The organism is Vibrio kasasachensis (assembly GCF_050337565.1).
Taxonomy (GTDB): Bacteria; Pseudomonadota; Gammaproteobacteria; order Enterobacterales; family Vibrionaceae; genus Vibrio; species Vibrio kasasachensis.
Window position 1 is genome coordinate 288,358 of record NZ_JAKJTB010000009.1, and the last position, 57,671, is coordinate 346,028.

At 43.6% G+C, this 57,671-nt stretch carries 57 protein-coding genes (2 of these 57 only partly in view); 20 read left to right on the forward strand and 37 right to left on the reverse strand.

The features are described 5' to 3' along the window. Positions 1 to 209 carry the 3' end of a LysR family transcriptional regulator gene (locus L4C38_RS04120; protein WP_428796265.1) on the forward strand. 670 nt of this gene lie to the left of the window's left edge, so 209 of the gene's 879 nt are visible here — the last part of the coding sequence; its start codon lies off the left edge, out of view; the stop codon is at positions 207 to 209. A gap of 27 nt (positions 210 to 236) precedes the next feature. Here the strand turns inward: L4C38_RS04120 and L4C38_RS04125 are convergent, their stop codons facing one another. The 3 genes from L4C38_RS04125 to L4C38_RS04135 all read right to left on the reverse strand — a co-directional run bounded on the left by L4C38_RS04125 (position 237) and on the right by L4C38_RS04135 (position 1,542). Then, positions 237 to 398 carry a hypothetical protein gene (locus L4C38_RS04125; protein ID WP_428750062.1) on the reverse strand — a complete coding sequence of 54 codons (162 nt, stop codon included), beginning with the start codon at positions 396 to 398 and terminating at the stop codon, positions 237 to 239. A 265-nt stretch (positions 399 to 663) separates the two neighbouring features. Next, positions 664 to 1,044 carry a nuclear transport factor 2-like protein gene (locus L4C38_RS04130; protein WP_428796266.1) on the reverse strand — a complete coding sequence of 127 codons (381 nt, stop codon included), beginning with the start codon at positions 1,042 to 1,044 and terminating at the stop codon, positions 664 to 666. Positions 1,045 to 1,080: 36 nt separating this feature from the next. Then, complete coding sequence (locus L4C38_RS04135; RefSeq protein WP_428796267.1) at positions 1,081 to 1,542, reverse strand: VOC family protein; 462 nt, start codon at positions 1,540 to 1,542, stop codon at positions 1,081 to 1,083. A 134-nt stretch (positions 1,543 to 1,676) separates the two neighbouring features. On the opposite strand from L4C38_RS04135, the gene L4C38_RS04140 reads away from it, so the two are divergent. Further along, on the forward strand, positions 1,677 to 2,570 hold the full coding sequence (locus L4C38_RS04140) for a LysR family transcriptional regulator (RefSeq protein WP_428796268.1): 894 nt from the start codon (positions 1,677 to 1,679) through the stop codon (positions 2,568 to 2,570). Positions 2,571 to 3,139: 569 nt separating this feature from the next. On the opposite strand, the gene gatY is transcribed toward L4C38_RS04140, so the two are convergent. The 4 genes from gatY to L4C38_RS04160 are packed head-to-tail and all read right to left on the reverse strand — an operon-like array spanning position 3,140 to position 6,841. Further along, entirely contained in the window at positions 3,140 to 3,997 is an 858-nt protein-coding gene (gene gatY / locus L4C38_RS04145; RefSeq protein ID WP_428796269.1) for a tagatose-bisphosphate aldolase subunit GatY, read from the reverse strand. A gap of 11 nt (positions 3,998 to 4,008) precedes the next feature. Further along, positions 4,009 to 4,470, reverse strand: a complete 462-nt coding sequence (locus L4C38_RS04150) for a fructose PTS transporter subunit IIA (protein ID WP_428796270.1) — start codon at positions 4,468 to 4,470, stop codon at positions 4,009 to 4,011. An 18-nt stretch (positions 4,471 to 4,488) separates the two neighbouring features. Next, entirely contained in the window at positions 4,489 to 5,883 is a 1,395-nt protein-coding gene (locus L4C38_RS04155; protein WP_428796271.1) for a PTS fructose transporter subunit IIC, read from the reverse strand. A gap of 10 nt (positions 5,884 to 5,893) precedes the next feature. Next, positions 5,894 to 6,841: a 1-phosphofructokinase family hexose kinase gene (locus L4C38_RS04160; RefSeq protein WP_428796272.1), complete on the reverse strand. Its 948-nt coding sequence runs from the start codon at positions 6,839 to 6,841 to the stop codon at positions 5,894 to 5,896. 217 nt (positions 6,842 to 7,058) lie between these two features. On the opposite strand from L4C38_RS04160, the gene L4C38_RS04165 reads away from it, so the two are divergent. The 6 genes from L4C38_RS04165 to gatZ all read left to right on the forward strand — a co-directional run bounded on the left by L4C38_RS04165 (position 7,059) and on the right by gatZ (position 13,852). Continuing rightward, positions 7,059 to 7,826, forward strand: coding sequence for a DeoR/GlpR family DNA-binding transcription regulator (locus L4C38_RS04165; RefSeq protein WP_428796273.1), 768 nt, complete (start codon positions 7,059 to 7,061; stop codon positions 7,824 to 7,826). Between the two features lie 346 nt (positions 7,827 to 8,172). Further along, positions 8,173 to 9,045 (forward strand): substrate-binding domain-containing protein, encoded by an 873-nt coding sequence (locus tag L4C38_RS04170; RefSeq protein WP_428796274.1) that lies wholly within the window; start codon positions 8,173 to 8,175, stop codon positions 9,043 to 9,045. 56 nt (positions 9,046 to 9,101) lie between these two features. After that, entirely contained in the window at positions 9,102 to 10,604 is a 1,503-nt protein-coding gene (locus L4C38_RS04175; RefSeq protein WP_428796275.1) for a sugar ABC transporter ATP-binding protein, read from the forward strand. 55 nt (positions 10,605 to 10,659) lie between these two features. Next, complete coding sequence (locus L4C38_RS04180; RefSeq protein WP_428796276.1) at positions 10,660 to 11,598, forward strand: ABC transporter permease; 939 nt, start codon at positions 10,660 to 10,662, stop codon at positions 11,596 to 11,598. Further along, a complete protein-coding gene (locus tag L4C38_RS04185; protein ID WP_428796277.1) occupies positions 11,595 to 12,524 on the forward strand; it encodes a sugar kinase in 930 nt (309 codons plus the stop codon). Before L4C38_RS04180 ends, L4C38_RS04185 begins: the two co-directional genes overlap by 4 nt. A 68-nt stretch (positions 12,525 to 12,592) precedes the next feature. Next, positions 12,593 to 13,852 carry a tagatose-bisphosphate aldolase subunit GatZ gene (gene gatZ, locus L4C38_RS04190; protein WP_428796278.1) on the forward strand — a complete coding sequence of 420 codons (1,260 nt, stop codon included), beginning with the start codon at positions 12,593 to 12,595 and terminating at the stop codon, positions 13,850 to 13,852. 61 nt (positions 13,853 to 13,913) lie between these two features. Here gatZ and L4C38_RS04195 read toward each other — a convergent pair whose 3' ends face one another. The 11 genes from L4C38_RS04195 to hflX all read right to left on the reverse strand — a co-directional run bounded on the left by L4C38_RS04195 (position 13,914) and on the right by hflX (position 22,119). After that, complete coding sequence (locus tag L4C38_RS04195; protein ID WP_428796279.1) at positions 13,914 to 14,393, reverse strand: GNAT family N-acetyltransferase; 480 nt, start codon at positions 14,391 to 14,393, stop codon at positions 13,914 to 13,916. Between the two features lie 30 nt (positions 14,394 to 14,423). Further along, the gene (locus L4C38_RS04200; RefSeq protein WP_428796280.1) at positions 14,424 to 14,912 is read right to left on the reverse strand and encodes a GNAT family N-acetyltransferase; all 489 of its coding nucleotides are present in this window, start codon (positions 14,910 to 14,912) and stop codon (positions 14,424 to 14,426) included. Between the two features lie 88 nt (positions 14,913 to 15,000). After that, entirely contained in the window at positions 15,001 to 15,501 is a 501-nt protein-coding gene (locus tag L4C38_RS04205) for a DUF2867 domain-containing protein (protein WP_428796281.1), read from the reverse strand. Between the two features lie 205 nt (positions 15,502 to 15,706). Further along, positions 15,707 to 16,534 carry an alpha/beta fold hydrolase gene (locus tag L4C38_RS04210; protein WP_428796282.1) on the reverse strand — a complete coding sequence of 276 codons (828 nt, stop codon included), beginning with the start codon at positions 16,532 to 16,534 and terminating at the stop codon, positions 15,707 to 15,709. Between the two features lie 146 nt (positions 16,535 to 16,680). Next, positions 16,681 to 17,328, reverse strand: a complete 648-nt coding sequence (lepB, locus tag L4C38_RS04215; RefSeq protein ID WP_428796283.1) for a signal peptidase I — start codon at positions 17,326 to 17,328, stop codon at positions 16,681 to 16,683. A gap of 196 nt (positions 17,329 to 17,524) precedes the next feature. Then, positions 17,525 to 17,971 carry a GNAT family N-acetyltransferase gene (locus tag L4C38_RS04220; protein WP_428796284.1) on the reverse strand — a complete coding sequence of 149 codons (447 nt, stop codon included), beginning with the start codon at positions 17,969 to 17,971 and terminating at the stop codon, positions 17,525 to 17,527. A gap of 205 nt (positions 17,972 to 18,176) precedes the next feature. Further along, positions 18,177 to 18,569 (reverse strand): GFA family protein, encoded by a 393-nt coding sequence (locus tag L4C38_RS04225; protein WP_428796285.1) that lies wholly within the window; start codon positions 18,567 to 18,569, stop codon positions 18,177 to 18,179. Positions 18,570 to 18,772: 203 nt separating this feature from the next. After that, positions 18,773 to 19,054 (reverse strand): hypothetical protein, encoded by a 282-nt coding sequence (locus L4C38_RS04230; protein WP_428796286.1) that lies wholly within the window; start codon positions 19,052 to 19,054, stop codon positions 18,773 to 18,775. Positions 19,055 to 19,531: 477 nt separating this feature from the next. Next, on the reverse strand, positions 19,532 to 19,792 hold the full coding sequence (locus L4C38_RS04235; RefSeq protein ID WP_428796287.1) for a DNA polymerase III subunit epsilon: 261 nt from the start codon (positions 19,790 to 19,792) through the stop codon (positions 19,532 to 19,534). A 223-nt stretch (positions 19,793 to 20,015) separates the two neighbouring features. Beyond that, the gene (locus tag L4C38_RS04240) at positions 20,016 to 20,522 is read right to left on the reverse strand and encodes a DUF3087 domain-containing protein (protein ID WP_428796288.1); all 507 of its coding nucleotides are present in this window, start codon (positions 20,520 to 20,522) and stop codon (positions 20,016 to 20,018) included. Between the two features lie 259 nt (positions 20,523 to 20,781). Continuing rightward, on the reverse strand, positions 20,782 to 22,119 hold the full coding sequence (gene hflX, locus L4C38_RS04245; protein WP_428796289.1) for a GTPase HflX: 1,338 nt from the start codon (positions 22,117 to 22,119) through the stop codon (positions 20,782 to 20,784). A gap of 343 nt (positions 22,120 to 22,462) precedes the next feature. Between hflX and L4C38_RS04250 the strand changes: the two genes are divergently transcribed. Beyond that, complete coding sequence (locus L4C38_RS04250) at positions 22,463 to 23,830, forward strand: tryptophanase (RefSeq protein WP_428796290.1); 1,368 nt, start codon at positions 22,463 to 22,465, stop codon at positions 23,828 to 23,830. Between the two features lie 93 nt (positions 23,831 to 23,923). On the opposite strand, the gene L4C38_RS04255 is transcribed toward L4C38_RS04250, so the two are convergent. After that, positions 23,924 to 25,180, reverse strand: a complete 1,257-nt coding sequence (locus L4C38_RS04255; protein ID WP_428796291.1) for an adenylosuccinate synthase — start codon at positions 25,178 to 25,180, stop codon at positions 23,924 to 23,926. 145 nt (positions 25,181 to 25,325) lie between these two features. Between L4C38_RS04255 and L4C38_RS04260 the strand changes: the two genes are divergently transcribed. Beyond that, a complete protein-coding gene (locus tag L4C38_RS04260) occupies positions 25,326 to 26,213 on the forward strand; it encodes a LysR family transcriptional regulator (protein WP_428796292.1) in 888 nt (295 codons plus the stop codon). A 33-nt stretch (positions 26,214 to 26,246) separates the two neighbouring features. On the opposite strand, the gene L4C38_RS04265 is transcribed toward L4C38_RS04260, so the two are convergent. Next, the gene (locus tag L4C38_RS04265) at positions 26,247 to 26,456 is read right to left on the reverse strand and encodes a DUF2798 domain-containing protein (RefSeq protein WP_428796293.1); all 210 of its coding nucleotides are present in this window, start codon (positions 26,454 to 26,456) and stop codon (positions 26,247 to 26,249) included. Positions 26,457 to 26,561: 105 nt separating this feature from the next. On the opposite strand from L4C38_RS04265, the gene L4C38_RS04270 reads away from it, so the two are divergent. Further along, positions 26,562 to 27,443, forward strand: coding sequence for a LysR family transcriptional regulator (locus L4C38_RS04270; RefSeq protein ID WP_428796294.1), 882 nt, complete (start codon positions 26,562 to 26,564; stop codon positions 27,441 to 27,443). A 101-nt stretch (positions 27,444 to 27,544) separates the two neighbouring features. On the opposite strand, the gene L4C38_RS04275 is transcribed toward L4C38_RS04270, so the two are convergent. Continuing rightward, complete coding sequence (locus L4C38_RS04275) at positions 27,545 to 28,324, reverse strand: lipid-binding SYLF domain-containing protein (protein WP_428796295.1); 780 nt, start codon at positions 28,322 to 28,324, stop codon at positions 27,545 to 27,547. Positions 28,325 to 28,811: 487 nt separating this feature from the next. Here L4C38_RS04275 and L4C38_RS04280 point away from each other — a divergent pair, with 487 nt between their 5' ends. After that, the gene (locus L4C38_RS04280; RefSeq protein WP_428796296.1) at positions 28,812 to 30,074 is read left to right on the forward strand and encodes a hydroxymethylglutaryl-CoA reductase; all 1,263 of its coding nucleotides are present in this window, start codon (positions 28,812 to 28,814) and stop codon (positions 30,072 to 30,074) included. Positions 30,075 to 30,170: 96 nt separating this feature from the next. Here the strand turns inward: L4C38_RS04280 and L4C38_RS04285 are convergent, their stop codons facing one another. From L4C38_RS04285 to L4C38_RS04315, 7 genes are all read right to left on the reverse strand, one after another. After that, entirely contained in the window at positions 30,171 to 30,929 is a 759-nt protein-coding gene (locus tag L4C38_RS04285) for an SDR family oxidoreductase (RefSeq protein ID WP_428796297.1), read from the reverse strand. Between the two features lie 9 nt (positions 30,930 to 30,938). Then, complete coding sequence (mmsB, locus tag L4C38_RS04290; RefSeq protein ID WP_428796298.1) at positions 30,939 to 31,829, reverse strand: 3-hydroxyisobutyrate dehydrogenase; 891 nt, start codon at positions 31,827 to 31,829, stop codon at positions 30,939 to 30,941. 13 nt (positions 31,830 to 31,842) lie between these two features. Beyond that, on the reverse strand, positions 31,843 to 32,973 hold the full coding sequence (locus L4C38_RS04295) for an enoyl-CoA hydratase/isomerase family protein (RefSeq protein WP_428796299.1): 1,131 nt from the start codon (positions 32,971 to 32,973) through the stop codon (positions 31,843 to 31,845). A gap of 11 nt (positions 32,974 to 32,984) precedes the next feature. Further along, complete coding sequence (locus L4C38_RS04300; RefSeq protein ID WP_428796300.1) at positions 32,985 to 33,761, reverse strand: enoyl-CoA hydratase; 777 nt, start codon at positions 33,759 to 33,761, stop codon at positions 32,985 to 32,987. 45 nt (positions 33,762 to 33,806) lie between these two features. Further along, positions 33,807 to 34,961 carry an acyl-CoA dehydrogenase family protein gene (locus tag L4C38_RS04305; RefSeq protein ID WP_428796301.1) on the reverse strand — a complete coding sequence of 385 codons (1,155 nt, stop codon included), beginning with the start codon at positions 34,959 to 34,961 and terminating at the stop codon, positions 33,807 to 33,809. A gap of 102 nt (positions 34,962 to 35,063) precedes the next feature. Beyond that, entirely contained in the window at positions 35,064 to 36,554 is a 1,491-nt protein-coding gene (locus L4C38_RS04310; RefSeq protein WP_428796302.1) for a CoA-acylating methylmalonate-semialdehyde dehydrogenase, read from the reverse strand. Positions 36,555 to 36,633: 79 nt separating this feature from the next. Next, a complete protein-coding gene (locus L4C38_RS04315; RefSeq protein ID WP_428796303.1) occupies positions 36,634 to 37,812 on the reverse strand; it encodes a thiolase family protein in 1,179 nt (392 codons plus the stop codon). 210 nt (positions 37,813 to 38,022) lie between these two features. Here L4C38_RS04315 and L4C38_RS04320 point away from each other — a divergent pair, with 210 nt between their 5' ends. The 6 genes from L4C38_RS04320 (at position 38,023) to L4C38_RS04345 (ending at position 45,077) form a co-directional block, all read left to right on the forward strand. After that, positions 38,023 to 38,409, forward strand: a complete 387-nt coding sequence (locus L4C38_RS04320; RefSeq protein WP_428796304.1) for a MerR family transcriptional regulator — start codon at positions 38,023 to 38,025, stop codon at positions 38,407 to 38,409. A 46-nt stretch (positions 38,410 to 38,455) separates the two neighbouring features. Continuing rightward, positions 38,456 to 39,625, forward strand: coding sequence for an isovaleryl-CoA dehydrogenase (locus L4C38_RS04325; RefSeq protein WP_428796305.1), 1,170 nt, complete (start codon positions 38,456 to 38,458; stop codon positions 39,623 to 39,625). An 84-nt stretch (positions 39,626 to 39,709) separates the two neighbouring features. After that, positions 39,710 to 41,317 (forward strand): carboxyl transferase domain-containing protein, encoded by a 1,608-nt coding sequence (locus L4C38_RS04330; protein WP_428796306.1) that lies wholly within the window; start codon positions 39,710 to 39,712, stop codon positions 41,315 to 41,317. A gap of 56 nt (positions 41,318 to 41,373) precedes the next feature. Then, positions 41,374 to 42,156 (forward strand): enoyl-CoA hydratase-related protein, encoded by a 783-nt coding sequence (locus tag L4C38_RS04335; protein WP_428796307.1) that lies wholly within the window; start codon positions 41,374 to 41,376, stop codon positions 42,154 to 42,156. After that, on the forward strand, positions 42,149 to 44,194 hold the full coding sequence (locus tag L4C38_RS04340) for an acetyl/propionyl/methylcrotonyl-CoA carboxylase subunit alpha (protein WP_428796308.1): 2,046 nt from the start codon (positions 42,149 to 42,151) through the stop codon (positions 44,192 to 44,194). Before L4C38_RS04335 ends, L4C38_RS04340 begins: the two co-directional genes overlap by 8 nt. After that, positions 44,175 to 45,077: a hydroxymethylglutaryl-CoA lyase gene (locus L4C38_RS04345; protein ID WP_428796309.1), complete on the forward strand. Its 903-nt coding sequence runs from the start codon at positions 44,175 to 44,177 to the stop codon at positions 45,075 to 45,077. The genes L4C38_RS04340 and L4C38_RS04345 overlap by 20 nt, the downstream gene beginning before the upstream one ends. Before the next feature lie 123 nt (positions 45,078 to 45,200). Here L4C38_RS04345 and L4C38_RS04350 read toward each other — a convergent pair whose 3' ends face one another. From L4C38_RS04350 to L4C38_RS04390, 9 genes are all read right to left on the reverse strand, one after another. After that, complete coding sequence (locus L4C38_RS04350) at positions 45,201 to 45,848, reverse strand: methyltransferase domain-containing protein (RefSeq protein ID WP_428796310.1); 648 nt, start codon at positions 45,846 to 45,848, stop codon at positions 45,201 to 45,203. A gap of 102 nt (positions 45,849 to 45,950) precedes the next feature. Then, positions 45,951 to 47,162 (reverse strand): phenylacetate--CoA ligase family protein, encoded by a 1,212-nt coding sequence (locus tag L4C38_RS04355; protein ID WP_428796311.1) that lies wholly within the window; start codon positions 47,160 to 47,162, stop codon positions 45,951 to 45,953. Positions 47,163 to 47,171: 9 nt separating this feature from the next. Further along, entirely contained in the window at positions 47,172 to 47,993 is an 822-nt protein-coding gene (locus L4C38_RS04360) for an ABC transporter ATP-binding protein (protein ID WP_428796312.1), read from the reverse strand. 77 nt (positions 47,994 to 48,070) lie between these two features. Beyond that, entirely contained in the window at positions 48,071 to 49,315 is a 1,245-nt protein-coding gene (locus L4C38_RS04365) for an ABC transporter substrate-binding protein (protein WP_428796313.1), read from the reverse strand. A gap of 63 nt (positions 49,316 to 49,378) precedes the next feature. Further along, positions 49,379 to 50,449 (reverse strand): branched-chain amino acid ABC transporter permease, encoded by a 1,071-nt coding sequence (locus tag L4C38_RS04370; protein WP_428796314.1) that lies wholly within the window; start codon positions 50,447 to 50,449, stop codon positions 49,379 to 49,381. An 8-nt stretch (positions 50,450 to 50,457) separates the two neighbouring features. After that, positions 50,458 to 51,351, reverse strand: a complete 894-nt coding sequence (locus tag L4C38_RS04375; protein WP_428796315.1) for a branched-chain amino acid ABC transporter permease — start codon at positions 51,349 to 51,351, stop codon at positions 50,458 to 50,460. Further along, the gene (locus tag L4C38_RS04380; protein ID WP_428796316.1) at positions 51,351 to 53,303 is read right to left on the reverse strand and encodes a long-chain fatty acid--CoA ligase; all 1,953 of its coding nucleotides are present in this window, start codon (positions 53,301 to 53,303) and stop codon (positions 51,351 to 51,353) included. The genes L4C38_RS04375 and L4C38_RS04380 overlap by 1 nt, the downstream gene beginning before the upstream one ends. Further along, positions 53,303 to 54,103, reverse strand: coding sequence for an ABC transporter ATP-binding protein (locus L4C38_RS04385; protein ID WP_428796317.1), 801 nt, complete (start codon positions 54,101 to 54,103; stop codon positions 53,303 to 53,305). The genes L4C38_RS04380 and L4C38_RS04385 overlap by 1 nt, the downstream gene beginning before the upstream one ends. Positions 54,104 to 54,353: 250 nt before the next feature. Then, positions 54,354 to 56,015 (reverse strand): electron transfer flavoprotein-ubiquinone oxidoreductase, encoded by a 1,662-nt coding sequence (locus L4C38_RS04390; protein ID WP_428796318.1) that lies wholly within the window; start codon positions 56,013 to 56,015, stop codon positions 54,354 to 54,356. A 112-nt stretch (positions 56,016 to 56,127) separates the two neighbouring features. Between L4C38_RS04390 and L4C38_RS04395 the strand changes: the two genes are divergently transcribed. Next, complete coding sequence (locus L4C38_RS04395; protein WP_428796319.1) at positions 56,128 to 56,880, forward strand: electron transfer flavoprotein subunit beta/FixA family protein; 753 nt, start codon at positions 56,128 to 56,130, stop codon at positions 56,878 to 56,880. After that, on the forward strand, positions 56,877 to 57,671 hold the 5' portion of the coding sequence (locus tag L4C38_RS04400; RefSeq protein ID WP_428796320.1) for an electron transfer flavoprotein subunit alpha/FixB family protein. It continues 132 nt past the right edge of the window; 795 of the gene's 927 nt are visible here — the first part of the coding sequence; its start codon is at positions 56,877 to 56,879; the stop codon falls past the right edge of the window. Before L4C38_RS04395 ends, L4C38_RS04400 begins: the two co-directional genes overlap by 4 nt.

Genomic DNA, 57,671 nt, shown 5'->3' on the forward strand with positions numbered 1-57,671 from the left:
CACTTTTTTCGGTTTTAGAATTGGATATAGGAGTAACGACATTACCTAAGCTCGCTTTTCCAACCAATGAAGCACAACTTGTTTGGATTCCACTCATCGATCCGCAGCTTGAACGCCAAATTGGGATTTTCAGGCTTACTGAGCGCACTATTTCACCGCAGGCACAAGCGTTCCATGATTTGTGTATTCAATATTTACGCTATCAGTGAGATAAACAGCAATGGCTACAATCTGGGTTAATCATCGGCTCCACATTTTGCACACGGATCATAAGTACGCTCTCCCTCACTAACAACAAGGTAGTTAGCAACACAATTTTCGCACAACGCTAACTTTGGATACGCGTCTTTCGCTTTTTTAGCGTTCATATCGCCTTCGGTCGTATAGTACTTTCTCATCTTAATTCCGTCACAAGGTTGACTAACGCGTGAGTATACAACGATTGGCGGGGGATATAGAAGAATCAAAAACGAACAAAAAATACATTATGATCGGCTTTTGTAAGACACTGAATGAAGTTAATCGCCAGTACTTTACGTGCTGGCTAGATAATGGACATAAACATGTTGGATTGAGTAATACCTCAACACTAAGCTGCATTGCTTACCACCACACATCTGGTTAAACACTCGTGGTAGCAGGCAACTCAAATGCATTTTGTAGTTACAAACCAGATAAGTCAGCAAAAACTAAGTACTCTATGATTAAGCGATTTTTAATCTCTAAATATGTAGAGAATACAGCTGAGTGTTCACTACCATCCAACCTTTCGTACTTAACTGTGCCATAGCAGCAGATCTTCGTTGAGCCACAAACCTCTGTGTGCTCAAACACAATCTCTTCAATGGCATGCTTCATTGATTTTATACCCGCAAAAAATTGGCGATTGCCTTCCAATATTGGCGCCTTGTCGGTCACCTCTGGGGTGTTGCCCATCCGGAAACGACAGTGCACTGAAAGCGCAGTGTCCAGATAGTCAATATCTTTATCATCAACGGCTTGATATAGATCGTCTACTAAAGTAGTTACTTGTTGCTTATCCATTATATTCCCTCTGATCTTGTCACAATTAAATACACACTATTTTTTATGCAATTCACCGTACTCACCGCCATACATGTTTCTTTCGGCGGGTTTATCACTGCAATATTGAATAAATTCAAATTGAAACCCGGCAGGATCGTTGTAGTACACCGTCTTTCTAAATGGATGTTTTCTTCCTTGAATATCAACAGCGATGCCTTTTGCTAATAGACGGTTAATCACGGCTTGCAGATCATCCACCACGAAACCAATATGAGCTACGCCCGGCTGAATGCCCTCAACACTGCGGATATCGCCTACAGCACTGTCGTTTAGCGTCAAATAATAATCATCATCACCAACGTGCAACCAATGCCGTGATGCGGTATTTTCTGCGCTCCCCCACACCATGTCCCCTTCACCTCGCAACCTCCAATGAGGAAATGCTGTCAGCAAAAATTCCAATGTTGGTTGAATATCTTGCATCACCAAATTCACATGCTCTAAGCGCACCGCCATAAGTACCTCCCTACTAATTTCAGTTTCATTCAAATCGCGTGTATTAAGTTACATTTGCACGTGTAGATTAACAATATGGTTACATGTAGACTCTGAGTTGAGTTTTTCTCAACAGATAACAGCAAGGAAGCTTTATGGACACGTTTAATGCGATTCCGATTTTTGTCGCTGTCGCGGAAAGTTCTGGCTTTTCAAGTGCAGCTCAAATACTTGGGGTTTCGAAATCGGCGGTTAGTAAACGAATTACACAGCTGGAACAACAACTCGGTGTGCGGTTGCTTCATCGAACCACTAGGAAACTTAGTCTGACCGAAGCAGGAGAACGTTATTATCAATATGCTGTTCAAGCGAAACGTGCTGCACAGCAAGCAGAAGACGCGGTGGGTGAAATGCAAGGTGAACCTAAGGGTCTATTAAAAATCCAACTGCCGATGACGATTGGACAAATACTCATCGCCCCCCTCATCCCTCTATTTCTTAAGCGCCACCCTCACCTACTGATCGACCTCAATCTGGATGATAACAATATTAATCTGGTGGAACAGGGCTATGACCTGGCTATTCGAACAGGAGAATTGCCTGACTCCAACCTAATAGTCAGACGTATTTCTTCTCTACACAGCTCAGTCTGTGTGTCACCGGTTTTCTACCAAGATAATAAAAAATACTTACAGGATCCGAACCAATTAGTTGATATCAATTGCATTATTTACAGTTACTCCAGCAACGCTGACGTTTGGCAGTTCCACTCCATTCAAGGCGAAGAATACAAAGTGAAAGTCGCTGGCAATTATCGTGTAAATAACAGCATAGCGCTAAGAGATGCGGTAATTGCAGGGAGTGGCGTTGGTCGATTGCCTAATTTCATCGTTAAACAATCGATTGAAAACGGAGAATTAATACCCCTATTTGAAAACTATCAGATGCCATATAAAAATCTCTATGCCGTATACCCTGAAAGAAACTATTTGCCTGCAAAAGTAAGAGCATTCTTAGACTTTATCGTCGAGAATCTAGGTGCTGACTAAACGAATAGCAAAAAAATTTGAGCGGTGTTCAATGATAGATACTGGGAGAAGTTAATAGCCAGCACTTTAGGTGCTGGCTAGAAAATGGACATGAACATGTTGGATTTATCTCAGTTAAACTTCGTTATCGATTATTAGCTTGCGTACGGATGTGTTGTAAGCTCGACGTCACTGTATTGTTCGGCTAATTTTGGTTTGGATTTTTTCTGTTTACGCCGTTTGATTGGTTTAGGCGTTAGAGTGCAATCTTGTATTGCTTTGGCATGCTCTTTCGCAGAGCGGAGGAATCTATCAGACTTCATAGCCTGTTTTCTAAGGGCATTAATTCTTTCTAGTCGGTCTTTCAGCATAAATCACCTCGTGGTTCCCAATGCTAATTAACACCTTAACTATAACACTTTCAGCACCTTAGACTGTGATTTAACACGTACTTTGAAGTAGCAAGAAGATAACAATATAGTTACACTTCAGAATGGTCTCAGTCTTCAATAGTTGAAAATAAAGGATTGGCAGATAACCAATCCTTTATGAAATTCCGGCGGGGACCGGAATTTTATAAACTTTAAAAACTAAATTTTACCTTCACTTCTACACATCAAAATCTTATCTTGAACAACTTTCGCCATCGCAAACTTAGGCTGCTCATTGTAGAAACGAGGGTCATTTGCCTCAGGATCATTTCTAAACGCTTCTTTAAGCTGTTCAGCAAACGCGATCTTAAGTTCAGTAGCTACATTAACCTTCGAAATACCTAAATCAATACATCGTTGAACATCAGCGGAACAAACACCGGATGCACCATGAAGAACCAAAGGTACATCTACCATTGAAGCAATTTTTGCTAATCGATCAAAATCAAGCTTAGGTTCTTCTTTATACATGCCATGAGCCGTTCCAATCGCAATGGCCAACGAATCCACATCCGTTAACTGTACAAGCTTGAGCGCATCTTCTGGATCTGTATATGGGTCTAATACACTGTCGACAATTAGGTCGTCTTCCTGCCCAACCAACTGCCCAATTTCTGCTTCAACTGAACAACCATAAGCATGACAGAATTGAACCGCTTCACGCGTTAGTGCGATATTTTCCTCTAGAGAAAGCGCGCTACCGTCAATCATTGCGGAACGAATCCCAAGCTTAACTTTGTTCTTAATATCATCCATTTCATGATGATGATCTAAGTGCAGAACGACTTGCATTCCTCTCTCTTGCGCTGCAGCATTAACCATATGTATAAGCTCTCTAGAGCCGCCATATTTATATGTACCTGGTGTGCCCGCAAGAATCACCGGTGATTGTAAAGATTTCGCTGTATCTAATATAACTTGAACTGTTTCAAGGTTATGAAAATTGAAAGCTGGAATTGCGTAACCACCTTTTCTAGCTTGCTTTAGTAGATAGTTACTATTGATAATATTGTTCATGATCGAATTCTCTATGCTGATGCGGTTCTAATTTGCTCAATAAGTGCTTCAGGTGTCGTCACACTCTTTATCGAATCTCTAAAATCATCATCGATCAGTAGAGATGTCAGTTCGGCCAAAAGTGCAATGTGGGTGTCACCTTGATGGACTAGCGGAATACCGAGAAGGACAATAATTCCAACTTCTTCGTCTTCATCTATGCCTTTCCATAAAACTGGTTTATCTACAATCGCAATTGCCACACACGGCTCAACGACAGCGTCAGACTTTCCATGGGGAACGGCTAACCCTTCGCCTAACGCTGTCGCGCCATGCTCTTCTCTTTCTAAAACCGCATTGACGAACTGCACCCGATCATTAATTTTGCCAAGAGTGCAAAGCCTATCTGTCAATGCTTCAATGGCGTCTTTTGACGAAGCAAAGTTACAACCTATTGAAATTGAGTCTTTGTAAATTAGATCGACTAGTTTCATTACTTAACCTATTAATTTTTATGATAATTGAGTGCTATATTTCTTCATTTGCATTACGCGATAGAGACCGTAAATAACGGCACCAACACAAGAACCAGCAAGGATACAAGCGACCCATGTAACAGGGGCACTAACTACAGGTAGGATTAAAAAACCGCCATGAGGAGCAGGAACTTGAACGGTAAATAAGAATGACAACACCGCCGAAATTGACGATGCAAGCATCATAATAGGAATGACATGGTGTGGTGCTTTGGCGACGAAAGGTATTGCGCCCTCGGTGATATGCGTCGCCCCTAGAACGTAACAGATCGCGCCAGCAGTTCGCTCTTCTTCGTCGAACGCGCGCTTAAAGAGTGTAGTCGCAATAGCAACGACTAGTGGCGGTGTAATACACGCTGCAGAAACGCCAGCCATGAAGAACATATTGCCTTCAGCAAGGAGAAGTGTTCCCGTTACGTACGCAGCTTTATTAACTGGACCGCCAAAATCAAACGCACACATCATACCGATAATAATGCCAAGCAAGACAGGATTCGCATCCTGTAAACCTGATAGAAATTCCATCATGCCATTGTTAATGGCAGCAATTGGAACGCCTAAATTGACCATTAATACACCAATAACCAAGGTGCCAACTATTGGTAATAAAAATATCGATTTCAAACCTTCATATTGTTTAGGTAAGAATTCGAGCTTTTTGATTAAGAAGTAAATTAAATACCCTGAAGAAAAGCCCGCAATTATACCGCCGAGGAAACCAGCACCGGTTACATTGGCAAGAAGACCACCAACAAAGCCCGCGACCATTGCCGGCTTTCCGCCAATAGAAGACGCAATGAATGCAGCAAACACAGGCACCATAATGCTAAAAGCTTGCTGACCTATGGTCATTAGCATTGCAGCAATTTCATTGTATTGCTCAGAATCTGGATCCGACGAGTAAATACCCCATAAAAATGACAATGCGATAAGCACACCACCAGCCACCACAAACGGCAACATGTGCGATACGCCACTCATCAAGTGTTTATAAATCTGTCGTGAAAAGCTTTCGTTAGGAGATTGTGTTTCGACAGACTTAAATTGAGCTCCACCTCTGATTGGAGCTTCTCCATCTATGACTCTTTTGATCAGTTCATCAGCTTTTCTCACGCCATCCTTGACGGGAACTTCAAGAACCGGAAAACCGTTAAAGCGATCGGGTGAAACATCCTTGTCGGCGGCGATAATGACGCCATAGACATCCTCTAAGTCAGAGCTTTCAATCTGGTTTTTAATACCAGCAGCACCGTTCGTCTCGACCTTTATTTCGACACCGGCTTTTTTTGCAGCTTTCTTCAAGGCTGATTCAGCCATGAATGTATGAGCAATTCCCGTTGGGCAGCCTGTTATAGCAATAACTTTTTTCATACAAACCTCCTTATGCAATTTTCTTTGCAAATGTCATATTTACCAGTTGTGGGTACAGGCTTAGTTCGCCAATTCCAGAAGACGATGCTACGTCTGCGCCAACCGCACTGGCGATTTGTATCGCTTCCTGAATGTTTAATTCATCTTTTAACCACACACTTAAGAATGCGGCTAAGGATGAATCCCCAGCACAAGCTGAACTATGAAGTTTGATTCTTGGCGCGTTACAAAAATAGATTGAGTCACCATTTGAAAAGTACATCCCGTTACTACCAAGAGTTAGTAGAACATTTTGCGCACCAAGAGAATGCAGAGTATCTAGTGAGTCTTTTGCTTCTGCATGGTTGCTCGCTCGCAAACCAAACATACTCATAAGCTCTTCATCATTAGGTTTTATCAGCAGCGGTTTTTTGGATAACAAACTAGAGAGATGATCATGACTAATGTCGAAAATTACCTCGACGTTATTCTCCTTACACGCTGACATAATTTGATCCAGGTATTCCGGCTCAACGCCCGGTGGTAGGCTTCCACTAACAACAAGATATTCCATATCGGAAGCTCCGCGAATACTTGCTAGAATATCGTCCTTAACACCTTGTGATACATGCCCGCCTTTTGATACAAACTTATATTCTTCTGTATCGTCGCTAACGAATACGTTTATCCGAGTAGCTCCATCAATGTAAAATGGGTGAACGTTGATTCCTTTTACTTCTAAGCACTCTACAATGTGTTTTCCTGTAAAACCGCCAAAAACGCCCATAGCAACAGATTCGACACCAAAATGGTCCAGCACAATAGAGACATTAATTGCTTTTCCATTAGGTGAGTAATCAGAGTCGCTAACGCGATTAACCTTTTCTGACTCAACTTGAAGACAAGTCAGGTTTAGATCAATTGCAGCATTCATAGTTAGGGTATAGAGCATTAATTCACCTTTAAGAACGGTTCCCATCGATTCACTGTCAAATCGCTCAGGGTGAATACTATACTTTCCTTTTCTTTCCTTTTTTGATTGCTATCACATAAAAAGCAAACAAATAAAAAAACAAAAGAAAAGGCAATGGAAAGGGTGTTTTATCAAACAGCGAATCAAAGTAAACTATGAAACAAAGAGATTGTTTATGCAGTCTCTCTCTTATCCACGAAAGTACATAGTTAGAGCAATAACGATGATTAGAACTACGTCAGAACGAAGAGAATCTATTTTAAGCAAGCTAAGAGAGTTAGGCTCAGTGTCTGTCATTCAACTGTCAGACGAGTACAACGTAAGCAAAGTTACAATAAGAAACGACCTAGATAATTTAGAAGGCAAAGGGCTACTAATTAGATCTCATGGCGGTGCGATGCAGAAAACAACCAGCGCTACTGAGTCTGTAAACAGCTTTAAAAGCAACCTCTACGTCAATGAAAAGAAAGCAATAGCCAAAGCTGCTTTATCCTATATAGATAATGGGGATTCTTTGATTGTTGGAGCCGGTACAACGACTGAGCATCTGGCTAAGTTATTAGAAGAATTCGACGACCTGTTCGTTATAACTAACGGTCTGAACATCCTTTTGTCCTTGCCAAGAAATGAGAACATTACCATTGTTAGCACAGGCGGTAACCTTCACCAAAACAGTATGTCTTTCTACGGTTCACTAGCAGAAGAGAGTATTGAAAAGTACCACGTCAACAAGATGATTGTTGGCATTGATGGTCTTAATATTGAAGGTGGCATAACCACCCACAGTGAGCATGAAGCACGTTTTTACAAGGCGATGCTAAAAGGCACCGATAGATGCATCGTCCTTGCTGACTCAAGCAAACTTGGAAAAGTTAGCGTACATAAAATCATGCCTTGTTCTGATATCGACGTACTAATTACAGACAAAAACATTAGCGATGATTGTCGTGAATACTTAGAGAGCCTTAGTATTGAATTGATCATTGCCTAAGCTTATCAAATCAAAATGTTAATCAAATTCTAAGCAGTCTTTGCCAATAATAACCGACTCCCACATCCCTCCCAACACCGCGCCTTAACACAAGGCGCTGTGTTGCATCTCGTTCGTATTACAACCCTTATCTAACAAATCACTATTTCCCGTAAAAATAAGAAAGGTAAGATCAATATCTCACATTTTTCATTTCTTTCTTAATTATTTCACTTTCTTTCGTATACTTTCTCTTAGCCAGTTTATTGCTCCTTTCCTTGCTTTTCCACTAGAACGATAACAAAAGCAAAACTAGAAACTAAAATGGCAACCTTTGTACCCCCTACTACAAAAAATAAGGAAACGTATGAAAAAGTTACTCTTTACAGGTGTTTTTCTGGCATGTTCAGTAAACGCTCAAGCGGCTCAAGAACCGACTATCTGTGCATCAATTCTTACTCAATCTCATCCATTTTATATTGCGCTAAACGAAGGTCTTCAAGCTGGTGCTAACGAATACAATGCAGATCTAAAAGTCTCAATTGCGAACCAAGATCTTTCAAAGCAGATTAATGATATTGAAGACTGTATCACCAAGAATGTTGATGCAATCGTCGTATCTCCTGTTGATTCAAAGGGTATTCGTGGTCCTCTTAAAAAGGCAGAGCGCGCGAACATCCCAGTATTTACCGTTGATATCAGCGCAGAGAAAAGCAACATTATTTCTCATATAGCAACTGACAACTACGGTGGCGGTGTAGAAGCAGGTAAATTGGCGGCAAAACACCTAAATGGTGAAGGGACTGTCGTTATGCTTTCTTACCCTGGTATTTCATCTGTAGAAGATCGTCTACGTGGTTTCCGTGATGCCGTTGCAGACACTGAAATTGAAATCGTTGCTGTTCAACCAGGTAAAACACGCGAAGAAGCCATGACTTCAACCATCAATATGATTCAAGCAAACCCAAACACTGACCTTGTCTTTGCGTTTGGCGACGACATGATGATAGGAGCTAGCCTAGCGGTTACTAAGCAAAACTCACATGCTGTGGTAATCGGTTTTGATGGCATGCCTGAAGGTATTAAAGCGGTTGATGACAATGAAAACATCATCGGTGTTGTTAAGCAGGACGCTGACCGTATGGGACGTACCGCGATCAAAGTAGCCGTTGATTACCTAAATGACAAGCAAGTAGAAGCTCAATATCCAATCGTTCCAGTTCTTTACACTGGAAAGTAATCGATCAGAAAACTGAAATCCTAACCGAGGATTTCAGTTTTTCCGGAGATCTATACATGTCTGAATTGCTTTTAGAAACATGCGACTTAAGTAAACATTTCGGTGAAATAAAGGCCGTTGATGGTCTTTCTATTAAGCTAGAAAAACGGAAAGTCCACACCATATTGGGCGAAAATGGTTGCGGAAAATCGACAACACTTAAAATGCTTGCTGGAGTACACACCCCTACTCGCGGGTACATTAAGAAAGAAGGTAAAGATCTTTCTTTTAAATCTCCACTCGAATCGCGTGCTAACGGTATCGCTATCATCTTCCAAGAGTTGTCTTTGTGTAACAACCTAACCGTTGCAGAAAACATTTATGCCAATAACGAACCAAAACGCTACGGGTTTATTGATGACAGCAAGCTAAACCAAATGGCGAAGGCGTTACTCAATAAATACAAAATACCGATTGAAAGCCACGTGAAAGTGAGCGAGCTCTCTATGGCTCAACGTCAATTGGTTGAAATAGCTAAAGGGCTGAGTTACCCCTCTGATGTAGTCATCTTTGACGAGCCGACGTCATCGCTTTCCGATTCAGAAGTCGAGATCCTATTTAACATTATCGAAGAGCTGAAATCTGAAGATAAAGCGATTGTTTATGTTAGCCATAAGATGAAAGAGATCATGCTCATTTCTGATGACATCACCGTTATGCGTGACGGTCAGTACATCAATACTGTAAAGAAGACGGATACCACGATTAACGATCTTATTACCATGATGGTTGGACGGGAAATGAATGATATCTATCCGCCAAAACCCGACAACCCAATCGTAAATGGTCAAGAGGTCCTTCGAGTCTCGAACTTAACTCACGCCGGGCAATTTAACGATATCAATTTTGACATCCGATCTGGCGAAGTCGTTGGTTTTTTTGGTTTGGTCGGATCCGGTCGTTCGGAGGTGATGAATGCTCTGTTTGGAATGCTGCCATACAGCGGTGACGTCCATTTCTTGGGAAACCAATTAAACATTGATTCACCACGCACTGCCATTGACAACGGCATTGCGTTTGTTACCGAAAACCGTAAAGAACAAGGGTTAGTTCTTGCCCACAGTGTTCATGATAATTGTAACTTCATTAGTTACGAGACGGTCGCTAAAGGCTTTGTGAGAAATGAAGCAGAAGAACAACGAGTAACGTCCGATAGCATCCGTAAAATGAACATCAAGGTACATAACGCTGATCAAGCTGTTGGTTCACTAAGTGGCGGAAATCAACAGAAAGTGGTGCTTGCTAAGTGGCTAGAAAATCGTCCTCAACTTTTGATTCTGGATGAGCCAACTAGAGGCGTCGACGTCGGTGCAAAGTACGAAATCTACAACATAATCCGAGATCTAACCGCAACCGGTACCGCCGTAATTATGGTTTCCTCTGAGCTACCGGAAGCAATCAATATGTGCGACCGCTTACTTGTGATGCGCAATCAAATGATCGTCAAAGAACTAAACACTAAAGACTTATCACAAGATGAAGTGATGGTTTACGCTACAGGAGCAGGTTCAAATGCTTAATAAAATAGATAGTAGTCTGGATAGCGGCAGTAATTTCAAACGCAGCGGAAACACAATGATAAGCCGATTTCTTAAAGAATATGGCGGCATATTAGGTGCTCTTATCGCTTTGGTGTTCATCTCTACGTTTTTATCTGAGTATTTTTGGTCAGTAAACAACATCACCAATATCGTTTTGCAGAGCTCCATTGTTGCTATCGTTGCTTTTGGTATGACATACGCAATATTACTTGCGGGTATTGATCTATCCGTCGGCTCGATAGTTGCCTTAACGGGGATGCTTTTAGTACTTGGTTTAACGGCTGGTATTCCATTCGCGATAATGCTCCCTTTGTCACTGGGCGTATCTGTACTTTGTGGCTTTGCCAATGGCTTCGTGACCACCTTTCTTGGCGTGCATCCATTCATTGTTACTATGTCGTTCATGGGTATTTTCCGTGGCGCGGCAATGCTAACCAGTGACGGTAAAGCTATTTCTTTGTATGACAATGCCGCGTTTGAATTCATCTTCAATGGCTACCTATTCGGCATACCGTTTCCAATTATCCTGCTAGTAGCGATGATTGTACTTAACCACTACTTACTTTCAAAAACCACGTTTGGTCGTAAGGTTTACCTAGTCGGCGGTAACGCTGAAGCGGCAGCTTACTCTGGTATCAACGTTTCTAAAACAACCGTTTATTCCTACATGATCGCTGGTCTTATGTCGGGTATTGGTGGCGTTATGCTCGCCTCACGTATGTTCTCTGCGCAGCCAACCGCCGCTATGGGCATGGAGCTTGATGCTATTGCAGCCTGTGTGCTTGGTGGTACCTCTCTTACTGGTGGTAGAGGAACGATCATCGGTACGGTTATCGGTGCACTTATTATCGCCGTTCTAAGCAATGTGATGAGCCTTATGAACGTCAATTATTTTGTATCTCTTATTGTAAAAGGCATCGTGATCCTGCTTGCGGTGGGCATTGATGTTTACAAGAATAAAAAGGCCGCATGATGAAAATTGTATCTTTAGGTGAAATAGTCGTTGAGATCATGGCTACGGAAATTAACCAACCTTTGTCTGAGACCGGATTATTTTCGGGGCCTTTCCCAAGCGGTGCCCCTGCTATCTTTATCGACCAAGTTGCTAAATTGGGTGTTGATTGCTCAATTATCTCTGCCGTTGGAAACGATGGATTTGGTGATATAAACCTCAAGCGCCTGCGCAAAGATGGCGTTGATATAGAAGGAATCAGCGTATTAGAAGATGAAGTAACTGGTTCTGCATTTGTTACCTATCATTCGAACGGTGACCGCGATTTCATTTTCAACATTAGCAAAGCGGCGTGTGGTCATTTATCACTAGAAAATGCCAACTTGGATGTGCTAAGCGGCTGTACACACCTGCACATTATGGGTTCATCACTGATCAATCAAAACATCGTTGACCTTTGCTTAACCACTATAGATATTGTTAAAAACAATCAAGGCAAGGTCTCTTTCGATCCTAATATTCGTAAAGAGTTGCTCAACGACAACATGAAAGCTTCACTTACCAAGATATTAGAAAGTACTGATATTTATATGCCAAGTGAAGCCGAAGTCACCGTATTGTCCTCTTTCGACAGCGATGATGCTGCCATCGCAGAATACTTTTCTCACTTTAAAGTAAGCGAAATTGTCCTTAAGCAAGGCTCTAAAGGTGCCACCGTTTTCACACCAAACTCAACCTCTACAATCGCTGCTTTTTTAGTCGACGAAATTGACCCCACCGGTGCCGGAGATTGCTTTGGTGGCGCGTACATCGCTTGCCGAGTGAAAGGTATGAACATTGATGAATCCCTATCCATTGCAGCCCAATGTGGAGCGCGTTCGGTGACTTTTAAAGGACCGATGGAAGGTACGTCAACGCTTGAAGAGCTATTGGATTTTTTCCAGTAACCCATTACTAAAAAATTGAAACAGTACCCTGCTTTCTAAGATTGGCACTATTTAATTCGGATTAAAACATGAAAGACATTGTCACCTCGCATAAAAACAACCACAACTCTGGCGTCTACTCTATTTGTTCTGCACACCCTTTAGTGATCAAAGCAGCGATGCTATATGAGTTGAATACAAACAAAAATGTATTGATTGAGGCAACATCCAATCAAGTTAACCAGTTTGGCGGCTATACAGGTATGACGCCAAAAGACTTTGTCTTGTATGTAGCAAAATTGGCGGCTGAAATCGGCTTTCCAATGGAAAGAGTCGCATTAGGTGGCGACCATCTAGGACCAAACTGCTGGCAAAACGAAACAGCACAAGAGGCGATGGAAAAATCTAAAGTCCTTATTGAAGAATACATTAAGGCTGGTTTTACTAAAATACACCTAGATGCCTCAATGTCATGTGCTGATGATCCTACACCGTTAGACCCGTGTGTTGTTGCACAGCGTGCAGCGATACTTTGTAAAGTTGCCGAATTACACGCGACAGAAGAACAAAAAGCACAACTGACCTATGTCATTGGCACAGAAGTCCCAGTTCCTGGTGGTGAGTCACATGAGATTGACGCAGTTCAAGTAACTGAAGTAAAGAATGTACAAAATACCATCGACACTCACTTGGAGGCGTTTGAAAAAATCGGAATTACTGAAGCGGTGAGCCGAATTGTTGGTGTTGTAGTGCAACCCGGCGTGGAGTTCGACCATACTAAAGTCATTCGTTTTGATAAAAACAAAGCAACAAGTATCTCTAAATTTATCGAGGATACAGCATGGGTCTATGAAGCGCATTCAACTGACTACCAAACAGAAAGTCATTTAAAAGAGTTGGTTCAGAGCCATTTTGCCATTCTCAAAGTTGGTCCTGCGTTAACTTTTTCTCTTCGCGAAGCTTTGTTTTCTCTCGCTGAAATCGAAGAACAGATCGTGGAACCAGAGAAACGCAGCCAGTTTATGAAGGTGGTCGATTCGGTGTTGCTCGACGATGAGAAATACTGGAAGCCTTACTACAATGGCAAACACTCCAGTACGATGCTTAATCTTCACTTCAGTTTCTCTGATCGCATTCGCTATTACTGGACAGATGCACGAATTCAAAAAGCACTACAAGAGATGTTTACCAACATCGATGAAGCTGCGATTCCACTGTCTGTACTTAGTCAATACATGCCAAACCAATATCAAAAAGTAAGTTCAGGAACGTTAAGCTTAGACACAACATCGCTAGTACTTGATAAAATAGGGGAAGTCGTGGGGCAATACTCGCGCGCTTGTAACTAATCACACGCAGTTCGCTCTCTCCTACCTAAACAACTAGGAGAGAGTTGATTCACATTGCCCCTTAGTTGTTATGCTCAAGCTTTTTGTACATTTTTAGCAAAACAACTGCCTGACCATTGGGGGAAACTCTAGGCTCAGCGCTAAAAGGTTGGAAACCAAGTTTGGTGTAAAGCAGTAAAGCGCTCGTATTATAATTGAAGACAGACAAATAAGGTACAGCCTGATAAATATCTAAGCATTTAGAACTCAGATATTCAATAAGTGCCCGACCAACCCCCTTTCCTTTATATGCATCAGACACAATAACATTTCCAATAAAAGCACTCTCTGACGGTTTTACGTTATATAAATTTCCGAAGGCAACAACTTGATCATCAATGATGCACACCGTCAAATCTGACCTTGCTTTAGAAATGCTACAAATTTGCTCATAACTCCACGGGAACGAACCTGAGGGACAAACTGAATACAACTCTTCAGCAGAAGAAACCAATTGTGCGATAGCTGCAAAATGGTCTTCACGAGCATTCAAAAATTCCATTTTTCCTCCGAGAAAATCAATCCCTGTTTGTTATGCTTCTATTTCCAATGACATTAACTTCGCATCACTACCATAGCTTGAATTCACATTGTGTTGTTCAACCTCTTTGAAACCCATCTTAGACCAAAATTGCACCGAATCTTGGACGGACACCAGAAGCAATTTTTTAAACTGCCTTTCTTCCTTGAAAATCCCAAACAGCCTTTCAACCATTAGCTTACCAACACCGCCACCTTTTGCGCGATTTGATACGGCTAAATCATGAATAAATAAAGTATTTCCATTTGAATTATTAGGTAGTTTTTCAAATAGCTTAGGTGGCGTATCACTGCACCATGAATGGGAAAGTAAATACGAATTGATCTTCCCTTGCTGCATGTACACAAAGCAATAATCAGGGGACACTTCCCACTTATTTTTTAATACTTCTCGATCTTCCGCTAACGCATCTAGATATACTTCCGCTTGAAGTTGAAGTATTTCATCCCACATATCGTTTGTGATTCTAGAAATTGACATTTGATACCTATCAACTGATTTATGCTCGCGAAATTGTAAATGATTCGAGTTGTTTAACACACTGAATTTGATGTTAACTACGCAACATTCAATCTGCCGATTCTAACCCTTTCAGCGAACTTGGCACTATTAACTTATGAAATGGAGTAACGAAGAACATGTATACTTTGCCAAATGCATTGTTCACATGAACCACAGTATTGGCGTGAACAATCGCAGTTTCCCCTTTAGGCTCAACCAGAAATGAAACTCGGACGTTTAGATGCTTATCGCAATCTTCTAATACCACTTCATGTTCGGTTGCGCTGACCAGCGTAAAAATACCGACTCGTTCACCGACAACATAATCTGCGGCCTGTTTTTCTTGGGGTACGTATTGTAAACCGCCCAAATCTTTTAACCCCAATTTGGATACAACCTTGTTTCTCATGGACATGAGAAAATCAATCCAATCTGGTGTTTGCTCCGCTATTTCAAGAAACACTTCAATTGCAGTCTGGTTGTTGTACTTTATCTTTTTTGAAAAACTATCAGAGAAATACGAACCTTTTGAATACTCGTTCAATGCTGATTGGTGGGGTATTGACATAAACTCTCCTTCAAAGGCATAACGAATGAAATGTATTCTCCACCATTCGAGGCATTACCGTTGATTTCACTAAGAATGCGTCCAGTATTAATAACGGGGATGCATATAGCAAGAGCTTCTTTCATGGTCCTTCCAAACACTATCTACTCTATAAAGATTAACTCCGCGTATCCAATAGTCGGAGTTAATCTTGGCAGTGCCCCCGTTAATCCTTATTCAATAAGCCTAAATTTCCAATGTGTTGTTTAATCACGTCAATGACTATTGATGGGTCTTGGATTGGAATTAAATGCGTACTATCTTCAGCTATAATATGAGCGGCGTTGGGGCTACTTTTCACTAAAGAGTCATGTGTGCTTTTCCAATACTCCATATCTTCCTCATTGATAAATGGCCAACCACCTAACGGTCTCATTGCTGTGATCAAGGTAACTGGTGTTTCCTTTAATGGCCACGCCTCTCGGACTTGCTGTTTTGTGAGGCTTAATGCTTCAAGTTGACCACGATAACCCGCATTCAACGAATCTAAATTGGCAAAAGCATTAGCCCACTCTTGTGAACTTTCCATATAGTCGTAATGCTCCGCTGTTGCTGGGTCAACTAGAATTAGGCTAGCTACTTCTTTTGGGTATGTAGCAGCAAATACTGTTTGAAATAAGCCCCCACCCGACCATCCCACCAAAATATACGGAGGACTAGCACCAACGCTATCTAAAGCAGTTTTTAACTCGCTTGTAATTTGCTTAGCACTTCTGGGACTAGGTCCAACTTCAGAAGCCCCCAACCCTGCCCTGTCATAAGCAATTGTTGTTGCATATTTTGAGATTTCAGGCTGAATCTTAGACCACGCCTCTAATGTATCACTGAAACCAGAATCAAATACGACTGTAGGTACACCATCACCAAGTAGAAGCATATTGATCTTATGACTACCAACATCAATCATCTGTGGCTTATCTTCAGATAACGCTGGCTGCGAAAATGATAGAAGAAGTAAAACAAGGAATAGTGAGCCTTTCTGCAAACGAATCATTACGAAACCTTCATTATCAACTTTTTTGTTTAACGAATAACATGGATTCCCCTAACGAGGGGTTACCTAACTTATACATGGTTATCAGATCCAGAAGCTACATGCCATCTAATCCTTATTTGTTAGGGCACTACTTTATCAAAGGTTTATTCAACCGAAATGGCAAACCGCTCAGAAGAACGTTTACTTGAAATCGAGAATGCAACGTGAGTCACTTTACCCATAATATTGTTACCTTCAACAAAGCCCCAGTACCGAGAGTCCGCACTATTGTTTCGGTGATCGCCTAGTACAAAATATTTGCTTTCAGGAACAGTAAAAGTACCGTTGATGCTTGGTAATTGACCACCTTGACCATACTGAATTAAATGACTACTACCGTCTAATTGCTCGATACCTATTTCATTCGATGGTTCAAAAAGAACCGGCGTAAATTCTAACTTCTTCCCATTTACGGATATATCGCGACCTGAAAATCCTATTTCATCACCTGGTACACCAACCACCCTCTTTACATATAAATCATCCGTGTGAGGCGGAACAAACGTAACAATATCTCCACGCTTAGGGTGCCCTGACTCATATAGGCGAATATTTACAAATGGTAAAGTAGGACCGTATGCGGTTTTATTAACTATCAACCAGTCACCATCATATAAGGTCGGCTCCATTGAAGCACTTGGGACATGATTCCAGTCCGCTACAGCGGTTCGGAAAAACGCTAGAGTCAGAAAGAACACTAGAAAACCTAAATTATTTTTAAATAGTTGGCGAACCTTATTTTCCCTTCTCATTATCAAATATCTCCATATTTTAAGTACTGGTTGATCAGTTTACTTCCATGTTGGCTATCTAACGAAAGCCATAGTGACTAAGTACATGCGGAAGAGTTAAAGGTTATTATGACCACAATTCGAACTGTTAACGTTGATCTCACCAAGAATATGTTCGGGTTTTAATCTCGGCGACGCGCCACTTAACCCGTATTTCTTATGTACGCACCAAAGTCATTGGCACAAACCTAATCCCATTAAATTCCGCCTCTTCACCCGTTGCGATAAAGCCGTTGCGATTATAGAAAGAAACAGCAGTGACTGACGAGCGCAGGCTAATTTCATTTGCTTCAGTAGCTTTTAACAGAAAGCTCAATAAATTCCCCCCTACCCCTGAACCTTGAAAAAGTTTTGATACAAATAAGTGCGTCAGATAATTACCGTCACACAAAGCTGCGAAACCAACCAATTTTCCGTCTGAAACTGCCTTAATTGACAAAAACTTATCACTATCAAAGGTAGTAGTTAAATCTGGTAGAACGCGTTCTCGATACTCTTTCTTTCCTTGTGGATTGAGCAATGGGAGTACATCAATATCTGATACGTCTGAAACGAGAATCGTCACTTCCTTTAAATCAGTAAGTTTTACAGTCTCAATTTCCATATTTCCTCCGTGTGGATAACGAATGATCTTTGTCTTCTCCACGATTAGAACTATTGCCTTTAATCAAACCAAGAAGGGGGGCAGCATTCATGGCGCTAATGGATATTCCAACAACGCCAGCGAAATAATGCCAAAAGAAATACAACCTTAAACACAGTTCAGGTTAACCGAAAAATGTCTAGTCATCCTACAAATAGCCGTTGTGTTAGCTGTGTTCTTCTATTCGCGCACTACATCGGCCCCATTCAGGCGCACTTGATACAAAAATGTGCTCTTCACTATCAGGGGCAAAATCAGTGTCCAGTAACCCAAGCGCAAACGAACGACAACCACTGTTGAACTCACTATGATCTGACCATTCAATATTAGAGCCACAAACATTGCAAAATGTACGTGTAACATTAGCCGATGATTTGTATGAGCGAATATTCTTTGTTCCACTTATCTGGAAATCGTCCTCGGAGACTAATCCAAAAGAAGCAAATGATGACCCATGAGCCTTTCGGCACATATCACAGTGGCAATACATGACATGCTTTATAGGTCCTGTAACTTCAATTGAAACACCGCCGCACAAACAACTGCCCTTATACTTCATAACATCTCCGAAATAACCACCGCTGAAATCAACTGATGAGGTAACGTATGGGTAAGACCAACATCGTAACCCAATCGTGCTTCAAATCACTTTGAGAAAGGCTCAAGCTATGACCAATCTTACAATAAACAGAAGGATTCGGACTTGTTCAAAACACGGGATCAAACGTTGGCTGCCAACGCTTAATCCTGATTCGTTAGTAACTATTTCAAAAGAGGTGATACACACTCTATAAAAGGCATCACACTTTTTTGTAACTCTGGATCTTCAATATTTGTTCCGTCAGACAATCCTAAATTGCCATTGAACATTCTAGGGCTCAATTTAGTATTGATCTCACCTTCTATATTGAGTGTGAATTCATGCCCTTCGGGTAACAGGCTAGCACAAGACTCAATAGTATTATCTGGCTGTATCGCTTGAGATGTTGCGATACCTGAAGTAATTATAACTGCACTTAACACAAGGGCGTAACTAGGTTTCATATCTATATTCCTCAATTAAAACATCAACAAAAAATGAAACTTGTAGCATATGAAATGGTTCGATATTTATGACTTTTGCGCAATTTGCTAACGAATGATATGAGTTCCGCTACCGAGGATCTGCCACACTTACATCGTAACTAACAGAGCCACAGGCACTATATCTAGTTACTGAAGTGTCCATATTTCCACGTATAGTGCGTTCTCACCTCGCGAAACGCGTATTATTGACAGCACAGCAACCTTGTATCTGCCTAAAGTTAGACACTGCTGTTATGCATTCAGTAAAATTTAATTAGTTCGTTTGGTCAAGTATACGAAATCAGATGGAGATTTATGTGGGATAGCTTTAGAAATTATTGGTTCTAGATAGGAGCTTGAGTGGTCGCTCAAAAGCGGTAAATATCATTAACGCTTGTAGCTGATTGGAGTTTAACAAGCTTTCCTACCCCATGGATAGGAAAGCTAGGAAAGCATCTACTCTGCGTTATTCTTAAGGGTAAATGCTTCTTCAATTCTTTGCAGTTCTTCTTGTTCTTTGAGTTTTAATTCTTCTTGAACAGCCGCTTTACGTTCATTCAGTGCTTTTTTTTCTGATTTGGTTAAGAATTTCACTGCTTTTTTATTAGTAAGCGCATACGCGACTACATCTTCACCTTTTTCACGACGCTCACTTACACGTTGTGAGAAACGCTCGTTATCACGTTCTTTACGCTCAGCTGAACTTAATTTGCTCATGTTTTATACCTTTACTAAAAATATGGTAGGTCTACTGCTACCTTCAGGTAAACAAATGGGGTGTCATTCATATAGCTGATGGCGGCATTTTAGCATAGATATTGACGAGAATACCCGTGTGATAAGGTCTGAGTGTTCAAACTCATCAAATGCCCAGCTTGAGTGGCTAAGCTAGGCTAAATCGCGTGAGCATTAATATGTCAAAGTCTTATTGCTATGCCGATTAAAAGGCTTTTAATAGTTCAGAATGATATTGGGTAATATCTAAATGAACATCGTACTCTTTAACCCAGTTATCGAGCTGCAATTGCGCATCATTAAGACTACTTAGTGTGATGGTGTTGTCGTCGAGTTTCCATAATTGACGCGAACCTTGGTAACTAAACTGAAGCGCTAACATAGCGTCTTCATTACCTTGCTTGGCAGCAACAAGTAGCTTACGGTTCTTTCTGTAGATCAAGTTTAGTGCCTGCTTCAGGTCCCATACATACGCCACTTCGCGCATTTTCGGGTGTGTTTTGAGCTTGATCAGTGTCATACCGACCACAATCGCACTAACAACTACCCCAAGTAAATTCCAATAAAAGTTAGAGCCAGATTCGAAAGGCGAGAGCAGTATCAATGTCTGAGAAATAGCTAAGCTCAAAACCACCAAACTGGCGATACAAGCGACAATAACGATGTTTAAACGTGAGCGGTATAATTGCTTATCGATGTTTTCTAATTGCATGAACAATCCAATCTCCAAGGCTGTCTTACACTATACCCAACAACTCTCACTGAACTAAGCATCTTGAGGTGACTTGGGTATACATCGACAGTTTTTAGTATGCGGTTGATTATACACCTTTCGATAATTTGAATAAGCGATACTTTGTTGCAAAATCTTTATCTTAGAGACAGGCGATGATCTTGGTTATTCTCAATGAAACTGATTACTCAGAGCCCGCAGAATCATTGAGCAACAACCAAAATCGAGGCGATACTGTTTAAAGGTTCTGCATACGCTTCTTTAATCTTGCTAAATCAACCGCGCTTGAGCGTACCGTTAATTTAATGTTCTCATAATCGTATTCTTCCTTAGTCACACTCATGCTTGAACGGATTTCGCCGATCACGCCATTCGCGGTGTAAGGTACAATAATTTCTTCTTCAATCATCCCTTGCTCAGCAACACCGACAATGTATTTGTGCAGTTTTTTGATATCAAGAGGGTCACGAGTTGAGGTGAGCATTGCATCAGGAAATTCTTCCATCAGCGCCTGCTGCTGCTCAATGCTCAAGCGATCTGACTTGTTCAGTACTAGCAGTTTTTCGCTGTTTTCAACGCCAACCTGCCCCAGAACATCATGCACCACATCAAGTTGCGCACGGAATGTTGGATCCGAAGCATCAACAACATATAAGAGTAATGAAGCATCGTGCGCTTCCGCTAACGTTGAATGAAACGATGCGACCAAATCATGAGGAAGCTTTTTAATAAAACCAACGGTATCTGACACTAAGATCCGAGGTTGAGTAATAGGTTGTAGCGCACGTACCGTAGTATCAAGAGTCGCAAACAACTTATCTTCACCAACCACTTCCGTTGCGGTAATTGCGCGCATCATTGATGATTTGCCCGCATTGGTATAACCAACCAAAGCAACACAGAACAGTTCTGAACGTTGTGCGCGGCGGTTCTTTAACTCATTCTGTACACTAACCAACTCACGCTTTAGTTCCGCGATTTGGTCACGAACTTTACGGCGGTCAAGCTCTAACGAGGTTTCGCCTGCACCCTGCCCCATTTGGCGTTCTTTGTCGCCACTTGCTGACTCGCGAAGTCGTGGAACTAAGTAATTAAGACGGGCAATTTCAACTTGTAAGCGTGCGGTTCGCGTACGCGCGTGGCGGCTAAATATCTCAATGATAATGCCAGTACGGTCGTATACGTCTACGCCTAAATGGGTCTCTACATTACGTAGTTGAGATGGGCTTAAATCGCAATCAAACACCACCACATCTGCATATGACTGCGGCATGTCTTCTTCGGGAAGATCAGAAAAATCGGTTTCATCAAAAAACTCGTCATATTCAGTATCTTCAATTGAACCTTGATTACCCGTTAGGTGCGCAATTTCAGCCAGCTTTCCGACGCCCAGCACGTTTATATTTTGTGTCGAACTCTGCTTTTGTGATTGTGTCCCAACCACTTTAAACCCTAGGGTTGTCACTAAACGAGCAAGTTCGGCGAGAGATTCCTTTGCCTCATCACCTTTAAAATCCGGCGTGGTAATAGAAATAAGTAGAGCGTTATTAAGTGATGGTTTTGCTGTTAGTTTCATTTATTAATATATTTATGCACCTGAGTGCAAACCTAGTATTCAGTCTAAAGTAACGTGATCCTACGCTGTTATAGCCCAACTTTATAGAGTAATAGAATACTAAATACAGATATTATGCCGGTTCTCCTTGAAGTTGTGCCGTTGCTACTTACATTCTCCCACCTAATTACCCCGCGAATCCATGCCTGAGAGCGCGCCCCAATTGAGAACTGGATCAAGTATCTCAAATGATCACGGCATAATTCCGCTCTAGATAGACAAACAACTTGTATTAACATCTTCAAAATAGAAAATGTTCGCCTGATTATTTCCAAATCTGTACAAATGCATTGGAGTGATACAAATGATTTACCCAGCAGAGCCATTCCGTATTAAAACTGTCGAGACCGTTCCTACGATTGATCGCGAAGCACGCGCTCAGAAAATGGAAGAAGCTGGCTACAATACATTTTTGCTAGAGAGCAAAGATGTGTATTTCGATCTATTAACGGACTCTGGTAATAGTGCAATGAGCATGCGCCAATTGGCCAGCATGATGATCAAAGATACCTCAATCAAATCTTGTCCGTTATCAGAAACAGTGCGTGAGTTGTTTGGTTTCAAACACGTTATCGCTACTCAAAAAGGATGCAGCGCTGAAAGCCTATTGTCGACGCTCACTATTGCACCTGGGCAGTATGTGCTCGGTAACATGTGCTCTAGCAGCCATCGCTTTCATCAACAAAGACAAGGGGCGACTTTCATCGATATTATACGCCCCGAAGCTCACAACGCCGCACTAGATATACCGTTTAAAGGCAATATTGACCTTGCCAAACTTGAGGCTCTAATTGCAGAGAAAGGTGCAGAATCTATTGCTTATATCCGCCTTGCTGCAACAGTGAACTCTGCTGGCGGTCAACCTGTCTCTCTTGAGAATATGCGCGGAGTTCGTCAACTTGCGACTCAGCATGGCATTAAAGTCTTTTTCGATGCCACGCATTGCATGGAGAACGCCTTCTATATTAGCGAGCAAGAACAAGGCTATGCAGATAAATCTATCCAAGATATTGTGTTAGAGATGTTGAGTTACGCTGATGGCTGTACCGTTAATGGCACCAAGAAGGAGTGTTTGGTTAACAGTGGTGGATTGCTGTGCCTCAACGATGACGAGTTGTTTGATGACGCTACTGACACACTTATGCTTTACACTGGCATGCCTACATCGACCGATCAAGACACTGAGGCAACGTTGAATGGTATGCGTAAGTCGATAGCACTTGGTTTACGTGAATCTATCCAACGAGAGCATATTGAACACCGAGTAAAACAGGTACGTTACCTTGGTGAACAATTAAAGGCTGCTGGCGTACCTATTGTTGAACCAATAGGTGGACACGCTGTGTTTCTTGATGCGAGTCGTTTCTGTCAGCACTTAACTCTTGATCAACTTCCAGCACAAAGCCTTGCGGCTAGCCTATATGTAGAAACGGGTATTCGAGCAATGGAGCGTGGCATTGTTTCTGCTGGGCGTAATGCTGAGGCAGATGCGCATTCACTCGAGACTGTGCGCTTAGCCATTCCTCGTCGTATTTACACCTACTCTCATATGGATGTGATTGCGGAGAATATCATTGATTTTTATCAGCAACGCGAGCAAATCAAAGGTCTGCAATTCAGTTATGAACCGAAATGGCTGCGCTTTTTCAACGCACGTTTTGAGCAGTGCTAGGAACTCGTACTAAAACATACACTCATATTTAGTGTGATATATTAAAAAAGGCTGACCATCACTGGTTCAGCCTTTTTTCTTTTAGAACGACGATTAACGAATAATCATTTGCTCACGTTCAGGACCAACAGAAACCATTTTCACGGGTACACCCATTAGTTCTTCAATTCGTAAAACGTATTTTTGTGCCGCTACTGGTAGTTCATCAAATTCACGACAACCAGTAATATCTTCACTCCAGCTTTCCATTTGCTCATAAACAGGCGCTAATTCTGCCGTTTGTGGCCAAATTGGGTTCTCACTGTGCTCGCCTTGGTAAGCAACACAAATCTTAAGATCTTTTAGATCTGTCAAACAGTCAATTTTGGTTAGAGCAATTTCAGTTGCTGCTTGTAATTCAACACCGTTTTTAGTTGCTACTGCATCAAAGTAACCCATATCACGAGGACGACCAGTTGTAGCGCCGAACTCACCCGCTAGCTCTCGGAATGCATCTTGCTCTTCCATAGCGGTAATTAACGTACCAGTACCAACTGATGAGCTAAATGCTTTCGCCACAGCAATAACGCGTTCAGGGCGCAGTGCTGGTAGGCCACTACCAATACCTGCGTACATAGACACAACGTTAGAAGAAGTCGTCCACGGGTATTCGCCGTAAACAAGGTCACGACCCGCGCCAAGTTGCGCTTCAAACAATAACGTTTTGTCTTTTGCTTGCAGTTCTTTCAAAGGCAGCGTTACGTTGCAGATCGAATCACGCCATGGCGCTGAAACTTCAAGCAACCAATCAGCCATCTCTTGTGCTGTTTGAGCAAATTCAAATGTTGGGTATAGCGCACGAAGTTGCGGTAGTTTCCAATCCAACATGAATTGGATGCGTTCAACCAGAACTTCTGGTTGCGTTAACCAACCAACTAAGATGCCCTTTTTCATTACACGGTCGCCATATGCAGGTGCAATACCTTGACGAGTTGAACCGTATGCTTTATCGCCTAAACGCAACTCTTCTAATGTATCTTCTAGAGCGTGTAACGGCAGACAAAGTGTTGCGCGGTCAGAGATGCAAAGCTTCACTTTCACACCAGACTCTTCAACCTCGACAATCTCTTGAGATAGAGACGCAGGGCTGATAACCATACCCGGACCTAAAACAGCAATACAATCAGGGTTAAATACGCCACTAGGAAGCTGGTGCAATTTGAATGTGCCAAAGTCGTTTACCACAGTATGACCTGCGTTATTACCACCTTGGAAACGAATGCTTGCGGATGCTTGGTCTGCCAAAAAATCTACGATTCGGCCTTTACCTTCATCACCCCAGTTTGCACCAACAACAACAATAGACGACATAATTAACTCTCCTTAAAAGCGATGGACTTATCCTAAACTTCCGCTCACAATAAGAAAAATTAATAATCGTTATAACCTTAATAAGAATTTCATATCGGGTTATATTGATATCTGCGATCTAGTTCCAACCAAATGGAGGACAATTATGTTAGATCTCAACTGGCTCAATACCTTTGTGGTATTAGCTCGTTTGGAGCACTTTGGTAAAACAGCCATTGAACTTCATATGACCCAGCCCAACGTTAGCTTACACATTAAACAACTTGAACAAGCTACCCACGTTAAATTGATTGAGCGTAATCCGTTTAGACTCACTCAGGCGGGTAAGCGTCTGCTGCAAAGTGCGCAAAGTACGCTGATGGAACTGCAAATCTGTCAGGCAGAAATCAACGCGATTAATGACTTAAGCCAAGGTACGTTGACGATTGCTGCCAGTGACATTATCTCGCGGTTATTATTGATAGCCCCGTTTCAATCTTTTAAGGAAGAGTTCCCTGGTATTGACTTTTCACTTCTCAATACCACGTCGTCACAAGCCGCAGAATTGGTAAAAAGTGCCAAGGCTGACTTAGGCTTTGTGATGGCACAAAAAGAAAGCCAACCGCTACATTTCACCGAGTTACAGCAGATAAAATGGTGTGCACTAGGCGACGGGTTGCAAGATTGGCAGCAAGGCAGACTGGTAAATGGGCAAGACGAACCTACCCTTATTTTGCTTGGACATGATACTCGAACTCGTGACTTACTCGATCTCGCTTTGCCAACGTTAAACCTGCCAAAATATCGCGTCATGGAAGTAGGCAGTGTGGATGCCCAAATTGACTGGGCAGAAGCGGGATTTGGCGTCGCCATCGTGCCGGAGTTTTCGCTTCATCCCAAGCTGAATCTCAAAACAACCATTACCCCATTAACCGAGTTTCCAACCACCAGCCTTGGCTATATTGTTAGGCAAAATCAGGTATTATCACGCGCCATCAAAAAATTATTAAATTGGGTAAGTGAAGAGATTGTTAGCGTGCAGAAACTGAAATAGTTGCAGGCATAACCGATACCAATCGCACAAATGCTACTGAAGAACTTTTTGGGTGATCGTTTGTGCAAGGGGGGAGACAAAAAAAGAAATAACGCCAGCTGCCGGCCAAGCTAACAAAAATGCTCGTCCCCACAATGACAAAAAGTCAGGCGTGCTCCCTAAGTTCAAATACGTAATCCATAGCGTCATAAGTGATGACAAGAAAAAAGACATGATAACTGTAAATAGGATTCGCTGTTTCATAAGTGGTCTCTAGTTGCCGAATGATGTGTAAATTACTATAGTGAGATTCAATTATGATTTACATACATTAAATTGGGTCTTTCAAACCCAAATATGGTGTTAACTATGCATGGCAACATTTCACTGTTTATATCCGTAGTCGAAGCTGGTAGCTTTAAGACCGCCAGTAAAAGCCTAAAAATCCCGTCATCTACTATTGGTAGGCGTATCAAGGCATTGGAAGATGAGTTTGCTTGTAAGTTATTGAACAGAAATAGTCACACTTTCGAAATGACGAGAGAAGGACAGAAGCTTTACGAAAAAACGCATTTCCACGTCAACTCTATCAACTCAATCGTTAACGAATTATTAGACGATGTTTCTGGGGATAAAGGACACATTAAACTGCTCGCCCCTATTAATTTATTTGCAAGCAGCTTACAAGCTCCTCTTTCGCATTATCTGAAAGAAAATCCGCAAATTGAGTTAGAACTGGAGTTAAGTAATGCGTTAACCAACTTTTACTCGTCAAACGCGGATATTGCTGTTCGCGTAGGCAAGCAAGACGACTCAGACTTAACGCAGTTTAAAATCGGCACAATCAAAACTGTACTTGTTGCGAGCCCAGATTACTTAGAATCTATTGATGAAATTCTACAGCCAGAAGAGCTTGAAAAGGCGAATCTCGTGGTTATTGAGCCACTGACAACATGGGATTTGTATTCGTATTCTAACTTACTAAACAAAACCACTTTTAAACCGACGCAAAAACGAGTCAAACTTAATGACCTACAGATAGCAAAACAATTCATCATTGATGGTCTCGGTATAGCATTACTTCCGTTAACGGAGGTACGAAGCGAGCTTGAAGTCGGCAAACTAGTCAGAGTTCTACCAAACTGGCAAGGTGAAGAGCGCGAGGTCTATGCTATTTGGCATCGAAGACAGCTACTAAGTACTAGAGCATCAAAACTCATCGATTATCTTAAAAACAACCTTACTTTTTAAATGTAATTATTGACGACTGCACTACAGCCTCTCGCTAAAGAATCTAACTCATCGACATAGGGTTAACATTCCCTTTTCGCGAGCAAGAAGGGAATTGTATGTTATTGTGAGTTGGTCAGTTCTTCATTTACCCAATATTTTGAACCCGATACGTTTGCGTCAATCAACAGTCCTTTGGTATCCAATTGGTAGACTGCCACGCCACTATTAAAGTGCGCACTCAGTTCTTCACCTTGGTCGCCCGCCACGACAGAGGCTTCACTCGCTGCCTCCCAACCTTTTTCAACAAAGTCATCGAAATTTTGTTTCGACTCAAATAAAACCACTTGTTGATAAAATTTGCCTCCAATCCCCATCGCAACGCCCACGCCAAACATGCGCATATAGGTACGTTTGTCGTTTTGTTTTTCTATTGCCACGCCTGACCCGGAGTTGGTATGAAACATCAATGAAAATTTGCGAGAGTCAAATACCGCATAACCATACGATTTGTCATAGAGTAACTTGGCATTGGGCTCATTATTAAACAGCTTTACTAACGCAGTTTCTGCCATTAAATCGATAGCTTGCCTTGCTTCTTCCGGTGTATCGCCTTCAATTAACTCTTCGATTTCATTCTCAGCAGCATCTAGCCATTCTTTACTTTGTTCAACACTGGCATCCGTCCATTCACCCAGAGTCGCAAGCGCATCCTTAGACCAATGAGATAGATCTTTCCAAGCCTGTTTAGAGAAGTCTTTGGTAATGTCCCACGCATTTTGGGCTCCTTCAGACACGGCATCCGTAAGTTCATCAAACGTCGAGTTAACCTTGCTCCACCCAGCAAACGTAGAGGTACAGGTAAGGGCTGCGAGTAATGCTATGCTAATCTTCTTTTTCATCGCTTATCGAAACTCTTTTAGGCATAATATCTTAAATATCTTAGGTTAAATGAGCGGAATTAATATCAGAATAGAGTTAGAGTTCTGAGATAAATCACGCTAATGAAACTTCTTAGACATGGAGTTGAACAACATAATGGTTATAACCAACACCACGTCTTTACCGTTGCCAATAGTTTGTAATATCAGCCGAACTTTTTGTAACATGTTTCATTTTGCTAACTACAAGCGTTTTTATGCAGTTAAACCTCTAATTATTAAGATAATATTACTAAACAGCACTAAAGCGTCAAACCATGACACCCACAAAGATACCCTGCTCCAACCACTTAACGCGCTCAAGTTAGTTAAAATGCACCGTTAATCAAAATAATAAACAAAGCCCCTTGGTTGTAGAGCATACTTTTATTGCAAAACGTATAGATTGCATTGTAATCAAACTCGGTATCACGACCAATTCATGCTGAACCAATAAAGAAACCATTGAATGCCGAAACTGAATCTAAATCGTGCAAGGAATTACTCTGTCTTCTCCGATATTGAGAGCTGTGAGAAAGTTAAATCTGCGCTCGAAGCAAAATTCCACAAACCGAAAAAGAAGATCTGCTTAAATGCCGGTCTCTCCGACAAACTCCTTGACCGTCGCTGGCAAGTATTAGAATCCATGACGGACAAAGACCTGTTACTGGATTCTTTTACACAGCAAAACTTTCAAGCGTACTCCAACAATATCGAGCACTTCATTGGCACTGTAAACGTTCCTGTCGGCATTGCGGGACCGCTTCGCATCAACGGTTTATTTGCTAACGATGATTTCCTTGTTCCACTCGCCACAACCGAGGCTGCCTTAGTGGCATCTTATGACCGTGGCGCCAAGCTGATCACTGCAGCTGGTGGTGTTAGCACTTTACTTATTAACGAGGGAGTAAGCCGTACTCCTGTGTTTGCTTTTCAGTCACTTTCAGAATCCGCTCGCTTTGTCAGTTGGGTTGTAACCCAATACGATATATTCCGTGAAGTCGCTGAATCAACTACCACGCATGGCAAATTAAAAGACATCAATGTCAATATTGAAGGTAACCATGTTTACTTGATTTTTGAGTACCTAACCGGTGACGCGTCAGGTCAAAACATGGTGACGATAGCCACGCAAAACATATTTCTCTATATCTTAGAGCACTGCCCTATTGTACCGGTTGATGCCTTTTTGGATGGTAACTTGTCGGGAGACAAAAAAGCCAACGCCTACACTTTGCGCTCTGTACGTGGGAAAAAAGTGTCAGCCGATGTAACTATTCCTGCCGCACTGGTAAAAAAGTATCTGCATACCACGCCAGAAACGATGGTGAAGTTTGGCAAGATGAACACAGTTGGTGGACTACTTAGTGGCGCGATTGGCATTAATGCTCATTATGCCAATGCGTTAACCGCACTCTATATTGCTTGCGGACAAGATGCTGCGTGCGTTGCTGAATCAGCCATTGGCATTACCCGTATGGAGGTAGACTCACGCGGGGATCTTTATGCGTCGGTCACATTACCAAACATCATGGTGGGGACAGTCGGCGGTGGTACAGGATTACCAACTCAAAAAGCTTGCCTTGATATTCTAGGTTTACATGGAAATGGTAAAGCTAAAGCACTTGCCGAAGTCGCGGCCGCATTGTGTCTGGCTGGTGAATTGTCGATCGTTGGTGCATTTTGTGCGGGTCACTTTGCTCGGGCACATCATAAACTGGCACGTAAATAGTGGCACTAAGCACACGGTTTAACGCATCTGTCAGTTCGCTTCTACATAATAAAACGCCAAAGTGAACTGACAGAACACATTTCAACTGTATGCACTTTACATCCTCATACCGCCGTCCACTTCCATCACTCGCCCTGTGACAAAGTCATTTTCAAGCACATATTTGATAGTGGACGCAATTTCATCTGCTTCGCCCAAGCGCCCTGCGGGGATCATGCTCACCAAACGTTCCATCGCTTCAGGTTTTATCTGATCCGTCATTGCGGTTTTAATCACACCAGGCGCAATCGCAACGGAACGAATTCCATATCGCCCTAGCTCTTTCGCCCAAACGGTTGCCATAGTAGCGACTGCTGCTTTAGAAGCAGAATAGTTGGTTTGACCTATATTTCCCGCTCTTGCAACACTTGATATATTAATGATCACACCTTTACTGTCGGTATTGAGCATGACTTTCGCCGCTTCACGTCCACATAAGAATGTACCGCTCACATTCACGTTCATCACAGATTGAAATTGATCCAGTGACATGGTGTTTACCTGACCATCTCTTACTTTAATGAACATGCCATCTCGCATAATACCGGCGTTGTTTACCACACCATTTAACTGATCGAAGTCGGTTTCAATTTGCTCGAACGCCGAACAGACTTGATGTTCTGCCGTCACGTCGGCGACGTAACAACGTGCAGTTACGCCATAAGATTCACACTGCGTTTGAGTTTCACTAAGCTGGAGTGCGTCAAGGTCGATCAGGGCGAGGTTCACACCACTTTGTGCCAGAGAAAGCGCCATGTGTTTTCCTAACCCTTGCCCTGCACCAGTTATAGCAATCACTGCATTTGCCAGTTCCATGCGCTCTCCTTATTGCTGTTTTTGGTAGAACTCGAACAAGCTTGAAAAGTCTTTCTGCCCGTTGCCCTGACCATTATGAAAATTGAACAGATTACGCGCTAAGCTACCCATAGGGGTTGAAGATTGGCTCGCGACCGCAGCTTCCATCGCTAAACCAAGATCTTTCGCCATTAACTGGCTCATAAAACCACCTTGGTAACCATTGCTTGAAGGCACATTCTCCATCACGCCTGGGCATGGGTTATACAGCTCCAGCGCCCAGTTTCGTCCTGAACTTTGCAACATAATATCTGACAGTACTTTCGGATCGAGCCCGTTCTCAACACCTAAGTTTAGCGCCTCACAAGTGCCACTCATTAGAATACCCAGCATCATGTTATTGCAGATTTTGGCGACTTGCCCAGCTCCAGCCTCACCCGCATGGAAGATGTTTTTACCCATATGGCTCAGGGTCACTTTTGCTTGAGCAAAGTTTTCGGCGCTTCCTCCAACAATGAAGGTCAACGTACCCGCTGAAGCTCCGGCAACACCACCTGAAACAGGTGCATCAACAAAATTGATACCACGTTTTAGTGCCTTGGATGCAACATCACGCGCGGTTGTAGCATCAATAGTAGAACAGTCAATCAATAGGGTTCCAGAGTCGACACTGTCGAGAATGCCCCCCTCTGTAAGGTAAACACTTTGTACATGTTGGCTTGCTGGCAACATGGTAATGACGACGTTTGATCCCTGCACTGCTTGCTGCACAGAATCAGCACTTGATGCACCAAGCGCCGTTAGCTCTTGCACCGCGCTAGGGTTTAAGTCAAAAACCTCTACATTCAATTTTGCACTGAGTAGATTTTTTGCCATGGGTGCGCCCATGTTTCCTAGCCCGATAAATGTAATTTTTTCCATTTGGTTTATATCCTTATAAAGTCGCCGTTGTCACATTCGCTTTAACAAGCGGATATGCAGTCGAATCAATTGGTGAGAAAAAGCGTTCTAATTCCTGATCGGTAACAGCCAATACGTCACGGTGTAACCACTGAGGTTGATTGGTTTTATCAATAATTAATGCTCTCACTCCCTCTTTGAAATCCCCTTCTAAACCACAACGCAGCGTGAGATTAAATTCCATATCAAAACACTCTTTCAAGGTTAAACCGTGACACTGAGTTAATTGTTGATAGCAAATATTTAGCGAGAGTGGGCTTGCATAGTTGAGTGATTTTTGCGCGTTTTTCATCCATCGGTCTTCAGTGTTCACCGCGTTGATGGCAGCGATAACTTCGATAAGACTACCTTGGCAAAGCGGTTCAATAATTCGCCCGTGCGCCATAAGCAATCCATCATCTAACGGCTCGCATTGCACATCATTAAGCAGGCGATTGAGCGTAAGCTCAATATCCGTTTGATTACGCCACTCAATTTTTAATAACTGTTGTAAGAATGGTAGCTTTTCTTGTGCTTGCGCTGTCCACTGGCACAAGCCAAGCGCTTTCATATCGGTTGCATTTATCTGACAAGCCGTAAGCCCAAGAAATAACGCAAAATGCTGTGGCAAGTGGCTTAGGAAATACGTTGCGCCTACATCCGGGTAAAGACCAATTTTGCTCTCCGGCATAGCAAAGCGCGTATTAGTCGAGGCAACTCTATGACTCGCTCCCATGAACAAGCCAACACCACCGCCCATTAAATACCCATGCCCCCATGCGATAATAGGTTTGTCATAAGTATGGATCAGGTAATCACAACGATATTCAAGGGTAAAAAAGCTTTCCATTGCCTCAAAAGCGGCATCGAAATCATGCTCCTTGTTTTCAAGTGCACGGAAGATGGCTTGAATGTCACCTCCAGCACAAAAGGCTTTCTCTCCACTGGCATGCAAAAATACTGCGACAATATTATCGTCACTTTGCCAACTGATTAATTGGTTATACAGTTGTTCTATCATCTCGTAACTAAGTGCATTGAGCGCACTCGGGTTATCTAATTCAAGTACACCAATTAATGAGCCGTCAGCACAGGTGAGTTTTGAACTAATTACTTTACCTAGCATAGTGCCTCCCGTTAACTGTTGGTCCAGTTAGGTTTGCGCTTTTGCAAAAAGGCGTTAACACCCTCGGCTTGATCTTGAGTGTCGAATAGCTGCAAAAACAACTCACGTTCGAGCACTAAGCCAGCGTTATGTGTTTGGCTTCGATGATTTTGGATCAGCGATTTACATGCAGAAATTGATTTTGGCGATTGCGCTGCCACTCGCTGTGCGAGTTCCATTGCTGCGCTAAGAGCTTTGCCTGTTTCAACCACTTCTTCAACCAACCCAATACGCTCGCCGACTTCCGCTGTTACGCGCTCGCCACATAGGATCATTCGTTTTGCCCAACCTTCACCAACCAGCGCGGTTAGGTTTTGCGTACCTCCAGCACAGGGCAATAAACCGACAGAAGCTTCCGGTAGCGCCATTTGTACTTGCTGCTCTGCAATTCGTATATCACACGCTAAGGCAACTTCAAGCCCGCCACCCATGGCATAACCGTTGATAGCAGCTACTGTTACACCATCAAACGCCGAAAGCGCTTCAAATGCTTCGCCAAATGCAAATGCCATATCAAGAGCCATCGCCTTGTCACCACTAACAAAAGTTTTAAGATCTGCGCCAGCGGAAAAGAACTTCTCCCCCTCACCAGTTAAAACCAATGCATAAACAGAGCGATCGTGGCTCAGCTCAGTCGCCAGTTCTTTTAACTGGTTAAGTGATTCTAGAGTCCATGTATTTGCGGGTGGATTACTAATAGTTAACTTGGCTATATGCGCCACTTTTTCTAGCTTGATATGTGCTGTCATAATGATTTAGTCCTTAGATTCTTCACTTAAAATCAGTGGTACTCCCTATAGCAATTCAACACCTTCGCTTAGCAAGCGCCTAGCTATAATCACACGCATGATTTCATTGGTCCCTTCAAGAATTTGATGTACACGCACATCTCTGAAATGGCGCTCTACTGGGTATTCTTTAATGTAGCCATAACCACCGTGAATTTGCAGTGCCTCATCACAGACTTTAAATCCAACGTCTGTAGCAAAACGTTTTGCCATCGCGCAGTAAGCACTTTTTTCAGCATGTTGAGAGTCAAGTTTAGCAGCGGCTAAGTGCACCATTTGGCGGGCAGCGACCAACTCAGTAGCCATATCTGCCAGCTTGAATTGCAGTGCTTGAAACTGGGCCAATGTGCGCCCAAATTGCTTACGCTCAGACATGTATTGCTTGGCTTCGTTTAATGCTTGCTGCGCCGTCCCTACTGAACAGGTAGCAATATTGATTCGCCCGCCATCAAGCCCAAGCATCGCGATTGTAAAACCTTCACCTTCTTCACCTAACAGGTAATCAACGGGAATTCGTACATTTTCAAAAGTAATCATTCGCGTTGGCTGACAGTTCCAGCCCATTTTGGCTTCTTTTTTGCCATAACTGACGCCTTCACTATCCGCTGGCACGACAAATGCTGAAATACCATTTGCCCCTTCACCACAAGAACGCGCCATAACCACCAACACTTCGGTATCTCCCGCACCAGAGATAAAGACCTTGGCACCATTCAATACGAATTCATCACCATCACGTACCGCACTGGTTGTCAGCGACGCAGCATCTGATCCTGCATTGGGTTCAGTTAAACAATAAGAAGCGAGCTTTTCACCAGAGACTAGATCAGCGCTAAATTGCTTGGCTACATGTTGCTTGGCGAAGCTGGTGATCATCCACGTTGCCATGTTGTGAATGGTCATAAATGCTGTTGTCGCGGTGCAACCCATTGCCAGTTGCTCAAAGATGATCGCCGCATCTAAGCGAGACAGCCCTAATCCACCGTGCTCAGGTGGTGTATAGATGCTTAAAAAACCAAGCTCGCCAGCTTGTCTAATAACCTCTTTGGGAAAGTAAGACGTTTCATCCCACTCAGCAGCTTGTGGTGCCAACATTTGATCTGAAAACTGCTTTGCAGCCTCTGCAAAAGCTACCTGATCTTCATTTAATTCAAAATCCATATTTAACCCCCAAACTGTGGTTATCTCGAAGATAAAGTGAGCCAAGCCATCAGTAATATATACAAACTATAGCTTGGCTCTCCGTTCGTTATGAAATGGCGGTTATAGCTGAATCGTCATATTTGGACCGCTTGGGATATCATCATCAAACCAACGCGCTGTAACGGTTTTGGTTTCGGTATAAAAACGTACTGCTTGTTTACCGTAAGCGTGTAAATCGCCATAGAAACTGCCTTTCCAGCCAGTAAACGAGAAAAATGGTAGCGGTACTGGAATTGGCACATTGATGCCGACATTGCCTACTTCAATATTGTGCTGATACTTTCTCGCAGCACCACCACTTGCGGTGAAGATCGAAGTACCGTTGCCAAATGGGCTAGCATTAATCAACTCAATCGCGTCATCTAAAGTTTCAACGTCCATGGTGAGTAACACTGGACCAAAGATCTCTTCTTTGTAGATAGACATCTCAGTTGTGACATTAGTAAACAGCGTTGGTCCTACCCAGTTACCGTTTGGAAGACCATCAACTACGCAATTTGAACCATCCAACACACAATCAGCACCAGACGCTTTGCCTTCTTCTATAAGACCAACAACACGCTGCTTTGCTTGCGGGCTAATCAGTGGTCCATAACCTGCTTGCTCATTGTCCCAAGCACCAGGCTGCACTTGTGCTAACGCCTCCTTAAGCTCTGGAATCCACTCTTTAGTGCCACCGACAAATACCGCGACTGAAATGGCCATACAACGTTGACCAGCAGCGCCAACTGAAGCGCCAACCAAGCTATTGATCACTTGTTGTTTGTTGGCGTCAGGCATAATCACCATATGGTTTTTTGCGCCAGCAAATGATTGGACGCGTTTTAGGTTATCCGTGCCGGTTTTGTAGATGTATTCACCCACCGCAACCGAACCAACAAACGAAATGGTACGGACAACTGGGTCGGTAAGAATTCGGTCTACTTGTTCTTTTTTACCATGGACGACTTGCAACACCCCTACAGGCGCACCTGCTTTTTCAAACAATTCCGCCAGTAACATCGCGGTTAAAGGCACTTGCTCTGAAGGTTTTAAGATAAAGGTATTACCGCAGGCGATTGCCATTGGGAACATCCATAACGGGATCATGGCAGGAAAGTTAAATGGCGTAATACCAGCACACACACCAAGGGGCTGGATGTATGAATAACCATCAATGTTAGTCGCGACATTCTCGACAGTTTCACCCATCATTGAGCTGCAAATGTTCGCCGCTTGCTCAACCACTTCAATTCCACGCCATACATCGCCTTTGGCATCTGGAAGCGTTTTACCTGTCTCACTGGAAAGTAAAATCGCAATGTTGTCATGATTCTCTTTAAGTAAATGTTGGTAGCGCAGCATCAAGCGTGCTCTTTCTGGCGCAGACACTTCTTTCCAGCTTTTAAATGTATCGGCTGCACTAGTGATCGCCGCCGTCATTTCCGACTCTGTAGCACAAGGAACCTGCGCAATCACTTCATTGGTTGCAGGGTTAGTAACATCTAGCCACTGTTGAGACTCTGACATGGCAAATTCGCCGCCAATATACTGTTTTACTTTTTCTGTCATGATGACGTCCTTGTATGTTTCAGCTAATTACTGACTACTGTTTGTTTTATGAATTTTGTGTATGAAACCTGAGCCTAAATCAGCAGATTTCAATCGCAATGGCGGTTGCTTCTCCGCCGCCAATACACAGCGACGCAATACCGCGTGTTCCACCGGTTTGTTTTAATGCATGGATGAGTGTCACTATAATTCGATTACCACTTGCTCCAATCGGGTGACCTAGTGCACAGGCGCCTCCGCGTACATTGACTTTATTCGCTTCCAGTTCGAGGGCTTTAACGGCGTATTGCGTAACTACCGCAAACGCTTCGTTAATTTCCCATAGGTCCACATCCGATTTATCCCAACCTGTTTTCGCTAAAAGTTGCTCTATGGCAAACACGGGCGCAATGGTAAATTCTTCGGGCTCGCGCGCGTGGGTTGTGTGTCCGATGATTTTTGCTATTGGTTGAAGGTTTTCCTTTTTACCAAACTCACTACTTACCAATACCAATGCCGATGCTCCATCAGAGATTGAGCTGGAGTTTGCTGCTGTTACTGAACCATCTTTGGCAAAAGCCGGACGCAACGTTGGGATCTTATCGACATTGAGTTTTTTGGGATTTTCGTCATCAACACAAAGCTGTTGCGAACGTTTTGTTTTTACACTGACAGGCACGATTTCTTCTTCAAACAAACCTTGTTCAATTGCATTTTGAGCACGAAGTACCGATTGCTGAGCCCATTGATCCATATTTTCACGACTAAATTGATACCTTTGCGCAGTTTGCTCAGCAAACACCCCCATCAATTCACCTTGATAAGCATCTTGCAAACCATCGTAAAACATGTGGTCGAGTACTTGTTCATGCCCTAAACGGAATCCATCACGCGCTTTCTTCAATATATAAGGAGAAGCAGACATGTTCTCCATGCCACCAGCGATGACGGCATTAGCACTATTTGCTTGAATAAGATCGTGCGCCAACATCACCGTTTTCATTCCCGAACCACAAACTTTGTTTAATGTGGTGCAGCCAACCGATATAGGCAGCTGTGCTTTAAGAGTAGCTTGTCTCGCCGGCGCTTGCCCAACACCAGCAGGCAAAACACAACCCATTAACACTTCATCTACTTTTTCAGGTGCTAACTGGCTAACAACCAATGCCGCTTGTATTGCCTGAGCCCCCAAATGAATGGCATCAGTCGCAGCGAACATACCTTGGAAAGACCCAATAGGTGTTCTTTTTGCGGCAACAATCCATGTTTCGCTATTCATTTTGTTAACCTTCTGTTGACGTTTATGTAATAACTATACTAACATTTACGTTAACGTCAAGTTATGAGGTTATTGTTTGTCCGAACGAATGTTCTGTTTTGGGTAAATGCTCGTAATATCAATACTCAAGAGAGGCTGCAGTTTATTTACTTTAACGTTAACGAGTTGTATATTCTTTATAAGGTTATACGAAAGTCGAAGGGTTAAGGGATGAATACATTTAAGATAAGTGAGCTTGCTAGGGAGTTTGATATTACGACCCGAAGCATTCGTTTTTACGAAGATTTGGGGCTTATTGCGCCTGAACGTAAAGGCAGTACTCGTATCTATAATGGTCGTGATCGGATCAGACTGAAATTGATTTTGCGAGGTAAGCGTCTAGGGTTCTCTCTCGCAGATATCAAAGAGTTATTTGAGCTTTACGACACCGATCAAAGCGCAGAGCAGTTGAGCTATATGATTCGGTTGATCGAAGATAAGAAGGTTACATTGCAACAGCAAGCAAACGACATCAACGCAGTAATGATGGAGTTAAATGCGGCTAAGTTGCGATGTGAAAGTACACTTAAATCTATTAATGGTGATAACGCCACCTAGCAACTCGTTGCTTGGATGTAGGTGGCGTATTTGGCAAGGATACGCAATGAAATCTACCTACTCTTCTCTAAATTTCGTTTATGACGAAAATACTGATTTACTCCGTGAGCAAATCAATCATTTTGCTGCCAGTGAAATCGCGCCTCTCGCGCAATCTATCGACCAGACTAATGACTTCCCCAACCATCTTTGGGCCAAATTTGGTGAAATGGGGCTACTTGGTGTCACCATCAGCGAAGAGTTTGGCGGTGCCAACATGGGTTACCTTGCCCACGTCATCGCTATGGAAGAAATTAGCCGAGCTTCTGCATCCGTTGCACTGAGTTATGGTGCCCATTCCAACCTTTGTGTCAATCAAATCCACCGAAACGGCACCCAAGCTCAAAAAGAAAAATACCTACCAAAACTTCTTACTGGCGAACATATTGGTGCGCTAGCAATGAGTGAGCCCGGTGCCGGTTCTGACGTTGTCTCTATGCAGCTAAAGGCTGAACGTAAAGGCGACATATTTGTACTCAATGGCAATAAAATGTGGATCACCAATGGACCCGATGCCCATACCTATGTGGTGTACGCTAAAACCAATCCTAGCCTAAATGCCAAAGGCATTACCGCCTTTATTGTAGAACGCGGCTACCCAGGCTTTTCACAAGCACAAAAATTAGACAAGTTGGGCATGCGTGGTTCGAACACTTGTGAGTTGGTGTTTGAAGATTGCGAAGTGCCCGCAGAAAACATTCTTGGTGAGGAAAACCACGGCGTGCGCGTTCTGATGAGCGGATTAGATTACGAGCGCGTGGTATTGGCTGGCGGACCACTTGGCATCATGCAAGCTTGTATGGATCTCGTTGTCCCCTATATTCATGATCGTAAGCAATTTGGGCAAGCCATCGGCGAATTCCAATTGGTTCAAGCAAAAATTGCCGATATGTATACCCAAATGAATGCGGCAAAAGCTTATGTTTATGCTGTTGCTGCCGCTTGTGATCGCGGTGAAACCAGCCGTAAAGATGCTGCTGGTGCCATCCTCTTTAGCGCTGAACTGGCGACCAAAATGGCATTAGATGCCATCCAACTACTCGGTGGAAACGGTTATATCAATGACTTTGATGCTGGTCGATTATTGCGAGACGCCAAACTCTACGAAATCGGTGCCGGAACATCTGAAATTCGCCGTATATTAATTGGTCGTGAATTGTTTAACGAAAGCGCATAGCGGTCGTTATTCGTCTCAAATTTCATTCATTAAAAAGCGATAAATGCAGCGATATTACCTGCACAGAATGGAGAACAACAATTCATGGCTTATCTATCAACAAAAATTAATGCTCACTCGGAACAATATCACGAGAATTATCGCTCAATGGCGGCATTGGTCGATCAACTCTATACCGTCACAGCCCAAATTGAAGATGGTGGTGGCGAAAAAGCGCGACAACACCAAAAAAACAAAGGCAAACTTCCGGTACGAGAACGGATTTTAGCGCTACTTGATCCCGGCTCCTCTTTTCTCGAAATTGGGCAGTTTGCGGGTTGGGATGTATACCCCGACTACGTGCCATGCGCAGGTGCCGTTGCGGGTGTCGGTGTTATCGATGGCACTGAATGTATGATCGTCGCCAATGATGCTACGGTCAAAGGGGGCAGCTATTACCCACTCACAGTAAAAAAGCATTTACGGGCACAAGAAATCGCAGAAAAGTGTCGCTTACCTTGTGTATACCTTGTCGATTCGGGCGGCGCCAATCTGCCTCGTCAAGATGAAGTTTTCCCTGATAAAGACCATTTTGGGCGAATTTTTTATAACCAAGCCCGCATGTCATCTAAGGGGATCGCACAAATTGCGGTTGTCATGGGGCTTTGTACTGCCGGCGGGGCTTATGTCCCCGCGATGTGTGATGTATCAATTATCGTAAAACAGCAAGGTACCATTTTTTTGGCCGGTCCCCCGCTGGTTAAAGCAGCCACTGGCGAAGAGGTAAGCGCTGAAGATCTTGGTGGCGCTGATGTGCACTGCCGTGTTTCCGGAGTAGCTGACTACTGCGCAGAAAACGACCACCATGCTTTAGAGCTAGCAAGGCAAGCCGTTAGCCAAATCAATCATGTTAAGCCCGCTCAGTTGAAACTAAAACCATCGAAACCACCACGCTTTGAGGCACAAGAACTGTATGGTGTTGTTGGTACTGATCTCAAAAAGCCGTTTGATGTACGTGAAGTCATCGCACGGACGGTTGATGACTCTCAGTTTGATGAATTCAAAGCACTGTTTGGTGAAACGTTGGTGTGTGGTTTTGCCCACATACATGGCTACCCCATCGGTATCATTGCGAACAATGGCATTTTATTTTCGGAATCCGCACAAAAAGGTGCGCACTTTATTGAGCTATGCGCACAACGCAAAATTCCATTGCTGTTTCTACAGAACATTACCGGATTCATGGTTGGGCAAAAGTATGAAGCCGAAGGTATTGCAAAACACGGTGCCAAGATGGTGACCGCTGTTGCTTGCGCTGATGTGCCTAAGTTTACCGTTGTCATTGGCGGTTCTTATGGTGCTGGTAACTATGGTATGTGCGGGCGAGCCTATGATCCAACAATGATGTGGATGTGGCCCAATGCCCGAATTTCTGTCATGGGTGGCGAACAAGCTGCGGGTGTGATGGCGCAAGTTACCCGTGATATCAAATATCGCAAAGGTGAGAGTTGGAGTGAGGCTGAAGAAAGTGCGTTTAAGCAGCCCATCATCGACCAATACCAAAGCCAAAGCCATGCATACTATGCCAGTGCTAGGCTTTGGGATGATGGGATCATCGACCCTGCAAACACAAGAGATGTGGTTGGAATTGCACTTTCTGCAGCACTCAATGCACCAATACCTGAGAGTAAATTTGGTATTTTTCGCATGTAATTTGTGCAATACGTCTACACGACAGCAATGATTAAATATTCGACATAGGATGTCACATGACTGGACTACTGCTGGAAAAAGACAGCGATGGGATTGCATGGTTAAGCCTCAATCGTCCTGAAAAGCACAACGCTTTTGACGACCAATTGATCGCATCACTGATTGATACTCTTGATGAACTAAACCAAGACACCTCAATCAAAGTGTTAGTTTTGAGTGCTAAAGGAAAACACTTCTCGGCTGGCGCAGATCTCAGCTGGATGCAATCGATGGCAAGCAAGTCAGAGAATGACAACCAGCAAGACGCGCAGCAACTCGCGCTGTTACTGCATAAGCTTGATACCTTTAGTAAACCAACCATCGCGATGGTGCATGGCGCAGCATTTGGTGGTGCGCTTGGGCTGATATGTTGTTGTGATATTGCCATCGGCACGCCCGATAGTCGCTTTTGCTTAAGTGAAGTAAAGCTAGGGTTACTCCCAGCAACAATTGGTCCTTACGTTATTCGTACCATTGGTCAACGACAAAGCCGTCGTTACTTCTTAACCGCAGAGTTGATCGATGCGGAAACGGCGCAAAACCTTGAGATTTTGCACCATATTTCATACCAGCCACGCGAGTTAGTTAACAGCATTGCTACCAAGCTAAATCAACATGGACCTAATGCATTACAAGCGTCAAAAGCACTTTGTTTGCAGTGCCACCACCATCCAATTGATAACAACTTAATAGATTATACCAGCCAAGCGATAGCGGCTGCGCGAGTCTCACCAGAAGGACAAGAAGGACTGGCTGCATTTTTTGCAAAGCGCCCAGCGAATTGGAGGAACGATGTTTAAACGAATTTTGATTGCCAACCGCGGTGAGATTGCATGCCGAGTGATAAAAACAGCCAAAAAGATGGCGATAGAAACTGTTGCTGTTTATTCAGATGCTGATCGTCGTAGTTTACACGTAAAACAAGCGGATTTTGCCGAGTATATTGGAGCGTCACCCGCCAGTGAATCCTATCTTGATGTCGATAAAATCATTCAATCCGCAATCAAATGGAAAGTGGATGCGGTTCATCCTGGTTATGGGTTTCTATCGGAAAATGCGATTTTAGCGAAAGCGTGCAGCGACAACAACATCATATTTATCGGTCCGCCAACCAACGCGATTGAGCAGATGGGCTCGAAATCTCAAGCCAAATCAATCATGGCTACCGCTAAGGTCCCTCTCGTTCCTGGCTATCATGGTGACAACAATAGCGTTGAACACTTACTTAAAGAAGCCGACAAAATCGGTTATCCAGTGATGTTAAAAGCCACCCAAGGTGGTGGCGGCAAAGGAATGCGCGTTGTCAACAGTGCCTCCGAGATGAATTTCTCGATTAGTAGCGCACAGCGTGAAGCACTCTCAAGTTTTGGTGACAAACAGCTACTGATTGAAAAGTGCATAATTAAACCCCGCCACGTGGAGGTCCAAGTCTTCGCCGACCAACACGGAAATTGTCTTTACCTCTCAGATCGTGATTGCTCTATTCAACGTCGCCACCAAAAAGTAGTAGAGGAAGCCCCTGCTCCCGGTTTATCCGATCAACTGCGTAAGAAAATGGGCGAAGCTGCCGTACTGGCGGCAAAGGCGATCGATTACGTTGGTGCTGGTACTGTCGAGTTTTTGCTCGATAACAGCGGTGAGTTCTATTTCATGGAAATGAACACACGCTTGCAAGTAGAGCACCCTGTAACGGAGCTAATTACTGGGATTGACTTGGTTGAGTGGCAGTTTAACGTTGCCGCGGGTGAACAATTGCCAATGAGCCAACAACAAATTACTCATACTGGTCACGCCATCGAATTGCGGATTTACGCCGAAGATGCGCAAAATGAATTTATGCCTTCAACCGGCAAAATCACCTATTTATCTGAGCCTTCTTCACATAGTGATGTGCGTATTGATAGCGGGGTAATACAAGATGATGTGATCAGTGAATTTTATGATCCTATGATCAGCAAACTTATCGTTTGGGGTGATAACCGCAACATTGCGTTGGCGCGTCTTAAGCAGGCACTAAACGATTATCATCTTCTCGGTGTCACCACCAATATTGGTTTTCTGCACAGTGTTATTTGCCAACCTGCTTTTGCCAATCTTGAGTTAGATACGGATTTTCTAATTAAGCATCAAAACTCTATTCAACAACACCAAACTATAGACGATTCAATTTGGCTGACTCTCGCCGCGATTGCACGTTGGAGTGAAATCAATTTAGTCGCAAATAGCGAGGGATTGCCTTTGCCTACACAGCAAGGTTTTAGGCTCTCGCCACAACGACTGTATCGCTTTAACTTCACTACAGAGCAAACTAACAGTGAAGTGATCCTCAGCCAATCGTTAGCTAGCCCACAACCCCTCCAGTCGATGGCTATCAAGGTAGAGGTCAATGATCATCAATATGACGTTTGCCTGCTGGAACAGAGCAATAAGCTATCCATTGATATTGATGGCGTTCGTCATTATTTCCACCGATTAATCAGAAGCGATGAAACCACTGTTTTCTATCATGGTCAGCAGCGAACCTTCGCCCATCAACCTAATTTCGAATCCAAACAAGAGACCGACGAAGATTTGAACCCAACCGCGCCACTCAACGGCATTATCTCTGCTGTACTGGTCAATAAAGGCGAGCAAGTAGCAACGGGCACCCCTTTGTTAGTGCTTGAGGCGATGAAAATGGAATACACCATCTCAGCCTCACAAGCGGTAACTGTCGAAGAGGTATTTTATCAGTTAGGCGAACAGGTGCAGCATGGATCGGTATTACTGCAACTATCTCCCAACAACGACGATAGTACTGACGACATGGAGGTCGAACATGCTACCAGAGAAAGCTAACATAATTGAAGTTGGTGCCAGAGATGGGCTGCAAAACGAAACCACCGTTACGCTGAGTGACAAAGTCGACCTCATTAACCAGCTTAGTTTAAGTGGCTTAAAGCACATTGAAGCTGGATCTTTCGTTTCGCCCAAGTGGGTTCCGCAAATGGCAGATTCAGCGCAAGTGTTTAGTCAGATAAACCAGCAACCAGGCGTTATATATAGCGCCTTAACACCTAATATGGCAGGGGTAGAGCGAGCCATTGAAAGTGGCGTTAAGCAGATAGCCGTATTTGGTTCGGCTTCTGAAACCTTCAGCCAAAAGAACATTAACTGCAGCATTGCCGAAAGCCTCAACCGATTTGACCCCGTCATCGACCTTGCCAAACAACACGGCATTCCAGTGCGTGGGTATTTATCTTGCACTATGGTTTGCCCTTACGAAGGCCCTGTCTCTCCAGCGCAAACCGCGCTAATCGCTAATACTCTTTTTGAGATGGGTTGCTATGAAATTTCACTCGGCGATACCGTAGGAAAAGGCACGCCAAACCGCGTTATCATGATGCTCGATACATTGCTCAAGCAACTACCCAAAGACGTACTAGCGGTGCATTTTCATGATACTTATGGTCAAGCTTTAGCCAATATTTACCAAGCTCTTCTTATGGGAATAAATACCATTGATAGCGCTGTCGCTGGCCTTGGTGGTTGCCCATATGCACAAGGTGCGAGTGGAAATGTCGCGACTGAAGATGTGCTCTATTTGTGTGAAAACCTTGGTATCGAAACTGGCGTTGATCTGAACCTCATCAACCAAGCTGGCTGGCAAATCTGCCAAGCGTTAGGTAAAAAGCCGATTTCCAAAGTGGCACTTGCACTGGGCGACCCAAATAATCACTAGTCATTTATTTGGGCTAACAGACCGCAATTTATTGTTTTTGAATACGCTAGTTTAATAGTATATTTCAATCGATATAATTGCGGCTTAATAACACGCTAAGCACCTTATTACCTGAGGCTTGGGCTAGTATTTTTTCCAAACCATCCAATACTCTTTGTCTTTAAACACAGCGACACTATCTTCAACTCTTGAGCTGAACTGTAATGAGAATGACGTTGCCAGCCACTGAGGAAGCTCGCCCGAACGCAGACAAAATGGCGGGAAACGCGAGCAGTACTCATCACTAATGACAAAGTAGCCGATCAAATAACCGCCACTTGGCAGTAACCTGTTCACCATTTGGAAATAATCAGCCCATTTATCACGAGGTAAGGCAGCGAGAAATGCACGTTCATAAATAACGTCAAATGGCTGAGAAAAACACGCTTCGAATACATCACCATGCTGGACTGAACCTGCATAACCACCCAATTTTGCTTTGGCTAAATTGACCGCTTCTTGGCTGTAGTCCATTGCTGTCACGAAATACCCTTGATCAACAAAGCTCACCACTTCATAAGCTGCGCCACAACCGGGAATAAACACCGATTTATGATCTCGCTTACTTTGCCCTAGCCTAGCTAACTCATCTTTACTGACATATGACTTTTCGATGGCTAAGTGGCGAGCTAAATCATCAGGAGTTTTACTCCGATCCCAAGGCATACGCCCTTGGGCAAATAGTGCATCCCAAAACCTAGCATCCATTGGTGGGCCATCAACAACTTTCATTCCATTCTCCCCAAGCAAAAGCTCACTAGCTCTAGTTATTAAAAGGGGCACTGCGATATCACAGTGCCCCTTCGTTTATAAACATTTTTAGACTTTCTCAATTTACATATCGCGTAAATCATTGATTAGCGGTTGTTGCGTGTCTTGTTGATTTGGCACAAATAACACGTCCCCTTTTAACTTGGTAACAGATTGCATGGTCGCTTGTAGTTCATCGGCGGATACATGGCTGTCTTGGCAGAAAAATGTAATCGTATCTTTAAAGTTCTGGCGCTCAATCACCAATGACCCTTTAATATCGTGTTGGCGGCATATCTCCTGCACTTGATGTGGGTAGACGAATAAGCCTTTCACTTTCACTGCTGAGTCTGCTCGACCTAACCACCCTTTAAGCCGCATATTGCTTCGCTGCGACTTTTCATTGTTAGGCAACTGTGCAGATAGATCTCCGGTTGCGTATCGAATCAAAGGGAATTTGTCGTCCAGCGATGTAACAAGTACTTCGCCAATGTCTCCTAGTTGCACTGGAACGCCTTCAGGGTCGACTATTTCAACAATAATGTCTTCCGCTACAACCAACCCCAATTCACCATCAACCTGATAAGCTATTAAACCAAGTTCCGCACTGGCATAGGCTTGTGAGACAGCAATACCTACATCCGAAAATACCTGCAGCATATCCGCCGTCACGGCTTCACCAGAGACCAATGCCTTGCTAATACTGCATGAGTCTCCATGCAATTCTTGATAGCGAGTAAGCAACGCAATTAAGAATGAAGGCGTTCCGGTATAGCCTGTTGGCTGTAGTTGATTTATCGCTTCGATTTGCGCGTCGGTATTCCCGACTCCCGCAGGAAAAACCGCACAGCCACAAGCTCTTGCCCCGCCATCCATGATGAAACCGCCAGGGGAGAAATGATAAGACAGGGTGTTGTGCACTAAGTCTCCCGCACGAAAACCAGCTGCATGAAAAGCGCGCCCCATACGCCAATGATCCAGTTCGTTACTTTGGCTTTCGTACAGTGGACCGGGAGATTGAAACACCCTAGCCATTTGTCCAATGTTCGCACTATTGATGCCACCAAAAGGTGGGCGTTCCTTCTGCTGTGCGGGCAGATTGAACTTACGAGTAATAGGAAAGCGCGATAAATTCTCCCGACTTACCGCAAGCTTTGGGTCTAAATCAGCAAAAATAGCGGCATAGTGTTCACTGTTGCGCTTGGCGTGTTCAATAAGTCTTGGTAATCGCTCAAATAAATCTCTTTCACGCGCCTGTGCTGATTGATCCTCTTTAGCATCAAATAAATCGCTCATAACCACTCCTTATAACCATCGCTTACGGCGTTTATAGGACTTCAAGTTCTTGAAGCTTTTACGCTCGCCATCTCCACCACCAAGGTAAAACTCTTTCACGTCTTCATTGTTCAGTAGCGCATGCTTACTGCCATCTAACACAATTTTTCCTGACTCCATAATGTAGCCATAGTCTGACGCTTGTAGTGCAAAATTGGCGTTCTGCTCGACCAACAACATGGTAATGCCATGCTCTTTGTTGATCTTATTGATAATGCCGAACACTTCTTTAACCAATAATGGCGATAACCCCATTGACGGCTCATCAAGTAGTATCATTTTTGGACGAGCCATGAGCGCACGACCAATAGCCAGCATCTGTTGCTCGCCACCCGATAAGTAACCCGCCAATCCCGTTCGCTCTTTCAAGCGAGGGAAATAGTCGAACACCATTTCAATGTCTTGCTCGACCTCATTGTCTGAACGCGTATAAGCGCCCAATCGCAAATTCTCAATCACCGTCATGTCTTCAACGATTCTTCGCCCTTCCATAACTTGGAAGATACCGGAACGTACGATCTCTTCTGGGCTTTTGTTATCGATGCGCTCGCCCATGAAATTAATTTCACCACGAGTTACTTCGCCGTCTTCTGTTTTAAGTAACCCTGATATCGCTTTAAGGGTGGTTGATTTACCCGCACCATTTGCACCCAGAAGCGTGACAATTTGCCCTTTGGGCACTTCTAGGCTCACACCACGTAATACCAGAATGACTTCGTCATACACCACTTCAATGTTGTTCACTGAGAGTAATATTTCAGCCGGTTCAATCTCTTTTGCTAATTCGCTCATCAAGCCGCTCCCTGCTCGGTGAGGGTTTCCCCTCACCATCTTTAACTTAGTAACTAATAGCTTATTCAATGAGTAACTTAGTACCCTAACCAATCATCACGGCGTGACAATGTAACCTCAGCCACTTTATTGATATCAACGGCTCCACCTTGGTTGTTACCCATAAATACGTTCACAGTTGTCGTACCGCGGTGATCATCTGGCTGCCAGTTAGCTGGGATACAAACCCCCTCTAAACCTTGTGGTACCCAGTTTTCACGGACATACATGCCTTGTTTGATATTCTCACCCGTGATACCACCATTGGCTTTCGCCCATTCCATCGCTTCTTTCATGTAGAAAGCCGAGCAAACACCTCGAATGTAGTGATGAGTACGGAACTGATCAGGCTGTGACGCGGACTGCTGCGAGATTTCACGTACTAAAGTCATCCCTTGCGTTTCATCGCCCCAAAATGCTGTCATACCTGGGAATACGTAATCTTTTAGACCGTCACCAGCTGCTTCCAGTACGGGTTTATCCCCGCCCCAAATGTTCGCCATGTACTGAAATTGTGTACCAACCGTATTGCAAGACTTAACTAAGGAAATAACCGAACCGCCAAGATTGGCAATGTAACCATAGTTGGTACCTGACTCTTTAAGCGACAAACATTGCGCTTTGAAGTCACCCGGCTTTAATGAAACAACCACAGGGTTTTGTACTTCGAATCCAAGCTCTTCAGCATATTCAGCACAGGCTTCTTTTGGCGCGTTAGGGAATGGATGGTTGTCACCAATGTGGGTGAATTTTGGTGCATCTTGGTTGCCCTTCGCTTCCCAATCATCTTTTGCCCATTTCACTAGTGCGCGACAAGCATCAGAATACGATGCACCGTAGAAGAAGTTATAAGGTGCTGGTTTTGCCGTTTTGGGATTCTTTCCGGTTGGATCCGTTAGGTGCCCTGAATAAGAAGCAGAAAACACCGGGACTTTATCTCTAGTGACGAAAGAGATTAGCGCTTCTGTATCTGCCGTGCCCCAGCCCTGCATAGCGACCATGTCTTTACGCGCCACCCAACGCTTATAGTTTGAAATAGCCACTGGCACCTTGTACGCCATATCGACCGTTTCAAATTCAAGTGCTGTACCATCTATCCCGCCATTATTGTTAATCCATTTTAGCGCGTCGCGCACTCCAGAACCGTATGGTTTACTCACATAAGCAGTGGGACCGGAGAAATCAACCAAGTGCCCAACAAATACTGAATCCTCTGCCTGAACTTCGGTAGTTAACAATGCTGAAGACAGCACCAACGTTGTCGCTAAATATCCTTTGTTCATAACTAGTTGTCCTTGTTATTTAGGTAGTTTTCACGCAAGTACATAAGTACTGTTTGAAATTGATTAATAAGAGAATGGGTAATGTTTCCAGTACGCTCGAATCTGCTGCCAGCGGTGCGCTAAGCCCTGAGGTTCGAAAATTAGGAACAGCATGATGACAAGCCCGACAGCCATCTCCTTCATGTAGGCCAGACCGTCAACGAATTCCGTTGAGGTGCCAAACGAAGACAAGCCTGCTACACCAAACTCTAAAACTTCAGGTAATAACACGATAAATACCGTGCCCATCAAGGTACCTTTTACCGAGCCCAAGCCACCGATAATGATCATGGCTAAGAACTGTATCGACATCATGATGGTGAAGCCCTCTGCTGATACAAAGCCCAAGTAATGCCCATACAGAGCGCCACCAATACCAGCATAAAAGGCACAGATACCAAACGACAATAAACGGTACTTGGTCAAATTTATCCCCATAATTTCGGCTGATAAGTAGTGGTCTCGTACTGAGACAAACGCACGTCCGTCACGTGAACGAATCAGGTTTGACGCCCATAAGTACATAAAAATCAGCGCAAACAGTGCGATGTAGAAAAAACTCTCATCACTGAAGAACTCAAAGCCAAACAAGTTCACTGGGTTGGCACTAGCGCCGTACGAACCGCCACTGAACCAACTTGCCCTAGCAAAAAAATCTTCAAGGATGAACTGTGCCGCTAGCGTTGCTATCGCTAGGTATAAACCTTTGATTCTTGCTGCAGGTAGCCCAAACAGCATTCCCACTATCATTGTCAGATAACCTGCCATTGGAATCGCGAGAACGACGGGGATATTGAACTGGTTGTTAAGCCATGCCGAAGCAAAGGCACCAAATCCAAAAAATGCGCCATGACCAAGTGAAATCTGCCCGGTAAAACCAACTAAGATATTCAAACCAAGTGCTGCTATTCCTAGGTAGGAAATTTGAATAAACAAATTGAGCACATAAATATCAAGCACCAATGGTGCCGCCAACATGGCAATGACACTGGCAATCGCAAGTGAGCGAATCGTCTTGGTTTCAAAAATCGGCGTATCATTTCTGTAGGTGGTACGAAAATCACCACACGGACGCATACTAAGTTGAGTCATCATATTTCTCCCTAAATGCGCTCAATATCTTTGGTACCAAACAGGCCGTAAGGCTTGAAGGCAAGAATGATCAACAGCACATAGAAAGGTGCGATGTTATAGAGGTTACCCACATGCAGGTATTGGCTATCAACGAACTCAGCGAGATTTTCCAACAGCCCAATAATGATACCGCCAACAATCGCGCCAACGACTGAATCTAACCCGCCCAGAATGACAGCTGGGAATACTTTGATGCCGATAATTGACAGTGCATCTGAGACACCATTAACGATTCCGATCACGATCCCTGCTGTCGCAGAAACCATCGCGGAAATAGCCCAACTCACTGCAAATACTTTCTTAATAGAAATACCGAGACTTTGCGCCACCTGCTGATTGAAGGCCGTGGCACGCATTGCCAAACCCGTTTTGCTGAATTTAAAGAACCAGTAGAACGAAACCATAATGATCACAGAGAAAATCAAGCTGAGAATGTAAGCAAACTCAACATTAAGCCCGCCGATGTTGACCACATTGGTTTCGAATACTTGAGGGTAAGACACTGCCGATACACCGAAGATCCACTTCATTAGTGCTTGGAAAAACATCGATAATCCAATGGTGACCATGATGACAGAAATGATGGGTTCACCTATCAGTGGACGCAATACGATGGTTTGTACTGCAATACCAAACACCATCATAAACGCTAAGGTCAAAACAAAGCCGATGACGAATGGCAGTTGCAAATAGACCAATGAAGCCCAGCAAACCCAAGCACCGATGAGAAGAAATTCTCCTTGCGCAAAGTTCACCACTTGGGTTGACTTATAAATCAACACGAAACACATGGCGACAACGCCATAGAGCATGCCAACTATCACGCCATTGATGACGAGTTGCAGTAATAAATCCGTATTCACTATGCGATCCTCCGTTGTTCGCTTTCCAATGTTGGCAGCTCATGCTCAATGAGCGTTTCAACCACTAGCGATGTTTTGATTCGTGTTTTGGTTCCATCCTGATAAGTAATAACGGTATCTACATCCACCTTAGGTTCGTCGCTGTAGATAGTGTCGATAATGTCGCCATATTTTTCAGCGACCACGCCACGGCGTACTTTTCGAGTACGAGTTAGCTCGCCGTCATCTGCATCCAGTTCTTTGTACAACAGAATGAATTTGCTGATTTTTTGCGCCTCAGGCAGAGACTCGTTAACTTTGAGAACTTCATCTTTAACAGCTTGATAAACTTCCGGTTGTGCGGATAGATTGGCGTAGTTTGTAAAGGCAATGCCTTTTTGCTCCGCCCACTTAGACACAATGGCATAGCGGATACAGATGATGGTTGATAACCAAGGCTTGTCTTTGCCAATAACAACGGCTTCAGCAATATAAGGTGAAAACTTCAGCTTATTCTCAATAAACTGGGGCGAATATCGGTCACCGTGGCTGGTTTCTGACATGTCTTTCAAACGATCAATCACGACCAAATGACCTGAATCTTTGAAGTATCCTGCGTCACCGGTATGCATCCAACCATCACGTACATCTTCATCAAATGCCGTCATGTTATTGAGGTAGCCAGTAAACATGCCGCTACTTTTGGCGATGATTTCCCCAACACCATTGGTATCTGGGTTAATCACTTTCACTTCGGCATTATCAAACGCCACCCCTACTGAGTCATAATCGACATCGCCAGCTTGATGCACTGTATAGGCTCCACACATTTCGGTTTGCCCGTACAACTGCTTAAGTGGTATGCCAATCGCTTGTAGGTAGCGAAAAGTGTCTGGACCCATTGCAGCGCCACCCGTGGCAGCAGAGGTTAAGTTAGAAAAACCTAATCGGTCACGCAATGCTCGAAGCAAAATCCAATCCGCCAATATCGAACGCTTACCTTGTTCCAAAGCTTTATTCGCCAAGCTCATGCCGATCTTGTACATCTTTTGTTTAAAAGGCGTTGAATCCATCATGCGCGCAGAGACATCCGCAACGATGTTTTCCCATACCCTTGGGGCAAGCAGAACAAAATGAGGGCCAATTTCACGCAGGTCCGACATCATGGTTTCTTGTTCTTCAACAAAGTTGATAACCTGACGGGCAATAAGTGCCTGACCAACAACGTAAACCTGCTCCATGATCCATGGCAAAGGCAACACAGAAACATAGTTATCACCCGGTTCACGGGGATCTGCTCGTAAATAAGCCGCGCAATGATCTAAAAAAGTTCCGCTATGCAGTAAAGCGAGTTTTGGTTTTGATGTTGTACCTGAGGTGGTACACAAAATTGAAAGGTCACTACCCTTGGTTGATTCAACCATAGTTGGGTATTTATTCGGTTCCGCTTTATCGATCTCTTGACCTCTTTGATAAATTTTTTCCACATCAATCAAACGAGGGTCATCATACTTTCGCATTCCGCGTGGGTCGCAATAAACAATAAACTCGACGCTTGGGATTTCATCTCCTAGCTCTAAAAGCTTGTCACACTGCTCTTCATCTTCCGCAATAATAACTTTAGCTTTTGCGTAGTTTATTAAATATGCCACTTCGTCATGCATTGAATCTTGGTAGATTCCCAATGAGTAAGCTTTCACAGCATGAGCAGATAACTCACCCCAAACCCATTCCGGTCGGTTATCACCCAACAACCCCACTGCATCACCTTCGCCAATACCAAGTTCTTGCAACGCGAGAGACATCCATTTAACTCTGTTTTGATAATCTAGCCAGGTAAACTCTCGCCAAATACCAAATTCTTTTTCACGCATGGCCACCTGCTGTGGCCAATGGGTAGCATTGTGTTGTAACACTTTAGGAAAAGTATCTAAGGTAGTAACATCTGCCCAATCATTACGCTGTTGTGCCATTATGCACTCTCCTCTAATGTTGGTAGTTCTTCACCTAGATAAGCTTTCTTAACATGCGGATTTTCCATTACTTGCTCTGGGTCACCCATCGCTATGTGTTTACCAAAATCAAGCACTAAGACACGGTTGGATATATCCATCACTACACCCATATCGTGCTCAATCATAATGATGGTGATATCAAGCTCTTCGTTCAGGTCCATTATGTAGCGCGCCATGTCTTCTTTTTCTTCCAAATTCATACCTGCCATTGGCTCGTCGAGCAGCAGTAATTTTGGCTTCAAAGCAATTGCCCTTGCGAGTTCAACACGCTTACGTAGCCCATAAGAAAGCGTACCGGCCGTAGCTTTACGGATATGTTGAATTTCCAAAAAGTCGATCACCTCTTCAACGTATTTGCGATGAGCCATCTCTTCTTTCTGCGCATTCGAAAACCAATAAAGAGGTCCCGTGACAAAATTATTTTTTAGGAGGTGATGGCGCCCGACCATGATGTTGTCGAGTACCGACATATGTGAGAAAAGCGCAAGGTTTTGAAATGTTCGCCCTAATCCTAACTCGGCGCGTTGGCTAGGCGTTCGTTTGGTGACATTGTTACCTGAAAATACCACTGACCCCTTATTCGGAGTGTATCGACCAGAGATGCAGTTAAGCATTGAGGTTTTACCAGCACCGTTAGGCCCAATAATCGAAAAAATCTCTTTTTCATTCACATGAAAGCTCACGTCCGTTAAAGCTTTAACCCCACCAAAGGACAATGAAATATCGTTTACCTGCAACAGAGGCGTTTCCGATACCATAATTGATCTCCCTATCGTTTTTATAAGTGCATTCCGTTGATAACTATCTGAAATATAATTAAGTTTGATACAGGCATTCGCTTCAACACCTATGCATCAACTTGTAAATCCAGTTTACGTAAACGTTAACTTCAATTCAGAATAGTGCCTCGTTGTATAAGTTGCAATCCAGTTCACTATGAAAGATTTGAACTAACGCAAACTTTAAGTAAATAAATTGTTAAATATTTTAGATTGTTTATTGCGGCGATTACATGTTTGGATAGTTAGGTCCACCACCACCTTCCGGTGGAGTCCATGTAATGTTTTGACTCGGATCTTTAATGTCACATGTTTTGCAGTGAATGCAGTTAGCCGCATTGATTTGCAGCTCAGGGTGTTGCCCGTTGTGCACTATTTCATACACGCCCGCAGGGCAGTATCTCTGCGCAGGCTCAGCATAAAGCGTCAAGTTTTGCTCAATGGGTATCTGCTGATTGTTCAATCTCAAGTGACAAGGTTGGTTTTCTTCATGGAAAATATTGGAAAGATAAACTGACGAGAGGCGGTCAAAGCTTATCATTCCATCCGGCTTGGGATAATCAATTGATTGACTATTCGCAGCTAAAGCAAGCGCTTGATGATCAGGCGTATCACAACGCACATTCCACCCGGCTTTACCACGCAACACAGTTTGCTCGAGCAGTGCCAAGCTTCCGCCAAGCACGGAGCCAAAACGATGTATTCCGCTAGCGAAATTTCGCGCTTGATACAGCTCTTCATATAACCAAGACTGTTCAAAGTGGCGCTGATAGTCAGCTATGCTCGTATGACTTTCCAGTGCTTCAAACACAGCTTCGGCGGCGATCATGCCTGATTTCATCGCCGTGTGTGTGCCTTTAATTTTTGCCGCGTTAAGCGTCCCTGCATCACAACCGATCAACACGCCCCCCTCAAACTGCTGGGTAGGCAACGAGTGCAAGCCGCCTTTGGTTATCGCTCTCGCACCATAGCTGATTCGTTTGCCATTTTTGAGATGTTTCTCAATTAGTGGGTGATGTTTAAAACGTTGGAATTCATCAAATGGACTCAGGTGCGGGTTGGCATAATTCAAATCGATGATTATCCCCACCGCCACTTGATTACCCTCCAGATGATACAAATAACTCCCGCCCGTGGCTTGATTTGCTAGTGGCCAACCTAATCCGTGTAACACTAAGCCTTGCTGGTGCTGTTCTGGTTGTATTTGCCAAAGTTCCTTAAAGCCAATTGCGTAGTGTTGGGGCGAGCTATTTTCCGCCAAATTATATTTTTTAATCAGTTGCTTACCGATGTGCCCACGCGCACCTTCAGAGAACAGAGTAAATTTTGCCCGCAACTCAATACCCGGTTCGAAATTTGGCTTTCTCTCACCTGATTTATCTAAACCCATATCACCGGTGATCACACCACAAACTCGGTTTTCATCATTGATAATTGGTTGATTTGCACTAAAACCAGAATAGATTTCCACGCCGAGAGCTTCAGCCTGTTCGGCCAACCAACGACATAAATTTCCAAGACTGATGATGTAGTTGCCATTGTTGTGCATCGTCTTTGGAACCGCCCACTGTGGTAACTGATAGCCGCTTTTATCACTAGTAAAAAAACATGTTTTATCTTGCTTCACAGGGGTATTTAGCGGTGCTCCCTTGTTATGCCAATCAGGAAATAGCTCATCTAGACTGCGCGTTTCAAACACCGCTCCTGACAGGATATGGGCGCCAACTTCCGAACCTTTCTCAACCACGCAAACAGAGAGTTCTTGACCATTCTCTATTGCGAGTTGCTTCATTCGGCACGCGGCAGACAAACCTGAAGGACCAGCCCCCACTATCAGTACATCGAACTCCATGTAGTCTCTTTCCATGGTTAATCCCTTTTTCACTTCCATGTTGCGAACGTGTTAAATATCAATATATTTAAAGTTGACGCAAACGTAAAGGTAAATTAACATTCTTTTAAAGACACCATCACATAGTCTTCACTGTAAAAAGGAATCTAACGTGAAAATACTAGTGCCAATTAAGCGAGTCATCGATCCCTACACTAAGGTTCGCGTAAAGTCAGATAACAGCGATGTTGAAACCAACAACGTGAAAATGACCATCAATCCGTTTTGTGAAATCGCCGTAGAAGAAGCCGTTCGGCTTAAAGAGCAAGGCATAGCTGAGGAAGTTATCGTCGTTAGCGCAGGAGAAAAGCAGTGCCAAGAGCAACTGCGAACTGCGCTTGCTCTGGGGGCTGATCGTGCAATTCATATCGAAACCGACCGCAATATTGAACCACTGATTGTCGCTAATTTGCTAAAAGCCATCGTCGAGCAGCAGCAAATTGAACTGGTTATTACCGGTAAGCAATCAATCGATACTGACAATAATCAAGTCGCGCAAATGCTTGCAGCCTTGCTGGATTGGCCGCAGGCAACGTTTGCTTCCAACATCACCTTTGATCAGCAGCATCTTCAAGTTGTTCGAGAAGTAGATGGCGGTTTGATGACTGTTTCCATGCAGCTTCCAGCTGTGATTAGCACCGATCTTCGCCTAAACGAGCCTCGCTTTGCTTCATTACCTAACATCATGAAGGCAAAACGTAAGCCACTAGACATAATTACGCCTGATAGTTTGAACGTAGATGTGGTCTTTAGCCAAACCATTACTGAAGTGACACCGCCAGCGCAACGAAAATGCGGGGTTAAGGTGCAATCTGTCGAAGAGCTTATCGACAAACTACGCAACGAAGCCAAGGTGATTGTATGAAAAACTTAATCATTGCAGAGCATGACAATCATGATCTTCACGTAGATACACTGAGAGTCGTCAACGCGGCAAGCCAAGCTAGCCGAGACAACACGTTATTGGTTATTGGCTATCAATGTGATTCGGTCGCACAACAAGGGAGCAAAGTGGATGGTGTAACGCAAGTTATATGCCTTGATGACGAGTCATATCAGTACCAATTTGCCGAGAGCATTGCCCCTATTGCGACAAATATCGCCGAGAATTATCAGGGCATCTGGCTCAGTTCGTCATCAAAAGGAAAAGATATCGCGCCTAGAGTGGCGGCAAAATGTGGCGTGGGACAAATTTCAGATATTGTACAAGTTGTCGATGAAACTACCTTCATCCGCCCAATTTATGCCGGAAATGCGTTTGCCAAAGTCACCACCAGTGACTGCATACGTGTTGTCACCGTACGCGCTTCTGCGTTTGACCCTGTTGAATGTTCAAATCAAGTCGATGTGATCCATCAGCAAGTGTCTCTGCAATCACCTCTCGTTCAATTAGTATCGGTCGATAAAACCGAATCAGAACGCCCTGAATTAACGGCAGCGGAAGTTGTGATTTCTGGCGGTCGTGGTGTGGGTAGTAAAGAAAACTTCGCTTTAATTGAGCAAGTAGCAGATAAACTTGGCGCAGCCATTGGCGCGTCACGCGCGGCGGTTGACGCTGGGTTTGTTGCTAATGATTTGCAAGTCGGTCAAACAGGTAAGATTGTAGCGCCTAAACTTTACATAGCGGTGGGTATTTCGGGTGCCATTCAGCACCTT

What these genes read in the sequence shown, in the direction of transcription:
- L4C38_RS04125 (WP_428750062.1), bottom strand. Translation starts at nt 398, where the DNA reads ATGAGAAAGTACTATACGACCGAAGGCGATATGAACGCTAAAAAAGCG.
- L4C38_RS04130 (WP_428796266.1), bottom strand. Translation starts at nt 1,044, where the DNA reads ATGGATAAGCAACAAGTAACTACTTTAGTAGACGATCTATATCAAGCC.
- L4C38_RS04135 (WP_428796267.1), bottom strand. Translation starts at nt 1,542, where the DNA reads ATGGCGGTGCGCTTAGAGCATGTGAATTTGGTGATGCAAGATATTCAA.
- L4C38_RS04140 (WP_428796268.1), top strand. Translation starts at nt 1,677, where the DNA reads ATGGACACGTTTAATGCGATTCCGATTTTTGTCGCTGTCGCGGAAAGT.
- gatY (WP_428796269.1), bottom strand. Translation starts at nt 3,997, where the DNA reads ATGAACAATATTATCAATAGTAACTATCTACTAAAGCAAGCTAGAAAA.
- L4C38_RS04150 (WP_428796270.1), bottom strand. Translation starts at nt 4,470, where the DNA reads ATGAAACTAGTCGATCTAATTTACAAAGACTCAATTTCAATAGGTTGT.
- L4C38_RS04155 (WP_428796271.1), bottom strand. Translation starts at nt 5,883, where the DNA reads ATGAAAAAAGTTATTGCTATAACAGGCTGCCCAACGGGAATTGCTCAT.
- L4C38_RS04160 (WP_428796272.1), bottom strand. Translation starts at nt 6,841, where the DNA reads ATGGGAACCGTTCTTAAAGGTGAATTAATGCTCTATACCCTAACTATG.
- L4C38_RS04165 (WP_428796273.1), top strand. Translation starts at nt 7,059, where the DNA reads ATGATTAGAACTACGTCAGAACGAAGAGAATCTATTTTAAGCAAGCTA.
- L4C38_RS04170 (WP_428796274.1), top strand. Translation starts at nt 8,173, where the DNA reads ATGAAAAAGTTACTCTTTACAGGTGTTTTTCTGGCATGTTCAGTAAAC.
- L4C38_RS04175 (WP_428796275.1), top strand. Translation starts at nt 9,102, where the DNA reads ATGTCTGAATTGCTTTTAGAAACATGCGACTTAAGTAAACATTTCGGT.
- L4C38_RS04180 (WP_428796276.1), top strand. Translation starts at nt 10,660, where the DNA reads ATGATAAGCCGATTTCTTAAAGAATATGGCGGCATATTAGGTGCTCTT.
- L4C38_RS04185 (WP_428796277.1), top strand. Translation starts at nt 11,595, where the DNA reads ATGATGAAAATTGTATCTTTAGGTGAAATAGTCGTTGAGATCATGGCT.
- gatZ (WP_428796278.1), top strand. Translation starts at nt 12,593, where the DNA reads ATGAAAGACATTGTCACCTCGCATAAAAACAACCACAACTCTGGCGTC.
- L4C38_RS04195 (WP_428796279.1), bottom strand. Translation starts at nt 14,393, where the DNA reads ATGGAATTTTTGAATGCTCGTGAAGACCATTTTGCAGCTATCGCACAA.
- L4C38_RS04200 (WP_428796280.1), bottom strand. Translation starts at nt 14,912, where the DNA reads ATGTCAATTTCTAGAATCACAAACGATATGTGGGATGAAATACTTCAA.
- L4C38_RS04205 (WP_428796281.1), bottom strand. Translation starts at nt 15,501, where the DNA reads ATGTCAATACCCCACCAATCAGCATTGAACGAGTATTCAAAAGGTTCG.
- L4C38_RS04210 (WP_428796282.1), bottom strand. Translation starts at nt 16,534, where the DNA reads ATGATTCGTTTGCAGAAAGGCTCACTATTCCTTGTTTTACTTCTTCTA.
- lepB (WP_428796283.1), bottom strand. Translation starts at nt 17,328, where the DNA reads ATGAGAAGGGAAAATAAGGTTCGCCAACTATTTAAAAATAATTTAGGT.
- L4C38_RS04220 (WP_428796284.1), bottom strand. Translation starts at nt 17,971, where the DNA reads ATGGAAATTGAGACTGTAAAACTTACTGATTTAAAGGAAGTGACGATT.
- L4C38_RS04225 (WP_428796285.1), bottom strand. Translation starts at nt 18,569, where the DNA reads ATGAAGTATAAGGGCAGTTGTTTGTGCGGCGGTGTTTCAATTGAAGTT.
- L4C38_RS04230 (WP_428796286.1), bottom strand. Translation starts at nt 19,054, where the DNA reads ATGAAACCTAGTTACGCCCTTGTGTTAAGTGCAGTTATAATTACTTCA.
- L4C38_RS04235 (WP_428796287.1), bottom strand. Translation starts at nt 19,792, where the DNA reads ATGAGCAAATTAAGTTCAGCTGAGCGTAAAGAACGTGATAACGAGCGT.
- L4C38_RS04240 (WP_428796288.1), bottom strand. Translation starts at nt 20,522, where the DNA reads ATGCAATTAGAAAACATCGATAAGCAATTATACCGCTCACGTTTAAAC.
- hflX (WP_428796289.1), bottom strand. Translation starts at nt 22,119, where the DNA reads ATGAAACTAACAGCAAAACCATCACTTAATAACGCTCTACTTATTTCT.
- L4C38_RS04250 (WP_428796290.1), top strand. Translation starts at nt 22,463, where the DNA reads ATGATTTACCCAGCAGAGCCATTCCGTATTAAAACTGTCGAGACCGTT.
- L4C38_RS04255 (WP_428796291.1), bottom strand. Translation starts at nt 25,180, where the DNA reads ATGTCGTCTATTGTTGTTGTTGGTGCAAACTGGGGTGATGAAGGTAAA.
- L4C38_RS04260 (WP_428796292.1), top strand. Translation starts at nt 25,326, where the DNA reads ATGTTAGATCTCAACTGGCTCAATACCTTTGTGGTATTAGCTCGTTTG.
- L4C38_RS04265 (WP_428796293.1), bottom strand. Translation starts at nt 26,456, where the DNA reads ATGAAACAGCGAATCCTATTTACAGTTATCATGTCTTTTTTCTTGTCA.
- L4C38_RS04270 (WP_428796294.1), top strand. Translation starts at nt 26,562, where the DNA reads ATGCATGGCAACATTTCACTGTTTATATCCGTAGTCGAAGCTGGTAGC.
- L4C38_RS04275 (WP_428796295.1), bottom strand. Translation starts at nt 28,324, where the DNA reads ATGAAAAAGAAGATTAGCATAGCATTACTCGCAGCCCTTACCTGTACC.
- L4C38_RS04280 (WP_428796296.1), top strand. Translation starts at nt 28,812, where the DNA reads ATGCCGAAACTGAATCTAAATCGTGCAAGGAATTACTCTGTCTTCTCC.
- L4C38_RS04285 (WP_428796297.1), bottom strand. Translation starts at nt 30,929, where the DNA reads ATGGAACTGGCAAATGCAGTGATTGCTATAACTGGTGCAGGGCAAGGG.
- mmsB (WP_428796298.1), bottom strand. Translation starts at nt 31,829, where the DNA reads ATGGAAAAAATTACATTTATCGGGCTAGGAAACATGGGCGCACCCATG.
- L4C38_RS04295 (WP_428796299.1), bottom strand. Translation starts at nt 32,973, where the DNA reads ATGCTAGGTAAAGTAATTAGTTCAAAACTCACCTGTGCTGACGGCTCA.
- L4C38_RS04300 (WP_428796300.1), bottom strand. Translation starts at nt 33,761, where the DNA reads ATGACAGCACATATCAAGCTAGAAAAAGTGGCGCATATAGCCAAGTTA.
- L4C38_RS04305 (WP_428796301.1), bottom strand. Translation starts at nt 34,961, where the DNA reads ATGGATTTTGAATTAAATGAAGATCAGGTAGCTTTTGCAGAGGCTGCA.
- L4C38_RS04310 (WP_428796302.1), bottom strand. Translation starts at nt 36,554, where the DNA reads ATGACAGAAAAAGTAAAACAGTATATTGGCGGCGAATTTGCCATGTCA.
- L4C38_RS04315 (WP_428796303.1), bottom strand. Translation starts at nt 37,812, where the DNA reads ATGAATAGCGAAACATGGATTGTTGCCGCAAAAAGAACACCTATTGGG.
- L4C38_RS04320 (WP_428796304.1), top strand. Translation starts at nt 38,023, where the DNA reads ATGAATACATTTAAGATAAGTGAGCTTGCTAGGGAGTTTGATATTACG.
- L4C38_RS04325 (WP_428796305.1), top strand. Translation starts at nt 38,456, where the DNA reads ATGAAATCTACCTACTCTTCTCTAAATTTCGTTTATGACGAAAATACT.
- L4C38_RS04330 (WP_428796306.1), top strand. Translation starts at nt 39,710, where the DNA reads ATGGCTTATCTATCAACAAAAATTAATGCTCACTCGGAACAATATCAC.
- L4C38_RS04335 (WP_428796307.1), top strand. Translation starts at nt 41,374, where the DNA reads ATGACTGGACTACTGCTGGAAAAAGACAGCGATGGGATTGCATGGTTA.
- L4C38_RS04340 (WP_428796308.1), top strand. Translation starts at nt 42,149, where the DNA reads ATGTTTAAACGAATTTTGATTGCCAACCGCGGTGAGATTGCATGCCGA.
- L4C38_RS04345 (WP_428796309.1), top strand. Translation starts at nt 44,175, where the DNA reads ATGCTACCAGAGAAAGCTAACATAATTGAAGTTGGTGCCAGAGATGGG.
- L4C38_RS04350 (WP_428796310.1), bottom strand. Translation starts at nt 45,848, where the DNA reads ATGAAAGTTGTTGATGGCCCACCAATGGATGCTAGGTTTTGGGATGCA.
- L4C38_RS04355 (WP_428796311.1), bottom strand. Translation starts at nt 47,162, where the DNA reads ATGAGCGATTTATTTGATGCTAAAGAGGATCAATCAGCACAGGCGCGT.
- L4C38_RS04360 (WP_428796312.1), bottom strand. Translation starts at nt 47,993, where the DNA reads ATGAGCGAATTAGCAAAAGAGATTGAACCGGCTGAAATATTACTCTCA.
- L4C38_RS04365 (WP_428796313.1), bottom strand. Translation starts at nt 49,315, where the DNA reads ATGAACAAAGGATATTTAGCGACAACGTTGGTGCTGTCTTCAGCATTG.
- L4C38_RS04370 (WP_428796314.1), bottom strand. Translation starts at nt 50,449, where the DNA reads ATGATGACTCAACTTAGTATGCGTCCGTGTGGTGATTTTCGTACCACC.
- L4C38_RS04380 (WP_428796316.1), bottom strand. Translation starts at nt 53,303, where the DNA reads ATGGCACAACAGCGTAATGATTGGGCAGATGTTACTACCTTAGATACT.
- L4C38_RS04385 (WP_428796317.1), bottom strand. Translation starts at nt 54,103, where the DNA reads ATGGTATCGGAAACGCCTCTGTTGCAGGTAAACGATATTTCATTGTCC.
- L4C38_RS04390 (WP_428796318.1), bottom strand. Translation starts at nt 56,015, where the DNA reads ATGGAAGTGAAAAAGGGATTAACCATGGAAAGAGACTACATGGAGTTC.